We start from the raw sequence: 57,023 nt of genomic DNA, 5'->3' as shown, positions 1-57,023 counted from the left end.
CGAGCAGGACGATGAATTCGCCCTGCTCGATGTCCAGGTGAATATTGTCCAGTGCCTGGAACGGCCCGAAGCTTTTGCAGACACTGTCGATGCTCAATAAAACTGACATTGCAGACCTCTTGAGCTAGTTGGCGGTGACTTTGCGGTTCCAGTCATTGGTGACGCTGGCGCGTTGCGCGTTGATCTGACTCCAGTCGAACAAGCGCAGGTTGTCGATCGAACCATTCACGCCCCATGGCAACTTGCGGGCAACGTCTTCAGCGACCTCGACACCTTTCACCGCCGGGCCCAGGTACAGCTTGCCGGCGAGGCAGGACGCGGCTTCTTTCGTCAGCGCGGTATTGATGAACTGTTCGCCGGCCTTGCTGTTTTTTGCGCCCTTGATCAGGTGCAGGCGAGCGTCGGTGGCCCAGACACCTTCCTTGGGAATGGTGAACGCAATGGGTGCGCCCTTGTCGATCAGGTCCCAGGCGCCGACGTTGAAATGCGCGCCGATGATTGCTTCGCCACTCTGAAAGGCATTGGTGGCGGCACCGGAGCTGTCGAAGAACAGCGCGGTGTCCAACGCACCGAGCTTGGTGTAGACCTGATCCAGATTTGCCCGGTCTACGCCCCAGACATCGGCCATGAAAAACACGAAAGGCACGCCGGAAGAATTGGCGGGTGAGGGCAGGGCAATCGCGCCGGCATACTCAGGCTTCCACAGGTCTTTCCAACTGGTGGGCGCCTCTTTGATTTCCTTGGTGTTGTAGGTCAGGCCGAGGGAGTAGAAGCCGCTGCTGACAGCGAAGGTGTGGCCGGCATCGGTATAGATCGCTTTGTCCTGCACGTTTTTCAGGTTGGGGATGTTCGTCGGATCAAGGTCTGCGACAACGCCTGCGGCGTAGGCCAACTCGCTGATACCGCCGTCCATCCAGGCCACATCAATCGTCGGGCTGGATTTTTGTTGCTGGAGCTTGGCCAGGGTGACGGTCGAGGTGCCGACCTCAGCTGCAACGGCAATCCCCGTCGCTTGTGTGAAAGGTTCTGCAACACATTTGAGGAACGCATCACCCCAGTTACCGCCGTACAACGCAACGGTCAGTTTTTGCGGGTCAGCCATGGCGGCTGATGAGGAGATGCAGCCGGTAACTAAAAGAGCAGCGGTGATTTTCTTGCCTGTCTTCAGTTTCATCGTGTGTCCTCTGGGGCGTTATTGTGCTGTTCCCCTTGCGTGCATCTTGCTCGTATCGTTGATTCGAGCGCTTGCACTTCGGGGTCTTAAAGTTGAATAGTTAGGTCATGCCAAAAATGACTCAGATACCTCGAGATTGCCATCTGCCTGACTCCCTCGGACCCGAGGTGGCCAGCCGTCCGCAACTGTCCGTGGGACTGGTCCTGCTGGATCAATTCACACTCGCTGCGTTTTCCGGTTTGATCGATGTGTTGCGCCTGTCCGCCGACCTGGGCGGCGGCAGTCGGCAGATCCACACGGCGTGGCGGGTGATGAGCGTTGACGGACTGCCGCGAACCTCCAGTGCGGGCATTACGCTGGAGGTTTCCGGCGGCTTGGCGCAAGACGTGGAAGCGTTCGACTACATAGCGATCTGCGGCGGCAACGATTACCTCAATACGCACATGCCCAACAATCTGCGTGATTGGTTGCAGCGCGCCGCGAAGAGTCGCACGCGGTTACTGGGTATCTGCACCGGGACTTTCGCGCTGGCGCAGGCGGGCGTGGTAGGAAGTCGTTCGGTGTGCGTGCACTGGAATGTGCTGGATGCGTTTCGCGCACGGTTTCCCAAGACCCCGGCAGCGGTCGATCATCTGTTCATCGACGAAGGCGATCTGATCACCTGTGCCGGTTCGACTGCGGCTATTGATCTGGGCTTGTATCTGGTAGCCCGGCATTGCGGACGGGAAAAAGCCCAACAGGCGGTGCGGCATATGATGTTGCAAGGGATACGTCAGGGCCGGCAGCCTCAGGCGCATTTCTATGCCAACCTTGAGGACATCAAGGATGAGCGTGTTCGTCAGGCTGCGCACTACATCGAACAGCGAATGGACAGCCTGCCGACCCTGGATGCCATCGCGCGTTATGTAGGGCTCGGCAGGCGCCAACTGACGCGGGCATTCCAGCAGTCGCTGGGGCTTTCTCCCATGGAGTTCCAGCGCTCGTTGCGGGTTGAATATGGCGCCTGGCTTTTGCTGAACAGCCATAGCAGCATCACGCAAATTGCCATGGACTGCGGCTTCTCCGACGGCGCACATTTTTCCCGCGAGTTTCGAGCCCGATTCAATATGTGTCCGCGTCAGTATCAGAGTGAGGCGAGGGTGTGAAGGATAGGCAGCAGGCATTCACGGTCGTTTGCTAGCAGGACAAAAAACCTGATCTAAGCTCTATAGCGCCAAGGCTTAGCCAAAGCCCTGCCATTTCAATCTCGGAAGGAGCTGACGATGAACAAAGGCATTCAGCTTGCTCCTGTTTTTGCCTTGGCTTTGTTCAGGCCTGAACCTGGCATCGCTGCCGATAGCCAGGCGGAGTTGGCCAAACAATCCCTGAACCCGATCGCCGCGCTTTACAGTTTGCCGATTCAATACAATTGGAACCAGAAACTCGGCCCCAGCGGTGAGGGCTATCAAAGCGTTACCAACATTCAGCCGGTGCTGCCGTTCAGTCTCAACGAGGAGTGGAATCTGATTTCTCGCACCATCCTGCCCGTCATCGATCAGCATGGCCTGGTTCCCGGCGGGGCTGCCGATAAATCAGGTGTGGGAGACGTCACTCAAAGCTTCTTTTTTTCACCCAAACAGAAAACCGCCAGCGGTTGGATCTGGGGAGCAGGCCCTGCGATATTGGTGCCCACCGGCAGCGACGATCTGTTGAGCAGCGAACAATGGGGGTTGGGGCCTACAGTGGTGGCGCTCAAGCAACATGACGGCTGGACCCGCGGCATTCTTGCCAACCATATCTGGTCGTTGGATAACAGCCCGCCGGATGACAAGGACAAGATCAACCAGACGTTTATGCAACCCTTCTTCAGCTACACCACCCATACCTATACCACCTTCGGTATCAATACCGAGTCCACCTACGATTGGCAAAGCCGGGAATGGTCGGTGCCGATCAATCTGTTTGTCACCCAGTTGTTCAAAGTGGGTGGTCAACCCATGACAGTGCAAGCCGGGCCACGTTACTGGGCTGATAGCCCGGAAGATGGAGCGCAAGGCTGGGGGTTTCGGGTAGCGTTCACATTGTTATTTCCCAAATGAAATAGTTAGCCGCGCAAGCTGAACGCTAACGCTATAGGCGGTACGTACGGCATGGTGCGGAAAAGTACGCTTCCGAAAAAAAGCCTGGACGCTTTCCCTGCACGATTTCCAGGGGCATCCAGGCTTTGCGGTAAAGCTTGAATCAATTGGTACCACTTGGGAGAGAGTCGATGCGAGCGGATGAAACTCAGATCGAGCCAGCCGGCGTAACCGCAGGGAAGTCCTTCTCGGGATCGAACACGTTATTGAAAAAGTTCGTCAGGGAATACATGGCCACCAATGCGATAATCTCCATGACATTCGCATCCGTGTAGCCAGCGTCGCGGACGGATTTCAGATCGGCATCACTGACCTTGCCGCGAGTCTCGATGACTTTGTGCGCGAACTGAAGGGCGGCGTTGCGCTTCGGGTCGGTGGCCTGGCCCTTGCGGGCGCGAATAATGTCATCGGCGGGCAGCTTGGCCATATGTTCTGCTGTAAAGCTGTGAACCGTCAGGCAGTAGTTGCAGCCATTCGCTTCAGAGACGGCAAGGCCGATGCTGTCACGCGTTTTTACGTCGAGCGCTTTGCTCAAAGAACCGAGCAACGTAGCCCACGAATTGAACGCGATCGGGCTCTGCGCGAAGGTCATCATCATGTTGGGCGTGAACCCGATGTTCTTGGTGAACGCATCGAGCGTTGCTTTGGAATCGGCCGGTACGTGTTCAGGCTTTAGAACTGCACTTCTAGGCATAGTAGTCTCCGTCAGTTACTGGGTTTATCAAAAATCAAACGAGATCCAACACATCCGTCAGCGGGCGACGCGGCTTCTGGGCCCAGTTTCCTGGACGCTCCGCGCCTATGGACAGCAGCATGACCGGCACTTCGTTTTCGGCCAGTCCAAACTCGCGAGCCACCGCCTCAGCATCGAAACCGATCATTGGCGTCGAACCCAGGCCGAGCGAGCGGGCGGCATAGATGATCGCCGACGCACCGAAGGTGGCCGTGCGTACAGCCTCGTCGCGCTGGCGTTGCGGGTGTTCCAGATACAAGTCGCGTGCAGGCAGCTCCCAATCCTGTACCATCGATGCCGGCATGACGCCTGCTTCAACCAGCGGTGCAAGGCGTGCCGGTATGACGCTGGAGTCGGCCAGTTGGCCGCAGATGATGAAGGTAACGGCTGCTTCGGTGATTGGCGGCTGATTCCAGGCGATCGGGCTCAGCCGGGCTTTGGCTTCTGGCGTGCGTACTGCGATGAAGCGCCAGTTCTGTATATGGAAGGAGGTTGGCGCGGTGGTGCCGATTTGCACCAACTCACGGATTTGGTCGTCGCTCAAAGTGGCGGCTGGGTCGTAGTACTTGGCGGCGCTGCGACTGACGATACATTCGATGACGGCATTGATCATGATGGTTCCTATGGTTGAGGGGGGGTTAGTTGCTCCGTCTTGGTCTTTAAATCTTGTACCGATGATGGTACGAATAAAAGAACCAAGACCACCCACTTTTGTGTGTACCAAGACCATGAATCCAGACCTGCAGATTCAGCTCGACCGGACAGCCAGGCTGTCTCTGTCAGAACAGATTCGTATGAGTATCAGCAGGGCAATCGAGTCAGGCCTGCTGACACCAGGCACTCGATTGCCTTCATGGCAGGACCTCGCTGCGCATCTGGGTGTGGCGCGCGGTACGGTTCAAGTTGCGTATGAACGGTTAGCCGACGCGCAAATGATTGAAACATTCGGTGCAAAGGGCACACGCGTGGCGCCGCGCCTCCGTACAGCGGCGGCTCAACCGGAACCACCTGAGCCCGGATCGTTTATGAGCGCCTATGAGCGGGTGAACACCGGGCCTGCGATCTTTCAGAACGGCATTCCCGCGTTTGAAGGACTGGAAAAGCTTTTCGCACGCGCGCGCTCGTCCAATCTGTTGAAGGCGGGGTCGTTCTCGTCATTGATCTATCCCGATCCTCGAGGGGAATTGGAGATGCGCCGGGAGATTGCCGGCTATCTTTCCATCTCCAGAAACCTCCATTGCCTCCCTGAGCAGGTGTTCATCACGTCGGGATACAGCGCCGGCCTGGGGCTGTCCCTGCGCGTATTAGGACTGGACGGCAAGAAGGTCTGGATGGAAGACCCTGGGTTCTTTCTGACTCGCAAGGGGTTGGAACTCGCTCGTTTGAATATCATTCCGGTCCCGGTAGACACCGAAGGCCTCAACGTAGACCACGCCATCGAGAGCGCCGCGGACGCTGCATTAGCCGTCGTGACGCCCGGTCAACAAGCGCCCCTGGGCTCGACCCTGTCTTTGAGGCGACGGCTTCAACTGCTCGAATGGGCGGTCGCGAACGACGCCTGGGTCATCGAAGATGACTACCTCAGCGAGCTGCAACTGGAGGGCAGGGCGGCGCCTGCCTTGGCGTCTCTGGACGAAGGTAAACGGGTTATCCATATAGGTTCTTTCAGCAAGACCGTCAGCCCGGGGCTGCGACTTGGATTTGTCGTAGCGCCAGTCGAACTGATTACGGCGTTCGCCGAGGTAGCGACCACACTTGCCCCGGCGCCTTCACCCGTCATCCAGCTCGCCATGGCGCAATTCATGCGCGATGGTCACTACATCCGGCGTGTCCGTAGGCTCAAGCGACTCTATTCGGCCCAGCGTGACGCGCTATGCGAGCAGTTGCGAATGCGTGAAGCGGAGTGGGTGAGGGCGGGGCTGGCAGTACTTCTAAAACTTCCCGACGGCGCGCCCGACGTGCAGATCGTTCGCGAGGCGATGACCTACGGCATGGCGCCATCGCCTTTGTCCGCTTGGTTCGCGACGCCGACCGGGAGCTCGTCTGGTCTTTTGCTCGGGGTTGCCACAGCGCCTGAACCTCACCTCGCTGAATCGTGCCGGCGATTGTTCGAGATCATCGGGCGACATTGCTAATACGCAGTTCGAGAGAATTTTGAACTCCCAATCCACGGGCCAACTCCTAACACACAAGGCACTGCGCAAGACATTGAGGTGGCGATGCCCCACCAACAGCTGTACGGCCGCGAGCCCGGCGCGATATTCGAAACCACTCTTCCAGCACGTCTGGACCGCTTGCCGTGGGGGCGCTTTCACACGCTTCTAGTGATCGCGCTGGGCATCACCTGGTTGCTCGATGGCCTTGAAGTGACCCTAGCCGGTTCGGTGTCCGGCGCACTGAAAAACAGTCCTGATTTGCGCATGAGCAACTTCGACATTGGCTTGGCCGGTGGCGTCTATATCGCCGGCGCAGTGATCGGTGCCTTGCTGTTCGGCTGGCTGACCGATCGCCTGGGGCGGCGCAAGCTGTTCTTCATTACGTTATGGCTGTATGTAGGCGCCACGGCGGCCACGGCGTTTTCCTTCAACCTGGAAAGCTTCCTGCTGTTCCGTTTCCTGACGGGCATGGGCATCGGCGGTGAATACACGGCGATCAATTCGACCATCCAGGAGTTCACCCCGGCACGCTATCGCGGCTGGGTCGACCTGACCATCAATGGCACATTCTGGTTAGGCGCAGCGCTTGGCGCCGGAGGGGCCATCATCCTGCTGGACCCGCACGTGGTCGGCGGCGACCTGGGCTGGCGCCTGTGCTTTGGCATTGGTGCGGCGCTGGGCCTGGTGATTCTGGTGATGCGTTTGTGGTTGCCGGAAAGCCCGCGCTGGTTGCTGATCCATGGCCGGCACGATGAGGCGCGACACATCGTCGAAGGCATCGAAGCGAGTCTGCGCGAACAAGGCCATGAACTGCCGGCCGTGACCAGCAAACCATTGCGCCTGCACGCGCGTGACCATACGCCGCTGGCGGAAATCTTCCATACCCTGTTTATCGGATTCCGCCGCCGCGCGCTGGTGGGCATGACCCTGATGGCCGCACAGGCCTTCTTCTACAATGCAATCTTCTTCACTTATGCGCTGGTGCTTACCGATTTTTACCAGGTGCCGGCCGAGCTCGTCGGTTGGTACGTATTACCTTTGGCATTGGGCAATTTCTGCGGGCCGTTGCTGCTGGGGCGCCTTTTTGACGTAATCGGACGGCGCGTGATGATCAGCTTTACCTACGCGATATCCGGGATTTTGCTGGCAATCAGTGGCTATGCGTTCGAGCAGAGCTGGCTGGATGTCACCCAGCAAGCCGTGGCGTGGATGGTGATCTTCTTTTTCGCTTCGGCAGCGGCCAGCTCGGCGTACCTGACCGTGGCAGAAACCTTCCCACTGGAAATCCGCGCCTTGGCCATCGCGGTGTTCTACGCGTTTGGCACTGGCCTGGGCGGCATCATCGGGCCGACGCTGTTTGGCCAGCTGATCCAGACGCAGCAGCGCAGCAGTCTGTTGACGGGATACCTGATAGGCGCTGCACTGATGTGTGTGGCAGCGGTGGTCCAAGCGGTTTGGGGAGTGGCTGCGGAGCGCCAAGCGTTGGAGCAGGTGGCCAGGCCTTTGTCCCAGGCTCAGGATTGAAGGGCTTTTACTAGCCAAGGAGACAGCATGACAGTCAAGCGTATGGACAACATCGGCATCGTTGTAGAAGACCTCGATGCCGCCATTGAGTTTTTTACCGAACTTGGCCTCGCGCTCGAGGGGCGTGCGCCAATCGAAGGAGACTGGGCCGATAGGGTCACTGGATTGCGCGAGATGCGCGTCGAGATCGCGATGATGCGTACGCCGGACGGGCACAGCCGACTCGAGCTATCCCGATTCCTCGCACCAACGGTGACCGCCGATCACCGCAGGGCCCCGGTGAACGCACTCGGTTACCTTCGCGTCATGTTCACTGTGGAGGACATCGACGATACGCTCACCAGACTCTACAAATGCGGCGCGGAACTTGTCGGCAGCGTGGTCCAGTACGAAGACACGTACCGGCTTTGTTACATTCGGGGTCCGGAAGGCATTCTCATCGGGCTTGCGCAAGAACTCGGGTAGCTCGCTTCTGATGGGGTGGCCATGGAGGTGCTTGAGCATTGGGGCAGGGGTCTGCAGGTATTGCGTCTATGAATCAAGGATCAGAACGTTTGAAAGTTAAATCGACTAAATAGATGTTTAGTCGAGTTATGCGGCTAAAAGCGACAAATGTGCGCCTATTGTCGTCGAAATATGCATTTTAGGGAGAGGGTCGTGTTTAAAGGCATTGCAACCGCTCAATACCTGATCTCCGCGTTGGAACTGGAACCCCACGAGGAAGGCGGTTTTTACCGCAGAACGTTCCAGTCTGACGATCAGAACCTGCTCATGACTGCTGGTGGTCCGCGCTATCGGATGACGTCTATTTATTACCTGCTGACCAAGGATTCGCCTGTAGGTCATTTCCATCTCAACCAATCAGACATCGTGCATTACTACCATTTGGGTGACGCGATTCAGTACAGCCTGATTTATCCGGACGGCACATTGAAAACTGTGGTGATGGGCAATGACCTGATCGCCGGCCAAAGTTTGCAACTGCACGTACCAGGCGGAATCTGGAAAGCGTCACGACTGGTGGAAGGTTCGTCGGGATTCGGTTTGATCAGTGAAGCGGTTTCGCCAGGGTTTGATTTTGCGGATATGGAAATGGGTGATCGAAAGAAGCTCAGCGAGGAATTTCCTGAGCATTCGCATTTGATTGAAGCGCTGACGGATGATTGAGGAGCTGACGTGAATTCCAGTCCTCAAATCTGCGTGCAACGAGGCTGATATGGAAATACGTTGTTACGTGTAATGTATATTATGTTAAATCATGTGTCAGAGCGAAACTCTGATAATGGACAAGCAACCCAATCGACGCTGCTCATTCATGCTTTAAAACATACCCCTAACCTCCAAAGGAAAAAAACCGCTCATTGTCCCCCGTCAGTTGACAGTGAAACCGTTTCCACCGTCTTTTTCTCCCCTCCATCGATCCTTAATCTGAGCCCATGTTGAACGACAACAATCACCCACCTCAAAAGGACTTCATCATGAGCAACGCTACCTACAACCGCTTGAACAAAGACGACGCTGTAGTGCTGTTGGTCGATCACCAAACCGGTCTGATTTCCCTGGTTCAGGATTTCACGCCCAACGAATTCAAGAACAATGTGTTGGCACTTGCTGACGTTGCCAAATTCTTCGAGCTGCCGACCATCCTCACCACCAGCTTCGAGCAAGGCCCGAACGGACCATTGGTGCCGGAGCTGAAAGAGATGTTTCCTGACGCGCCTTACATCGCTCGACCTGGTCAGATCAATGCCTGGGACAACGAAGATTTCGTCAAGGCAATCAAGGCCACCGGTCGCAAGCAATTGATCATTGCCGGTGTCGTCACTGACGTCTGTGTAGCGTTCCCGACCCTGTCGGCACTGGCAGAAGGATTTGACGTGTTTGTGGTGACCGACTCTTCCGGTACGTTCAACACTACAGTGCAACAGGCATCCTGGAACCGCATGACGCAGGCCGGTGCGCAAATGATGAACTGGTTCTCGGTGGCCTGTGAGCTACAGCGCGACTGGCGCAACGACATCGAAGGCTTGGGCAATCTCTTGTCCCAGCGCATTCCGAACTATCGCAACTTGATGAACAGCTACTCGGCGTTGGCTGCACGCCAATCGTAAGTCTGGTTTGAAACCCGAGGCCCGCTTTTGCGGGCTTTAGGCATGGGATTCATATGGAATTGCTGTAAATCACGTTCACAGAAAAGGGCCCTCTCGCCCTTCCCCATGCAGCCTGTCGACGTACAGCCTGCACCGTTCTCGGCGCCCCTGGATAGGCGTAAACGTTGCCGAATGCGCCCTCCTCATAATCTTCGTCCGTCAGATTCTTCACGTCCAGTAACGACTCAAATGTCCAGCACTAGTGTCTCGCTGCCCTGGGCCGGTACTGCGCAACAGATCAGCACTTCGTCATCTGCCATTCGTTGCGCTGGCATATTCAGGTAATGGACCAGTCCCCTGCCAAGTCGTGTTTTACACGTACCGCAGGAGCCACCGCGGCAACTGAACTCGGGATTGAGTCCACGTGCTTCTGCCAGCTCAAGCAACGTCCCTGCCCCCGGTTCCCATCGTGCTTCCTTGCCAGACGTCGCGAACAGGACCTTCACGGCTTCATTGGCCATGGGTACCTGCTGCGCCGCGGGCACACTGACTTCTATGTCACGAACGAGCGTTGATGGTCCGAAGGTTTCAGCGTGAATGCGATCATCGGGAATACGCATCTTGCGCAGTCCGTCATACAACGCCTGAGTAAAACTCCCAGGACCGCACAGGTAGTAGTCGTAGTCATTGAGGGGGAGCAATGTCTTGAGCAGCTCGACATCGATTCTGCCCGGTACATCAAAACTTTCGCTTGCGCCGTCGATGGGGGGTTGGCTGACAATACGTAGAATCCGGATCTTGTCCCCCGCCCGGGTCGACAGTTCATCAATTTCCTCACGAAAGGCCAGATCGTCTACCGAACGACTGCTTTGTATTACCCATGTCGGACGCATACGATTGACGCGCTTACCCTGATAAACCACTTCACGCAGCATCGACAATAAAGGCGTAATGCCAACGCCGGCCCCCAGCAATACCAACGGACGCCGCTCGGAGGCTTGAACCGTGAAATCTCCTTGGGGAGCCCGTGCTTCAATCGAGTCATCGACCCGGATCCGATCATGCAGGTGCGAAGACACTGATCCGTCGCGCTTGACGCTGATGCGCAAGAAGTCATCGGACGGTGAACTGGACACGCTGTAGGTACGAATCGACGGTGTGTGCTGTCCTTCCAACAACACTCGCACGGGTAGGTGCTGACCAGGTTCAAACCCGGGTAGGCCAGCGCCGTCATTCGCTTGCAGATAGAAAGACCGGATGTTGCGGCTCTCATCCACAATACGGGCAACTCGCATTGTCCTCCAGTGGTTGCGCAGGGCTTCGGCATGCAGTCGCTCGGTGGCTTGCGCCCAACTGCCAGTCATCAATGAGTTGGGCGATACACCCTCGGTTTCGTCCACCCAGCGCAACGGGATGGCCCCTTGGCGGTAAACAATGTGCTGAGGCTTGAAACGCCATAGCCGTTCGGCGCCCTGAAACGCCGCAATTTCGGGGTCGTCCAGCAGAACCTCAGCCGAACCGCTCATTTGCAGCAGATCACCCGTCTGGAAGTCGATGAACAACAGTCCCGCACGGGGGTTCAGCAAGATGTTACCCAAGGTGTTGAAAAACAGATTCCCGGAGAAGTCCGGAATGGTTAGCGTCCCATCATCTTCCATTCGTACAAAGCCGGACTTACCGCCCCGATGGGATGCATCGACTTGGTTCTGATCATCACGCACGACGTAGGTCGCGACATAGAACGAGTCGGCCGTGGAGATCATGCGGCGTACCTTTAAGTCTGCCGTCGTCAAGGCAAGTACCGTGTCACTTGACTCGTCGACAAATGCGTACTGGCGTAGATTGATGTAGCGCGGACAATTACCGTAAGCCTGTGTCACGGAAATTTCGATACCATCATCCAGCTGACGCAGCACGTTGCCATTCATACGATTGCGTCGGCGTGTATGCAGCTCAATGCCCAACATACCAATGGCATCTCCCTGCTTCATGCCATTCTGGGCAGGATCGTTCGGCTGCTGCTGCAAGTTGATACGTAATATTTCCGGTGTGGGCGAATTCATGAATCCAGGTTGCCCAGCACGAATCGTTGCCCATACATCACCTTGCCGATCCACCGCTCCCAATACAACAAAAGGCAATTGGGCATAAAACTCGCGATGCTGGTCCGGCATCCACGCCCGGGACATTTGCCGCTGTCCGACACCCACCATCATGTCCACGGCACCGACTGTGCGTTGCAAGGTCAACTCGCCTTCATGCCAAGGCGAAGCTTGCGGTTTCGAGACGTCATCCATTCGTTGTCTCCTAGCGCCTATTGCGATACATATCGCGGCAGCGGCTACGATTTAGGGCTCTTCTCCCCTGCGGGGAAGGAGTCGTGAACGCTCATCTTCGCCCCGAGGCAACCTTGGTGGAATGTGCAAAAATGGCAATCCAGCGTTTCAGAAACTGAAACAGTCGCAGGCATCGCACGCAGGCGTTAATAATTGGCGTTTGATTGCTCATGAACAATAAGCATCGTCCATAAAAACCGCGTGTCAGGAAGGAACGCTCTCGGCTGAATCTTCATTCGGATAGAACGGGAACTGCGCTCCGAATAATACTGAAGTATGAGTCACACATATAAAGTGACTATTGGCTGCAAACCTATGCACGACTGCTTATTTCTCTCTGGAAAGATACTCTAATTTCAACGGTTCCAGAGGACTTCATCATGAACACGCTATTGATGAAAACAATTGGCATTGCATCCTCCCTGGGTTCGATCTTTTTGAACTCGGCAGTCGTCAACATGGAATGTGAATCAAACATGAGTGACCCGTTTTTCGAGAACGGGTCCCATACCTGCAACGCTAATGATGCGCCAACACAATGGGAAGCAACCCCAAAGCAAGCAGTCTTGATGGTCCGCGATTCTGATCGACTGAGTGCTGGATCGCACCTGGTGAGCCCGCGCAAGTTCTATGTCCATCACGGCATCTACCTTGGCGATGGCAAGGTAGCTCATTACTCTGGATTGAGTGCATCGCTGCAAGCCGGCCCGATCGAAGTCACTGACCTGGATCGCTTCGGCAATGGCAGTTCCATCTGGGTACATCAGGAACAATGCGCTTTTTCCAGCGACGAGATCATTGTAAGGGCCATGTCGAGAGTCGGAGAATCAGAGTACAAAATCCTGTCAAACAACTGCGAACATTTTTGCAACTGGTGCATTAACGGCAATAGCTACAGCGCACAAGTTGCCGAGTATCTGCATCGCCCTTTGCGCCTGGTGCGCATGCTCTTCTCGTCGAAGACAGGTTTGATCGCTTAGTCTCCGTCGTCGCTATTCGGTATGGGTTTAGCTTGCTGCAATTTCGCCAGGGGTGTTCACTGCAATCACCCGTGATGAATTGCACTCCCAGCAGGCCTATTGATTGATATGAAAATCTCAATTGAACCGACGGTAGCTGTAGATAGCCCCTCGCCCCCTGCTGCTCATACGCAACTCCAGAGATTTGGCGCCGCCACGCTGGCAGGCGCGATCTTCATCATCGACACGCTCACTTCCATCCATATCGCCATAGCGGTGCTCTATGTCGCCGTGATTCTGATGTCGGTGAACCTGTTTTCCCGCAAAGGTGTAATTCGCGTTTCGCTCTCCTGCTTTGGATTAACCTTGGCCGCTTTCTTTATTTCCCATGGCAGCGACTTCAACGGCTCCGCGTTCGCCCGTTGTCTGGTCAGCCTGTCCGCGATCGGTATCACCACTTTACTGGCACTGAAAAACAAAGCAGCCAATGACGAGTTGCAAGAGCAGGTGCGGATGCTCGCGCAAACCCATGACGCAATCATCGTTCGAGACATGAACGGCGTCATCACTACCTGGAGCCCGGGCGCCGAAGCCTTGTATGGCTGGTCAAAAGCACAAGCTATCGGTCAGGATTTTCGAAAGCTTCTGCGGCCTCAACTGATGCTCACCTGGGAGCAAATCATGACCTCGCTGACAGAAACCGGCCGATGGGAAGGCGAAGTTGTGGAACACCGACGTGACGGAACCCCCGTGACGGTTATAAGTCGCTGTTCACTGTCACGGGACGAGAGCAATCAACCAAAAGCGATTTTGGCCACTCACAACGATATCACCGAGCAAAAAAGGGCTATCAATGCCCTGCGACGCAGCGAAGCGTTTCTGGCCGGTGCTCAATGGCTGAGTCAGACCGGGAGCATTGGTCTGAAGATCCCTGGCGGCGAGATGTACTGGTCCGACGAGGCTCGGCGAATATTCGAGTTCGGCGACGACGAGGAACCGCTGCTGTCCAGCGTCCTGAAAAAAACCCATCCCGATGATCTGGACCTGGTCAAAGTGTCGATCAAGCACGCCTACCAGAAAGAGCCCCACATCAAGGTGGAGTATCGCTTGTTGATGGCCGACGGGCGGATCAAGCACGTGCAAATGCTGGCTCATCCCGTCCAGGACGCTGCCGGGAATTTTGAATACATCGGGGCGCTGATGGATGTCACTGATGCAAAGATGTCTGAGGAAGCGCTCCATCGCTCGCAGACTGAACTGGCTCATGTGACCCGGATCACAACATTGGGTGAACTGGCGGCATCGATAGCACATGAAGTCAACCAGCCATTGGCCGCCGTGACCACCAATGGCACTGCCGGTTTGCGCTGGTTGAATCGCGATAATCCAAACATCGATGAGGTGCGCAGTGCGATGGAGCGGATGATGAGCGAGACCCATCGAGCAAGCGAAGTGATTCGACGTATCCGGGCAATGTCACGCAAGACCGATCCTCAAAGCGTCCCCGTTGATCTCATGGAGGTCATTGAAGAGTCATTGGCGCTGGTCGACAGGGAGGTCAGACGGAACAAAATTGTGCTAGACCATCAATACGATACTGAGACTGCCGAGATCATGGGTGACCGTGTCCAACTCCAGCAGGTCATCATCAATCTGATCATGAATGGTGTGCAGGCAATGTCCAATACCAAAGGTAACCCTCGCACGCTCCATGTGTGCCTCAGGCGTTCTGATGCGGGCGAACTGTGCGTGGATGTCAAAGACAACGGCCCCGGTATTTCGCCACAAAGCATGCCCAGACTCTTCAACGCTTTCTACACAACCAAGCCCGACGGAATGGGCATGGGGTTATCCATTTGTCGATCGATCATCGATGCCCATGGCGGCCGCATCTGGGCGACAAGTGAAGACGGTGAAGGCGCGGCGTTCCACTTGTCCTTCCCCGACAGCAATGAGGAGCCTGCGTGAACGAAGATATTTCTTCCATGGATAAGGGCCCTGTCGTCTTCGTGATTGACGACGAGGCCCCCATGCGCGAAGCGCTCAGTAGTCTCTTTCGTTCGGTGGGACTCCAAGTGCAGACGTTTGCCTCGCCCGCAGAGTTTCTACAACTGCCCGATCCCGATGCGCCCAGTTGTCTGGTGCTCGATGTTCGGCTCCAGGGCGCCAGTGGCCTGGAGTTCCAACATCAGTTGGTGGAGTCGAAGATCGCATTGCCCATTATCTTCATCTCGGGACATGGGGACATCGCCATGTCAGTCAAGGCGATGAAGGCCGGGGCCGTGGATTTTCTGGTCAAACCGTTCCGCGATCAGGATTTGCTGGATGCGGTCGCCGCTGCTCACCACAAGGATGCCAAGCGCCGGGAAATCGACCAGCAGGACGCGCAAATGCATGCCTGCTACCAATCGCTGACGGCCCGTGAGCGAGAGGTCATGGTCCACGCAGCCAAGGGCCTGATGAATAAACAGATTGCGGGAGAACTGAATCTGAGTGAAATCACCGTCAAAATCCATCGCGGCCATGTGATGAAGAAAATGCACGCAAAGTCGTTTGCAGACTTGGTTCGCATGGCACAAAACCTGGGGATCGGACCAAAACGCTGAGCAACACATACGTGTGTATGATTTCTTTTAGGGTTATTGGCAAATAGAGTGGAATTGGCGCGATAGCTTTTCAGCTGTTTCGAATCCATTGATGTTGCGCCCAGGATCCGCGCAGTGAACAAAGTCCCTGTGATCTCCATCGTCGACGATGACGAATCTGGCCGAATCGCACTCAGTAGCCTGGTGCGTTCCTTGGGCTGTGAACCCAGTCTTTTTTCCTGTGCCGAAGATTTTCTCGCCTGCGCCAAAAGCTACGGCACGGACTGCCTGATCTCGGACGTTCAAATGCCGGGCATGACGGGCCTGGATCTGCAGTCTGAACTCCTCAGTAAAGGGCACGACATCCCCATTATCTTCATCACCGCATACCCGGAGGAGTCGGTTCGCAAACGTGCAAAATCCGCGGGAGCGATCTGTTTTCTCAGCAAACCATTTGACGGACAACTGATGATTGATTGTATTGAGCAAATCCTGAGGGATAGAGAGGCAGGTTTTATCGCAAACTGACAACCGCGATGCGCTTTGTTAAACCTCGTTAGTTAACTGAAAAATATTGATTGTTTCTTTTTCGGCTCACTCACCCGACCCACGCAATTAACCCCCCCCTTATACTCAAGTATTAGCCCCTACCACTTATACCTTAGACGATTGAAACCTACGTAGAAGTGCTAATCAAATCATCATCATTCACGATACATCCAAGCCAACGAAAGCGGCATTTCAATTAACACAGGCCTCCAAAGCCGTTTAATTGATTTGATTATTACCGTCCGCTTAGAGGCTCACAGGCAACGAGTCAGATGCCCTTTGAACATCGCTCTTTGCGCGCTGAAGCACAATGACGGGCCGCAACCCTTTTGGTGATGACCATGAACAGAAACGATCTGCGCAAAATCGACTTCAGTCTTTTGATCGTTTTCGAAACGCTGATGCACGAACGAAATCTTACCCGCGCCGGTGAGAAACTGTTTCTCTGCCAATCGGCGATCAGTGCCTCCCTGAGTCGGCTGCGTCAGTTTTTCGATGACCCGCTGTTCATTCGCATGGGCAGAACCATGGAGCCAACGAGCAGAGCATTTCAAATACAACTCGCCTTGACCCCTGCCCTCGACACCATGGCGGCAGCGCTGAGCAACATGAGTGAATTCGATCCCCTGACCAGTACCAGCGTTTTCAGGATTGGTCTTTCGGATGATGTTGAATATTCGTTGCTGCCTGACCTGCTGCGCCAACTCCGCATGGAAGCGCCTCAAGTCGGTTTTGTCGTGCGTCGTACCGATCACTCATTGCTGGCCAATCAGCTGTCGACAGGCGAGGTGTCACTGGGCGTATACCATTGCCGCGAACTCCCCGCCAATGCTAAACGCAAATTCCTGCGCAGCATCCGTCCTACTGTTTTGAGCGCCGACAACATGGCCGGTGCGCTGGACCTCAACGAGTACTGCAATCGTCCACACGTCTCTATTTCGGTCAACGGTGAAGCGTCCGATTACATTGACCGAGCGCTGGGATCTCTGGGGCGGCAGCGCCAGGTACTCCTGGCTGTTCCACAATACAGCGCACTTAAAACACTGCTTGAGGGCACGCAGATGTTGGCCGTCGTACCCGATTACGTCGCCAAGGCCATGACGCGGCAAGGTAGTTTACGCGCTGACCCCGTTCCGCTGAATCTCCCGTCCCTTGATCTATCCATGTCATGGAGCGCCACGCTGGACAACGATCCAGGCGAACGCTGGCTTCGTTCGCGCTTCAGTCATTACCTGAGCGAAAAAAGCGCAACATTGCTCGAAATAAGTGCCAACAGAGAAGCTGCTTGAAATAGATCGAGGCGATCACCTCACCTCCCCCTCTTCAAGCAACGCAATGCGCTGTCGACCGGCGCGAATATCCAGTTGCCCCTCAAGCGCCACTACCAGTTTCGTTTCCTGACGATGCAGCAATGGCAGGTTTTGCCCGTGCAAGGGCAAGACAAAACGCATGGCCGTGCCTCCCCTCCGATGCTTACCTTCGCGACGTCTATACAGACAGGGTAGCCGTTGGGGATCAATAGCAGCGCTTCTGAGTTTTCAACTTTCATGATCTCTCCAACAGGCATCTATAGGCAGGACTTATGCGAAGGATTGTTTATCGGTCTTGGACGCTATCGAGCAAACGGCAGAAGATTGCTTCACACCCAAGCAACACTCACCAAGCAAGCCCGATAGGAGAAACACCATGCAACAGTCCCACGCTTACAACGACAACAGCCTCGAGCTGACCGCGAAAATCCTCGACGCCAAGGCTCGCAAGAATCTGTCTTTCGAAGAGGTCACCCAAGGCACCGGCCTCGGTCTGGCTTATGTCACCGCTGCCCTGCTCGGCCAGCATCCGCTGCCTGAAGCCGCTGCCAAAGTGATCGGCGAAAAACTGGACCTGGACGCCGACTCGGTCGCCCGCCTGCAAATCATCCCGCTGCGCGGCAGCCTGTCGGGTGTTCCAACGGATCCGACCATCTACCGCTTCTACGAAATGATCCAGATCTACGGCACCACCTTGAAAGCCCTGGTTCACGAGCAGTTTGGTGACGGCATCATCAGCGCGATCAACTTCAAGCTCGACATGAAGAAAGTCGAAGACCCGGAAGGCGGCCACCGTGCAGTGATCACCCTCGACGGCAAGTTCCTGCCACTGCGTCCTTTCTAAGGATGCAACCGGACCTGTAAATCGGCCCGCAGCCTTGCGGGCCTGCTTCAAAAAACTTCTTAACCCTTTTCGATCAATCACCACATTTGAATGGAGGATTCGTCATGAAAAAAATTCTGTTTCTCGCCCTGTCCCTGACGGCTTCGTTGTCAGCCTACGCACAGCAAGCTGTAGTCGCCCCTGAGGCCGTTCCATATGCGTATGGCATGCATCTGGATATCGCCAAAGTCATCCACCTCACTCCGACGGCGGATGTCTGTGGCCCGACGCCGGTGCAAATGACTTACGGCGACTCGCATGGTGAAACCCACATCCTGGAATACAGCGTGATCGGCAGCGGCTGCACCAACTGATCGTTACCCAAACACAACTTATTGAAGGTACACACCATGAAAGCGCTCATCGAAGGTTTCTTGAAGTTCCAGAAAGAAGCATTCCCACAACGCACTGACCTGTTCAAACACCTGGCCACCACGCAACATCCGGGCACCTTGTTCATCACCTGTTCCGACAGCCGTGTTGTACCGGAACTGTTGACGCAGCAAGAGCCTGGCGAACTGTTCGTGATCCGTAACGCCGGCAACATCGTGCCGTCCTACAGCCCACATTCCGGTGGTGTGTCTGCCACCGTGGAATACGCTGTCGCCGTACTGGGCGTGACCGATATCGTGATCTGCGGCCATTCCGATTGCGGTGCCATGACCGCTGTCGCAAAGTGCACCTGCATGGATCACCTGCCTGCGGTCGCCGGCTGGTTGCAACATGCCGAGTCGGCGAAAGTCATCAACGAGTCGCGTCCTCACGCAAATGAAGCCGCCAAAGTCAGTTCGATGGTGCGTGAGAACGTCATCGCCCAACTGGCCAATATTCAGACCCATCCGAGCGTGCGCCTGGCTCAGGAAAAAGGTCTGGTCAATCTGCATGGCTGGGTCTACGACATCGGCACCGGTTCAATCGACGCTTTGGACGCCGACAACAAGACCTTCAAGTCTCTGGTCAAGCATCCGAACACCGTTGCCGTTCATGCCCGCCCAGCCAAAGCTGTTGCCTGACCCGCGCATGGCGGGATGAATACCGATGACGCCAACTCACAAATCCAGCACCAGGGGGGCGTCGCCCTCCTTGGCTTGCGCTGGCACCGCACAGCAAATCAGTACCTCCCCTTCGGCCGGCATCTCAGCCGGCAGATTCAGATAATGCACTTGGCCACTGACCAACCGGGTCCGGCATGTACCGCACGAGCCGCCCCGGCAACTGAAGTCCGGGTTCAGACCACGGCTCTCGGCCAGTTCCAGTAGACTCCCGCCACCCGGCTCCCACCGAGCTTCCTTCGCCGACGCCGAAAACAGCACTTTGACCGGGCTGCTTGCCGCGGGTATCTGCTCGACCGCCGGAGCTAAATGATCCCGTTGGCGAACCAGGGTCGAAGGACCGAAAGTCTCCGCGTGAATACGATCATCGCCAATACGCAACTGACGCAGGCCGTCGTACAGCGCCTGGGTAAAAGCACCAGGGCCACACAGGTAAAAGTCGTAATCGTCCAGGGGCAGCAATGCCTTGAGCAGTTCGACATCCACACGCCCCGCCACCTCAAAATCCTCACCAACGCGAGCATGCGTTTCCGGCTGACTGAGCAGACGCAGTGCACGAATTTTATCCTTGGCACGGGTCGCCAGTTCGTAGAGCTCATCGCGAAACCCTAGCTCCCCCAGGCTGCGCGCACTTTGGATGAACCAGGTGGGACGAGTGCGACGAATTCGTTCGCCTTCATAAATCACTTCACGCAGCATCGACAGCAGCGGGGTCACGCCCACGCCCGCGGCCAGCAAAACCAACGGTCGATATTCATCGGCTTGCACCGTGAAGCGCCCTTGAGGGGTACGGGCTTCAACCAGATCCCCGACCTGAACGCGGTCATGCAGATGGGACGAGATAAGTCCGTCACGCTTGACGCTGATGCGGAAAAAACTGTCCGACGGCGCGCTCGACAGGCTGTAGGTCCTGACCAGGGGCGCCTGTCCTTGCGCAAGGCAAAAACGCACCGGCAGATGTTGGCCAGCTTCGAACCGAGGTATGCCCGCGCCATCGGCCGGTTCAAAGTAGAAGGAGCGAATGGTGCTGCTCTCGTCAACGATCCGCGTCACCCTCAGCGGTCGCCATTGATTGCGCAGGCTATCGGCTTGCAATCGGCCTTCAGCCTGCTCCCAACTGCCCGTCATCAGGCTGTTAGGCGAGAAACCTTCAAACCGCCAACGCAGGGCCAACACGGCCTGACGTCGAACCACCTGTTCCACGGTCAGCGTCCAGAGACGCTCAGCCCCCTGAAAGGCGGCAATCTCTGGCCCTTCGAGAATGATCTCGGTACGCCCGCTGACTTGCAGCATGTCGCCTGTTTCAAAATCGATGAACGCCAGCCCCGCGCGCGGGTTGAGCAGGAAATTACCCAAGGTGTTGAAGTGCAGGTTGCCCGCGAAATCGGGAATCGTCAGCACGTTGCCTTCGATCCTGACGAAACCTGAATTGCCCCCTCGGTGCGAAACGTCCACCGAGCGTCGGGATGCATCGCCATCCAGGTCGACGTAGCTGGCGATGAAAAAGGTATCGGCCTTGCTGATGGTCGCCTTGGCGGCTTCATCGAGTTCGCTGAGACATTCGGGCGGGACATTTGATGACGCTTGGCCAAGGCTGACCGGTTCAACGCCTCGCAACTGAATGTACTGCGGGCAGTTGCCGAAAGCGTGCACCACAGAAACGGCAAAACCGCCTGACGAGGCGGTGCTGATGTTGCCGTTCATGCGATTGCGCCTTCGGGTCTTCAGGTCAATGCCCAGCAGTCCCACCGCAGCGCCCTGCTTAAGGGCCGCCCTGACCGGATCACCCTCGGCGGGCAGGCGGTCGAGCTGCAGCACTCGCGGATCGGGTGAATGGATGAAGCCCGGCGGGCCTTCGATCAACGTGGCCCAAGGCATCCCTTGTTCATCGACCGCGCCCACCACCAGGTAAGGCAACTGGTTGTAAAACAATCGATGCTGATCAGGCATGTAGTCACGTACTACCTTGCGTCCGAATGTCTCCATCTGATCGGCGACGCCGACGCTTTCCTGCAACTCTCGCTCACCCGCATGCCAAGGGGATGCTTCTGGCGCGTCCGATTGATTCATGATCACCTCTACGCATTCGTGAACAGGTGCCCTTCACCCCCCGCCCGGCGAGGAATGGTTGAATCCCCGGCAGCGGGGGCTAATTCGCAGTTGCCGGGAATCATCAACTCTGTGCTTTGCCTAGGCCACATACTCGTCAGTGCTCAGCACTTCGGCGTACCCGAACTTTAATTGCGCACCTTCTCGTGCAATTGCGCGCCGTCGGAGCCTGGGACAAAAAACGGTGCATCAGGCGCTAAAGTCTCGTGACGGATATGGATGACCAAGTCACCCCGCTCACGTGCTGCTCCAATGACACGAGCCGCATTGCCAGCGGCCGAGTCAGTCGCGTTGAGTTCCCATTTGCCGCCGGAAAAATAGTCATTCTGAATATCAACGACGATGAGTGCTGTGTCAGTCATACGGTTACCTTGGTAAAGAGTCGATTCGGAGTGGGTGGATCATTTCAGGGCACTTGCGGCGTTTCGTACCAATCACGGTCGGGGGTGGCGAAGCGCATTTTCTTGCGAATAAAAGCGGCATTTTCAACGCTGGTTATTTTTTCGAGCAGCGCGAAGGCAACTTCGGTGGCAGTGCCCGGTCCGCTTGAAGTGATGATCTGGTCATCGATAACCACCGGGCGATCGACAAAGCGTGCACCGGTTTCCAACAGTTGGTTTTTGCGCTTGCCGCCCTCTTGGTGGTAGGTCGTGGCGTTCCTGTTACGCAGCACGCCGGCCACGCCCAGGCACACGGAAGACACGCATACGCTGGCAACGGGTTTGCCGGCTTCGACGAAATTCCGGATGGTCGCCAGGAAGGGTTCGCTCAGGGCTTCCTCGTAAAAACCCGACGGTTCAAAACCACCTGGCAGTGCCAAGGCATCGAAGCTGCCCACGTCCAGATCGCTCAATAAAAAACTCGGATTGAGCGAGAGACCGAAGGTGGTCACGATCTTTCTGCGAAGGCCGGCGTTGACCAGCTCCACGGGGTGATCTCCCAGCAGGTTGGCCCAGCCAAGCACGTCGGTAAAAGCGGCCATTTCCAAGGGCTCTACGCCGTTGGCCAGTAACATAAGCACGCGTTTCATCGGTCAGGAACCTCTGCTGTACAGCATGGAAGAGTGTGTGTGCTTATGCTCCGCCTTAACCGCCGTACAAAGAACGACCACAAAAGACAATCCACTATTTCGCTCACTGAAATACCTGATAGGCATCTGTATCAGTGCAAGTTGCGCGCGCTCAATCAGCATCCGGCTGCATGGCCGGATGTTCGCGCAGGCCCTCGACGATGTGGTCGACGAAACTGCGTACCCGCATCGAGGCCTTGCGCCCCTCGCGGTACACCACATGCACCGGCAGCGCCGGTAACTCATAGGGCTGCAATACACGCCGCAATCGCCCACTGTTCAAATACTCGTACAACGGATAGCTCAGGCAGCGGGTAATGCCGGCGCCATGAGCAGTAGCATCGATGGCCGCCTGCACCGTCGCGCAACTGATCCGTGACCGGGCTTTTATAGGGTTCAATTCACCGTCCTGGTGAAAGTCCCACTGGACCTTGTCTCGATAAGCATGAGTGGCGACCAACCGATGATGTCTCAAATCTTCCGGTACGCCGGGCTCACCGTGAGTGGCCAGATAGGCCGGGCTGCTGCAAACAATCGAGCGCACGTGGCCTACTTGTCGTGCGATCAATGATGAGCTGGGCAGATTACCGACGAGCACAGCTACGTCGATTCCCTCCTCATTCATGTTCGGAAAACGATCATGGTATTGCGCGAAGACTCTTACTTCGGGATACAGGTTCGTATAACTCGATAGCATCGGGTTCATGACATAGCGGCTGAACAGCAAAGGCATCAATACCGTGAGATTGCCTTGGGCCTGAACGTGCAAGCCCTTGGCCGAAGCCTCTGCGTCTTCGATGGCCTTGAGAATGCGTGAACAATCGGCCATGAAGCCGGCGCCGGCCTCAGTCAGCGACACACCGCGGGTACTGCGAAGTAACAGTGGCACGCCAAGACGTTCCTCCAGCCGTGCAATGGCGCGAACGACCGTGGGTCCTGACACGTTCAAACGACGTGCCGCAGCAGCCAGGCTGGGTCGCTCCGATAAAGCTTCGAACATCAGCATTTCATGGTAGCGATCCATCAGCTGGAACCCTTCACCACAGCCTTGAGCGCCGAATCCTTGCCGAGTCGATCCGCGAGAAAATCCACGAAGGTATGGACCTTCGCCGGGATTCGGGTGCTCTTGAGGTAGACCACTTGAATGGGCAGCGCAGGCGGTTCGAAGTCTTCCAGCACCAATTCCAGTTCGCCAGCTGCCACCTGGTTGGCCACTTGGTAGGACAATACACGCGTGACGCCCCAACCCAGGCTGGCGATATTGATCGCGGCCTGATTGGCGGTGACCACCAATCGCGGTTCGAATCGAAAGCTCAGTGCGTTGCCGTCGTTGACGAATTGCCAGTCGCTCAGCAAATGGCTGGCCGAAGACATGACGATGTTGGCGGAACTGAGTTCACCGGGATGACGCGGCCTGCCGTTGCGCTCGAAATAATCGGGTGTACCGCAGATCACCTGGCGTACTTCGCCGACTTTGATGGCGTGCTGATTGGTCTCATGCAAATGGCCGATGCGTATGGCGACATCGATACCCTCGTCAGCCATATTCACGACACGATCCACCAGCAAGGCATTGAGGTGCACCGAAGGAAACTGATCCACGTAGTCGACCAGCAGCGGCGCGATGAACAACTCGCCAAACAGCACCGATGCGGTTACGGTCAAATGCCCGCACGGTATCGAGTAACTGCCAGCCGCCGCCTCCTCCGCTTCGTCGATATCGCTGAGGATACGCCGACAATCTTCAAGGTAGCGTTGACCCGCTTCGGTGAGATGCAGGCTACGAGTGGTGCGAGAAAGGAGCTGTGTGCCGATGCGCTCTTCCATCGCGGCGATGGCACGGGTCACGCTGGGGGGAGAGATGTTCAATCGGCGGGCAGCCGCGGCAAAGCCTTCTTCCTCGGCTACTGCCATGAATATCTGCATTTCTTGAAAACGATCCATAGGCGACCCTGTCTTGATGAGAGGACAGTTAGGTATATGGCCGCTTGCGCGGCAAGACCTGTTTGCCAGTATCGTCGGCTACAGTGACTTTCGCACGTGCCGTCGGGCTGCATGTACCTAAAGCGTCCTGGGAGAACTGCGAAGCAAATGAAAAGGAGCTTGCCGGGATTAATCTCCCGGCAAGCTCCTTAAGATTCGCATCAAGCCTCTTGCAAGCCTACAGCGGTACGTTGCATGCCAACGAAGTTCGGCAACGCTTCGATGCTGCTCAACCAGGCACGGACATTCGGGTAGTCAGTCAGCGCCACGTTACCTTCTGGTGCGTGGGACACGTACGTGTAGGCGGCAACATCGGCGACGGTCGGCTTGTCGCCGGCCAGGAATTTGCTTTGACCCAGCTCTTCTTCCATGACTTTAAGCAGGGCATGAGAACGTTTGATCGTTTCTTCGGCGTCATAACCGGCACCAAACACGGTGATCAATCGCGCGGTGGCAGGGCCCGAACTGATTTGACCGGCGGCCACCGACAACCAGCGTTGAACCTTGGCTTGCGTTACCGGATCGGTCGGCAGCCATTGGCCGTTGCCATATTTGGCGGCCAGGTAAACCACGATGCCGTTGGAGTCGGCCAGTACGGTGCCGTTGTCATCGATCACCGGGACTTGTCCAAAACTGTTGATCGCCAGGAACTCGGGGGTTTTGTGTGCGCCCTTCATTAAGTCCACAAAGACCAGTTCCGTCGGCAGGCCGAGCAGGGACAGCATCAGTTCAACCCGATGAGAGTGACCAGACAACGGGTGACGATAAAGTTTGATCGCTTGCTGGGACATGACGTACTCCGACTATTTATGTGTTCGACCCGGTGATCGCGTCGATGGAGTCATCTTCCCCTCCTCTCATAAACAGCGGAATGACCAGCAATTACAATCCAGCATTTCATGGCGTGTAATGATCATTCTTTTTGCAGAGGCTACTGACGCACCGATTCACCCAGCATCAAGTCCATAAAGGCGACTGACGCCGCGCTGTGATAGTTGTTTTTGCGCCGCAACAAAGCGGCTCCGCGCTGTGGCCCTTTGTCCAGCAGCGCGATCCTGCGCAGGGCGCGGTCCTGGGTAGCGATGGGTTCCGGAAGAATAGTGGCAACCGCCGTGTGCCGCATGACTTCCAGCAAAGTGTTGACCGAGTTGACCTCGATCACCACGTTGGGGGTGATCTGCGTCTTGGCGAAGTACTCGTCAATACACACGCGGGTGGCGAAGTCGGGAGTCAGCAACGCGAAGTTCAGTTGCGCGACCTGCTCGGCGGTCAAGGGTTTCTTCCAGTCGTATAACGGGTGATCGCGCCCCACCACCAGCCCCAGGGTTTCAACGAAAGCCGGGATTGTTTCGATGTCCGGGTTTCGCACCTCATCAAACGCGATGGCGATATCCAGTGAGTCCTCCGCCAGGCCGGTTTCGATATCGGCCATGGAGAGTTCAAAGATCTCCAGATGGATATTGGGATAGAGAGCCATATAGTCGCGCATCAGCGGTCCTACCAGATACGCCATGAACGTCGGTGTCATGGCCAGGCGCAGGGTGCCGCGCGACAGATCCTTCACATCGTGCAGTGCGCGCTTGCCAGCCTCCAGCTCTACCAATACACGACGGGCACATTCGATGTAGGCCTGCCCCGCATCAGTCGGTTTGACCGTGCGTGAGGTTCGGTCAAACAGCACAACGCCAAGCGTATCTTCCAGCTGCCGGATCTGCTGCGACAAGGTGGGCTGGGAAACATGCAGCGCCTCGGCTGCGCGGGTGAAGCCGGCGTTATCGGCGACTGCCAACAAATAGCGCAAGTGTCGTAGCAGCATAAGAACTCTCCTCTATAGGCACTGCTTATGCGCTGCATTGTATATCGATCCTGGAGGCTATCGAACCAACGGAAGAAGATTGGCCGTCTGCCGTTATCTGCCGGTGACAGGCGTACGCAGCGTCACGAATTCTTCTGCCGAGGTTGGGTGCACACCGATGGTTTCATCGAACAGGCGCTTGGTGGCCCCCGCTTTCAGCGCGATGGCCAGCCCTTGAATGATATCTCCGGCGTCGGGGCCTACCATGTGCGCGCCCAGTACTCGATCAGTCGCAGCATCCACCACCAGCTTCATCAGCGTCTGCTCGGTCGACTCCGTGAGGGTCAGTTTCATCGGTTTGAATCGGCTCTCGAAAACCAAGACTTTGTGGCCATGCTCCAGTGCCTGTTCTTCCGTCAGCCCAACGGTGCCGATGTTGGGCTGGCTGAACACCGCGGTGGGAATGTGTCGGTAATCCACGGGGCGATATTCTTCAGGTTTGAACAGGCGACGCGCGACGGCCATGCCTTCTGCCGTGGCGACTGGAGTCAGTTGCACCCGGCCAATCACATCACCCAATGCCAGAATCGATGGCTCGCGGGTTTCGAAGTTGTCGTTGACGTCGATGAAGCCCTTGTCATTGAGTGCGACGCGGGTGTTTTCCAGGCCCAGATTGTCGAGCATGGGGCGGCGGCCAGTGGCGTAGAAAATGCTGTCGGTCTCCAGTTGACGACCGTCGTTGAGCGTCGCCAGCAGACTGCCGTCCGCCTGTTTGTCGATCTGCACGATATCGGTGTTGAACTGCAATTGCAGACCGCGTTTGCTCAGTTCTTCCACAAGGTGCGTACGAACTGATTGATCAAACCCGCGCAGGAACAGATCACCGCGATACAGCAGGCTGGTGTCGGCACCCAGACCATTGAAAATGCCGGCAAATTCGACGGCGATGTAACCGCCGCCAACCACCAATACTCGCTTGGGCAGCTGTTTCAGAAAGAATGCTTCATTCGAAGTGATCGCGTGCTCACGACCTGGAATATCCGGAATCTGTGGCCAGCCACCGGTGGCAATCAGAATGCGTTCTGCGCTGTAACGTTGGCCGTTGATTTCAACGTGATGGGCATCGGTCAGCCGTGCATGACCTTCGAGCAAGGTCACGCCGCTGTTGATCAACAATTTGCGGTAAATCCCGTTGAGTCGTTCGATCTCGCGGTTCTTGTTGGAGATCAATTTTTCCCAGTCGAATTGCGCCTTGCCGGCCGTCCAGCCAAAGCCCTCGGCCTGTACGAAGTCGTCGGCAAAATGCGAGCCGTAGACCAGCAGTTTCTTTGGCACGCAACCAACATTCACGCATGTACCACCGAGGTAGCGGCTTTCGGCAACAGCCACTTTCGCGCCGAATCCTGCGGCAAAACGCGCGGCACGGACACCGCCGGAGCCTGCACCAATCACAAATAAATCAAAGTCGTAGGTCATCTCAATTCTCTGCAAGGTCGCACAACACAGGTGTGTCCAACCATCGTTAAAGGGGAGAAAAACGAAGTTTCAATGCGCGCAAGATCGGGGCGCATCGTTTCAAGACCGAAACCTTGTTCTGATGCGTATTGGATCTGTGCGTGACAGGAGTCGCTCTGGACTCGCTAGTGAGTGCGCCCATCAGTTGGGGCAGCAGAAAGCCACCTTCGTATTCGCTATGGGCCATGGCTGGAGTCTCCAACCAAGGGTTACCGTCGCAGGAATGAGCAAGATCAATCATGTGGGGACTCCCTGGATGGACTCTGCATTAGCCCGAAATGAGTCAATGCCTTCTGCGTTCAGTCTCGCTATCTATGGGCAATTAGAGAACCGGCAGGGATGTCATGGCTTAATTGTGCTGGGTGAAACAATCCAGCGAGGCGTTGATGGCTCATGCACGACTTTCCCGCAGCAGATGACGAGCGGAGTCGGCCATCACAGTCAGCGAACCTGCCAGCATCAAAACGTCTTTAAGCACCAGGCGACCGCCACCGGACAGGTAGGGAAAACCGTTCTGGGCGTCGCCCAGGGCACCGACCCAGGCTTCGGGCGTGGTGATCAGAAAGCTCAAAGTCACCAATGGCGTACCGAAGGCCAATGCACCACCGAGTAAGCCGGTGCGTCGTGAGATGGGGTTGGACAGCACCAATAAGCCAATCAGGAGTTCGACAATGCCCAGCCCGGTCGAGAACCCGTAAGTGTTATTGGCTGTCTGCCAGGCGCGCTTGTCCGCGTTCAGTTCGCCTTCATGTGTCAGGTGAACCTTGTACTCTTGCGGGTGCTCGTAGAAGAACGACATGAAGGGGCTGTTGGCGACAAACGGTGTGATGCTGTCGGCCTCGTAGGGGACGAATTTGAGTGCGCCAATCCACAGGAAAACGATGCCGATTGCCAGTCGCATAAGCGAAGCGCCAAAGGTATCCACTTTGCTGAGGAACCGTAACCAGGTTGCAAATGAGGTGAGCATGAGACTTCTCCAGAACATTGAATGTGGAGCCAGTCTGCGGGTTTGGCGAACGGTGCTTTTGTTCGTCATGCTCAAGTTGTTGCTTGATCGTCTCAACGTGAACAGGTTGAGTGTACTGTTTCGACACACTCTGTTTTCTCCAGTGGCGCGATTCGGATTTGCTCAATCGGCTCAGCTTTTATTGCGAAAAACTCAAAATGAACTCAATCGATAAACTCATCAGCTTGGCCAATGTTCGCGGCAGCCTGGATTTGCGCTGCCAATTCGAGGGGGATTGGGCTCGCGAGCATGCGCAGGAAGCCTTGGGCAGGGCGCCCTATCACATCGTGCTCGCCGGAGAGTGCCGGGTAGATTTTCCCGATGGCCAGCGCGTTCCCATGAAGGCCGGGGACATTCTGCTGCTTGCGCGAGGCGCGCCGCATGTCATGCACAGCCCAGGAAAAACCGTAGCGCCGAGCGTGCCGAGCGTTAACGAAGGTGGTGTCGTACCGATGCATCGAATTGGCGGGACCAGTCGCGATTTCGACATGCTCTGTGGCGGGTTTCACTTCAATCGCACGTCACTGCTATTTGCCGCGCTGCCCGAGTATCTGGTCATCCCGCCCACGACCAGTGGGCAGTTGCCTGCGCTGGTGGAGATGCTGCGTGGCGAAGCGGATGGTGACCAGGTCTGCTCCAGATTCATGCTCGACGCGCTATCCCAGGCACTGTTTACCTTGATCCTGCGAGCGCACCTGGCAAGCGATGGCCAGACCACCGGTTCACTCGCCTTGCTCAGCGATAAACGTCTCGGACGCGCGTGGCAGGCGATGTTGGCCGACCCTGCATTCGAGTGGACCGTTGAAGGGCTGGCGGAAATGGCAAGCATGTCCCGGGCAACTTTTCTGCGCGCCTTCGCACGAGTGGCGGGCGCATCACCCTGGGTGCTGTTGACTCAGGTCCGGATGGAATTGGCGTTCAACCTGCTGAGCCACTCCCATCTGGGGTTGAGCGATATTGCCGTGCAGGTCGGTTACCAGTCGCAGTCGGCTTTCAGCAAGAAATTCAAGGCGTTTTACGGGGAAGCGCCGGGGAAACTGCGTCGCGAGATTTAGCGTATCCATTTCGCCAACGTCCCGACCAGGCTGTCACCCAGGATCCTGAAACTGCTGTTCGCCCTGATGCTGGTGATGGTGGGAATAGACGTTTTGACGTGATTCGTCTGCTTGTGAGCATGCTCGGCACTGCCCTGTCGTTTGAACTGCTACGCTTTCCAAACTTGCAAAGTTACTGTCAAGATTCACCGTGGTAACGCGATGAAAAAAATGCAGGCGAAATCATTTGCTGATCTGGTCCGAATGGCTGAATGCTTAGGTTACGGGCAGTTTGAAAACGGCAAGCCCAATCCCAGTGAAAAGATCATCAATGGCTGCTTCGCTTGCCATACGAAGTTGCCCCCTGCTACGGACCTGATCTTCACGAAGTATTCCGAATAACCGCTCATGGCTTCAGAACTTCCGTCAGAACTGGTGCGCACCGATGTGTCAATCGGCACGGAAGTGTTGGCAGAGCGATTCTTGAAAATGCTCCAACAGAAAATCGACGAACACCCGTGTTTTCGCCGGCAAAGACTTTTTCGAAGAGTAGTAAATCGAGACCACGCCCAGATCCACGTACCAGTCGGGTAACAATCGAACCAGCTCACCGTTTTGCAAGCGAGGCCAGGCGCGATCCAAGGGTAGTAGCGCGACACCTAACCCCATCACAGCGCAACTACACAGCGCTTCTGGGTCGTTCATGATGGCTGCTGGTTTTAGATTCAGGTCGTACCGCCCTTCTTCGAAATCACGAAGTGTCCAGTTCAGCAAACGCCCTGAGTTGGTCGAGCGCATTACGATGCCATCGGCCCCCTGCAAATCGCTGGGCGTAGCGGGTAGCGGTTTGCCTTCAAGCCATGATGGAGCAGCGACAGCCACGAGATGAAGTTTGGCCAGTTCGCGCGCCACAACGCCAGGTGACAATTCCATGCCTCCGCCGATAGCGACATCAAAACCTTCACCTATCAAATCCACACGTCGGATTTCCAGGTGCCAATCCGGCACCACAGCGGGATAACGCTGTTTGAAGGTCTTGAGCAATGGCAATACATAATCGTAAGCCAAAGACGGTGCCAAATTGACCCGTAGTCGCCCTGCGGGTACTTCTCGAGTTTCGCCAATCTGGTTGATGGCCCCCTGGATGGTTTCCAGGCCTTGCGCGACCTCTTGGTAAAACAACTCTCCCGCCTCGGTGAGGGTGAGACTGCGCGTGCTGCGGTGGAACAACCGCGTACCCAGATTCGCTTCAAGTCGCGCCACATTTTTACTGACGGCGGCAGCGGAAATCCCCATGCGCCGTGCGGCTTCGGAAAAGCTGCTGGCTTCTGCGGCACGGACGAAGGATTCAAGATTACCCAGGGTTTCCACGATCATCTCCAACTTTAGGTTGAAGCTGATTCTACCGATTGAAGACTAATTAATCCTTGATGCTTTGGTCATGATGGGCTTCCTCCTGGTTCAAGATTGGAAAGCAAAGCATCATGGCAAAAATTCTCGTTACCGGCGCGACAGGCAGATTGGGCAATGCTGTCTTGCGTTCACTGATACAAAAAATCCCGGCATCAGATGTTGTGGCAATGGCACGTGATATTGAAAAGGCGGAGCCTCTGGCTGCATTAGGTATAGAAGTGCGCCGAGGGGATTACACCGACTACGATTCGCTGGTGGCGGCGTTCGAAGGCGTAGAAAAAATCTACCTGGTGTCAGCCGTAGCGTTCAGTGATCGTCTTGCCCAGCATAAAAACGTGATCATTGCAGCCGGCCGTGCGGGTGTTCGTCATGTGGTTTACACCAGTATTCAACGGATCAACGATGAGCTGGCACCTATCGAGGGCGTGACGGAGAGCGATATAGCTACCGAGCGATTGCTTGAGAAGTCGGGCCTCACGTACACAATTATTCAACATCCGCTGTACGCCAACGATTTGCCCTTCCTCATCGGTGCCAATGCGGCAAAAGAAGGCTTCAGCGCCCCAACAGGGCAAGGTCGAGCCAGCTTCGCCACTTATACCGAGCTGGCAGAAGCCGGTGCCGAACTGTTAACCCAAACAGGCTATGAAAATCGCACTTGCCTGCTCAATGCAGGACAGACCTGGTCGTTTCAGGACATCGCAGACGGGTTGACTCGACTGACGGGCAAGCCGGTTGCTTACCAACCAATTTCCGTTCAGGCATTCATCGCCGCTCGAGAGGGTGACGGCTGGCCAACCGCGGTCGCGAAATTCCTCAGCGGCTGGGGCAATGCTATCGATAAAGGCGCTTTCGACCAGAACAGTCGCATCCTTGAAAACCTGCTGGGGCGCAAGCCGAAAGATCTTGAGGGCATTTTACGGGTGGCTTTCTCGCTTTAAGTATTCGCTTCTACTCATACGCATTGATCCCGAAACCATTTGGATTCGATGTGGCGACCAAAACCGCAATCGTATTCGCCGGCAGCGGCAGTTTAGGTGCGGTTCAGGTCGGCATGTTGCGGGGCTTGGTCGAGGTGAATGTTCGATACGAATAAAGAATCCTCAGCTCACATTCAACCGATCCAACAAGCTATACCACGCCACTCCCGCGCCAATATAGAACCTCTGCAATCCATGTAATGGCAGCCGCTGCAATGGCGACACCGGATACGCAAATGCCGCGCGGTTATCACATAAGCGCCCGGCCAACTGTTGCCCAAGACTGGTACACAAAGCGATCCCCCGCCCATTACACCCAAGCGCCAAGGTCAGCCCTGGTGCCGGTTCATGGACATGGGGCATGAAATCTCGAGTGATGGCGATCCGTCCAGCCCAGTGATACTCAAACTCCAGTGGCCCCAACTGCGGAAACAGTAATGCCAGCGAGCGCTCAAGGTGAGCAAAGTCCGTCGGCCCAGTGGGATCGTTGAACAAGCCGCGCCCGCCCATCAACAGACGTCCGTAGGCATCCTTACGGAAATACAGCAGTAATCGTTGCGCCGTAGAAACCGTTTCCTGTCCAGGCAAAATACTGTCGGCAACAGACCCACTCAACGGTTTGGTGGCAACGATAAAACTATTGGCAGCCAATATGCTTTGCGCCATGCCAGGCCACAGGTTACTGCTGTAGCCGTTGGTTGCCAGCACCACCTGATCCGCCGTTACTTGTGCGCCGCCAGCGGTCTGCAATTGCCACCCGGAGCCATGACGCTGCAACGCAGTCACGGCGCTCTGGCCATGAATCCGCACACCTGCGGCCAGCGCCGCACGCACCAATCCGCGTGCATAAGACAAAGGCTGAATCGCCCCGGCTCGACCATCCAGCCAACCGCCGGCAAAAGCTTCACTGCCCATACGAGTCGCCACTGTTCTCGCGTCCAGACACTGCACTGGCACGCCACGCCGGGCCCATTGATCCGCACGGGCATGCAGCCCGGCCACGCCTTTGTCCGAGTAGGAAACCTGCATCCATCCCTTTCGCACCGGCGCGCAATCAATCTCATGCCGCTTGATCAAACTGAACACCAGGTCAGCAGAGTTCGACACAACATCGATCAACGGTTCAGCGCGCTCAGCACCGTACATTTGCACCAGTTGATCCGGATCGTATTTCAACGTCGGGTTGACCTGCCCACCATTACGGCCCGAGGCCCCCCAGCCAGGTTCGTTGGCTTCCAGGACGCAGACACTTACACCCTTCTCAGCCAGATGCAGGGCCGTCGACAAGCCGGTATATCCTGCCCCCACAATCGCCACATCTACCTTCAACGATTCAATCAACGCAGGCGTCGGTACGGCTGTTGGCGCAGTCGCGGCCCAAAGTGACTTCATGACAGGCTCCGGGTGCTGGCGGTCGGATGCAGTACCCGGCGCAAAAAGTCCTGGGTTCGCGGTTGCTGCGGATTGCCCAGCACTTGCTCTGCCGGGCCGCTTTCAACGATGTAACCGCCATGGAGGAAGCACACGCGGTCGGCCACTTCGCGAGCAAAACCCATTTCATGGGTGACCACGATCATGGTCATGCCTTCATCCGCCAAGGTACGCATGACTTCCAGTACATCGCCCACCAGCTCAGGGTCGAGGGCCGAGGTAGGTTCGTCGAACAGCATGGCTTCGGGCTTCATCGCCAAGGCACGCGCGATGGCCACCCGTTGTTGCTGACCGCCGGAAAGTTGTTCCGGATAGGATTGCGCCTTTGCCGACAGGCCGACTTTTTCCAGTAACGCCAGGGCTTCTTCGCGTGCTTGAGTGGGTGACTCACCTTTGACGTATACCGGGCCTTCCATGACGTTTTCCAATACGGTGCGATGGGGAAACAGGTTGAAACGCTGGAACACCATGCCCATGCGACTTCTGAGCGCGTGCACGGTTTTACTGCTGCGTTGCACGGTTTCGCCGAACACGGTGATGGCGCCGCCATCGTAGGTTTCCAGTGCATTGATACAGCGCAGTAGCGTGGATTTGCCCGAGCCAGAGGGGCCAATCAGACACACCACTTCACCCTTGGCCACGTCCAGATCCACTCCGTGCAGTACGCGGTGGTTGCCGTAATGTTTTTGCAGCTGTCGAATCTTGATCATGCTTTTTTCCTCCGGCCCAGATGCTGTTCCATGCGACGCAGGCCATACACCAACGGCAGGCTCATCAGCAGGTAAAGCAGAGCTACCAGGGTGTAAACAGTCATGTTCTGAAAGGTGGATGAGGCAATCAATTGCCCCTGGCGGGTCATCTCGGCGACGGTAATGGTGGACACCAGTGACGAGTCCTTGAGCATCATCACCAACGTGTTGCCATAGGGCGGAAGTGCGATGCGGAATGCCTGGGGCAGAATCACGCGGCGCATCATCAATACCGAGCGCATTCCCAAGGCTTCGGCGGCTTCGCGCTGTCCTTGCTCCACGGCGATGATGCCGGTGCGAAAGTTTTCAGCCTGATAGGCGGAGTAAGCGATACCCATGCCGATCACCCCGGCCTGGAAGGCGCTGAGGTGCACGCCCATGTCCGGCAACACGAAATAAATGTAAAACAGCTGCACGATGATCGGCAGGCCGCGAATCACGTTGATCACCGTGCTCGCCGCCACTGACAGCGCGCGGATCGGCGACAGCTTGAGCAATGCCAGCACCAGGCCGATGGCGCTGCTGAGGAGGAATGACAGCACGGTGATCTGGATAGTCACCCAGGCGCCCTGAAGCAGGATGGGTAAAAAATCCACGGCGCTTTGCAGGAATTCAGTGGGGCTCATAGGTTCACCTGGGCATCGAGCCCCCACTTCTTGAGGATACTGGCCAAGGTTCCGTCAGCCTTGATGCTGGCGATGGCCTGGTTCAATCGCTCGAGGGTTTCGGTATCGCCCTTGCGCACCACAAGGCAAACCTCGCCGACATTAGTGGGTTTGTAGTCGGCGGCCAGTTTCACGCCTTTGAATAGATTCTGGCGGATCTGATACGCAACCACCGGTTGGTCACCGACAGCGGCCTTGATGCGACCCAGGGACAGGTCACGGACCATCTCGCCAATGGAGTCGTAGGTGCGGATTTCCTTGAAGATGCCGAGCTTGTTGAGCTGGTCGTAAAAGATGGTGCCGGCCTGCACACCCACGACCTGATCTTTGAGCGAACTCAGGTCGGGGTAGGCGGCATTGTCATCGGCGCTGATGATCAGACCTTCACCGTAGGCGTAGACCGGGTTACTGAAGTCGACGACCTTTTTTCGCTCTTCGGTTTTCAGCATGCCGGCGGAAATGAAGTCGAGCTTGTCGGAGGTCAGAGAGGGAATGAGCGCGGCGAAGTTGGTTTGTTCGATCTGGCTGGTGAAGCCGCCGGCCTTGCCCACCGCTTCGGCGACATCGACCATCACCCCCTGGATGCTATTGCTCTTGATATCGAGAAAGGTAAACGGCGAACCGCTGGCTGTTGCACCCACTTTGTACGAGGTTGCACTGGCAGCGTGCACGGTGGTAACGCAAACGGTGGCGCACAGACCGAAGGCAAGATGGCGAAACAAGTGTGAAAGACTGTTCATCGGGTTACTCCAAAAGGAAAACGGATCGTCAGTACCGCTGGCGGCAGGAGAACAATCGCAAGCCTCATGCCATTCCGATTGAAATATGGCGAATATCGATTCACAAAACGCTATAAATGATCTGTTCGTATCGATATGCGATATTTAATGGTCTATTTTTGCTTTATGCTGTAGAAATCTCCCTGTAATTGATCAATCTGACAACGAGTTCGCCATGCCAGAAGAACGCAACAGTTTGCACAATCAATCCTTGGAAAAAGGCTTGTCAGTGCTCAAGGCTTTCAGCGCACAGCGCCGTAGCATGAGCCTTGCAGAGGTGGCTGACGCCGCCGGCATGACGAAAAGCTCCGCCCAGCGCATGGTGTTTACCCTGGAAAGCCTTGGTTACCTTCGGAAACACCCGCGCACACGTCATTACCAACTGACACCGCGTGTGCTGGAGCTGGGGTTCAGTTACCTGGATGCTCATTCGCTGATTGAAGTGGCCAACCCGTTCCTTTCCGAACTGACGCGACTGACCGGAGAGACCTCCTGCCTTACGGAGCCAGCGGGATACGACATGACCTACATTGCGCGCTTCGTCAGCTCAGGTTTTGTGCCGGTGCATATGCCGATCGGCTCGCGTGTGCCGATGTATTGCACAGCGTCAGGCAGGGCTTACTTAAGTGCCCTGCCCCAGGATGAAGCGTTGGTGTTAATCGAACATAGTCAGCGAGTCGCCCATACCAGCCATACGCTGACGCAGGTCGACAGTATTCTGGAATCGCTGCAGGTGGTGCGCGAGCAAGGTTATGCAGTCAATACCCAGGAACTTTTCCTCGGCGATATGACCATCGGTGCACCGGTGCTGGGGGCTAACGGCCGGCCGGTAGCGGCGGTGCATGTGGTAGCACCCACCAGTCGCTGGAGTCGCGCGGATGCCGAGCGGCAACTGGCTCCGGCGCTGTTGCAATGCTCTCGTGCGTTGACCAACTCGGCGCGGAATCTGGATTGATCTCGTGCCTTTGAATCGAGCACTCCAGCATTTTCAACCGCATCAAGACCGGCGAACTTCGCCTGCGGGGCATCGAAGGACTCTATAAATCTCGGAAACCACCTGCTTCATTGCCTCTTCGATCGTTCCTTCATTACGGCATAAAACCCAGCCGTGATCCGCAACCGCTCGCTCGAACGCGTTGGTACAAGCGATATGTTCTTCCAGCTTATGGATCACAGTACTGCTCAATCCACGCGATCGTGCCGCTGCCCTCGCCCATGAAATATCAGGGGCGGTGACAACCCCGACATGCAGGTCTGGCACTTGCACGTTTCGATCAAGGTTCAACTGCAGAATCTCTGCAAACGGGACTATTCGCCGAAACGCAGCATCCGACGGATACCAGCGATCGATCAAGACGATGCTGTCTGGTGGCTGTTTAGCCAGGACGTGCCGGGACATCCAGGCACGGCTATCAGCAAAGCGCTCACAAACCTCCAACTCCAAATCCCGAGTGGGATTTCTGACGAGTTGGTTTACGAGGGTCATTGTTTCCCCCCGAAAGGGATCGCTTTTTTTCTCGCAAAGCCGGATCACTTTTTTGTTGTCTGCCCTCAGTGCTTTCGTAACGGCTTCCAACAATGTGGTTTTCCCGGCTCCCTTGGGTCCATCTAGAGAAACAAACAGCGGACGATTCATTTTTCACTTAACGATAGATACACGGTTTTTGAGCCCTGTTCGTTCGCCAGAACCGTTTGGCACGAATACGCGAATCGAGTGGAGGGCCCTTAAGAACGGACATCGAAGAACACTCTAACACTCAGGAGACTGTCCTGGTCTTCGCCAATCCGCCCAACGCCAACAGAGCGCTGCCGGCAATGAAACAGGCAAGCGCGGTCACGCCCACTTCCAGACCAAAAAACTCAATCAGATAACCCGTGGCGACTGGAATGATGCCCGCTGGAATGTATCCGCCGATATTGAAGATCGCGTTCGCTTCAGCGCGGCGATTGGCCGGCACGTTTTCGGCAATTAGCGTCAACCCGCCCAATTGACCCAGGCCTTGACCGGCACCCGCCAATAAAGCGCCTACCAGAATCCAGGCCGCAGAATCGAGGTGCAGCGCAAGCCACAAGCTGATCATCCCGACAATCGTCCAGATACCGCTCAACGCGAACATTCGTTTAACACCGAAGGGCTTGATCGCGAATTGCACAAGCACCGCGACAAGAAACATAAAAAATGCCATCACCCCACTCAGAAGCGGCTGATTGGTATGCAACAGTGTCGCGAGCATCTTCGGTCCCAAGGAGAGTACAAAAGACGTGGCCGTTATGCCGGGCCCGAAAAACGTGACGCCCAGCAACACGATGCCAATGCTCTGCTTTGGAATAGAAGGAAGCTTGGGACGAAACACTCCTGTGCCTAGCTTGCGGTGTGGCTGGCGAAGAACAGCGACCAGCGCAAGCAGCAACAGCAAGATTTCAGCGCTGAACACCAGGCGGATCGGATCCGCATAGTAGTGGGCTATTAATCCCGCTAAGAGCGGCCCCGATCCAGCGCCCGCCACCATGGCGACAGAGGCCATTAACGAAGCAAATTGCCGGCGATGCGACGACGTCTGCTCAACGACGTTGGCCATTCCCGCCGAAACAACGATACCCACTGAAACGCCTGTTAAAAAGCGTGCAAGCATCAAGACCAAAACACTGTCTGCCGCTTCAAATAGCAGCGCGGCCACGATGGCAATCCCAATGCCCGGCAGCAATATCGCCTTGCGACCATAGTGATCAGAAAGTTGGCCGGCTATAACTAATGTTATTAACAAACCGAGAATGTAACAGCCAAAAATTACGGTCAATATTCCTGACGCAAATCCCAATTTATCCTGCCAGAAGCCATATAACGGCGTTGCTGCGTTGGACAGTATAAAAATGGCTGTGATGACCCACGCTGCCCGCATCACACCGAGTGTATTGTCAACTCTCGCTTCAGTAGTCATTGTTGATACTCCGCCTGAATTTCCGTAGTGAGGCGAGCATACAGACTGCTCTTTAGCCTACATACGGCCGAAAATGCGGAGCTGATGTGCAGAAATTCACAATCACTTTTTTGAATACTTGAAGTTACGATTGGCTTTTTCTCAATCTTCATCCCCCCAAAAGTCAGTTGAACTTTTAATTGCCCGCTCCTGTAATGAAGCCACGCAGGCGCATAGTCGCCTTTGATTAACAGGAGACACGTATGCTGTTTCAAGTAGCGATGCAGATCCACATTCCCCACGACGCGGATCAGGAAAAAATTCGAAACCTCAGCGCAGCGGAGATGAAGCTGGCGCAGAATCTTCAGCGCCAAGGCAAATGGCTTCATCTGTGGCGGGTGGCTGGCAAGTGGGCAAACGTCAGCATTTTCGACGTGGACAGTAACGACGAGCTTCACGAAATCCTCAGCACCCTGCCTTTGTTTCCGTTCATGGCACTGGAAGTCACGCCATTGAGCAAGCACCCGGCGTCCATCGCCCAGAGCTGATGTTGCTTGTAACCCGCCCCATCGGTGGCTTGATTGGACGAAGGAGTAATGTCATGTTTGATTGGGAAGATCTGCGCTACTTCTCGGTGTTTGCCCAGGAACAATCGTTATCCGCAGCCGCTCGCAAGTTGAAGGTCGATCACGCAACGGTAGCGAGGCGAATCAGCGCACTGGAAGCCTCACTGAACCTGAAGCTGGTAGACCGTCGCCCCAGGTCCTATGAGCTGACGGCGGACGGTGAGCGTATTGCCAAACTGGGCAAGCGCATGGAAGTCGAATCCTTCGCCGTGGAGCGTAGTGCGCTGGCAGGTCAGGCCGGGGCAGTCGGAGAGGTGACCGTCAGCGCGCCACCCGCGCTGGCCTGCTCATTGATCGCGCCGCATCTGGGAAAACTTCGTCAGGAACATCCTCAACTGTCTTTGCAATTGTTGGGCAACCTTGGCAGCGCCTCCCTCACCCGTCGGGAAGCGGACGTTGCCATTCGCTTGAGTCGCCCCACAGAGCCGGACTTTGTTGCCCGAAAAGTCGCCACCATTGCGTTTGCCTTATATGGTTCAGCCGACTATCTGGATCGAACGCCTGCCGACCAACTGACCTTCATCGCCTATGACGAAAGCATGGAACAAACCACTCAGCAGGTATGGCTGCTGAAACAGGCCGCTGATCGTCCAATCCTGCTACGCAGCAACGATCTGAACATTCAGGCCATGGCTGCGAAAGCAGGTGTCGGACTTGCAGCACTGCCCTACTTTCTCGGTGAACAATATTCACTGAAGCCTGCCGCCATTTCCGGCCCCGCGTTAGAGCGCGAAGTATGGCTGGTGACTCACAACGATATTCGTCATACCGCGTCGGTGCAGGCTGTCATGACGTTTCTGGCCCAGTGTCTGGCTCCTCCCGTTTGAGACTGCCAGCCGTGCTGTGATCAACCTAGTTAATCGCCAACAACCTTCGTGCTCGACCCAGCACCGGCGCGTCGACCATTTCCCCGTCAACCTTGAACGCTGCCTCTCCGGACTCAGCCGCGCTGACGATGCGCTGTGCCCATGCTTTTTCTTCTGCGCTGGGCGCCAGGGCTGAGTGCACGACATTCACCTGACGCGGATGGATGCACAAGGCGCCGGCCATGCCCATATCGCGACCACGTCGCATGGCGTTGGCAAGCCCGGTGTCATCTTCGAAATTCGGATAGACGCTGTCCAGCGGCGGCTGCAGGTCATTGACCCGTGAATGCAACAGCAGTGCAAAACGGGTTTGGTCGAACACCGTTTCGGCGGCTGGACTACCAGCCTTCAACCCCAGGTCGAGCGCAAGATCGAGTGCGCCGAACGTCAGGCGCTGAACCCCGGCGCAGGCGGCGATTTCGGTGATCGAGAGCATGCCCCGGGCACTTTCGATGATGGGCCAGACCGCTTTGCCGCTGGTGGCGACATGGTTCACCTTAGCGGCGGACTCGGCCTTGGGCAACATGATCCCGACCACGTCCGGATGCTGACGACACACCTCAAGGTCGGCTTCGTGTTCCACGGTGCCGGTGGCGTTGATCCGCACCAGCAGCTGCACGTCCCTGTTCCACAGGATGAACTGCGCCAGGTGCTGGCGCGCCGCCGCTTTTTCCGCGCTGGGCACGGCATCCTCGAGGTCGATGATCACCGCGTCGGCACCACTGGCCAACGCCTTGGCAAACCGTTCAGGACGATTGCCCGGCACAAACAGCGCCGTGCGAACAAACAGACTGGACATACACAACACTCCCTCAACCGTTCTGGACGATGCCTGTTTCGCTCAGGCGTTGAATATCGATGGCGCTGTAACCCAATTCAATCAGCAACTTGATGCTGTGTTGACCAAGCCCCGGTACTGCCGCCATGCGGGGTGAAAACGCGTTGCTGTTGGCAGGTGGCAGCAGTGTGGGCAGGATGCCCACCGGGCTGGCGACCTCGGTCCAGCGGTTGCGCGCCTTGAGCTGCGGATGATCCCAGACGCCGGACATGTCGTTGACCTGGGCATTGGCGATTTGCGCGGCATCGAGTCTTTCGATGACGGTCGCGGCATCCAGTTGGACGAACACTTCGACAATGATTGCGCGCAAGGCCTGACGGTTGTCCGAGCGTTTGAAGTTGGCGGAAAAACGCTCGTCGGCGATCAGCTCGGGACGCTGAAGCACCTGGCCGCAGAACTGCACCCACTCACGCTCGTTTTGCAGCCCGATCATGACGGTGCCGCCGTCGCCTGACGGGAATGGCCCATAGGGATAAATCGTCGCGTGAGACGCACCCGTGCGCTGCGGCGGCGTGGCGTCTTCAAAGGCGTAGTACATCGGGAAACCCATCCATTCCACCAGGCTTTCCAGCATCGAAACTTCGACTCGACTGCCCTTCCCGGTTTTGTCCCGCAACAACAGCGCCGAAAGAATGCCGGTGTAGGCATACATACCGGCGGAAATGTCGGCGATCGAGCAACCAGCCTTGGCCATGCCCTCCTCCTCACCATTGCCAGTGACCGAGAGAAAGCCGCTTTCACTCTGGATCAGCAGGTCGTAAGCCTTTTTGTCTTCGTAGGTGCCGCCTTCGCCATAACCGGAAATGTCGCAAACAATCAATTGCGGGTAGTCCTTATGCAATGCCTCGAACGACAGGCCCATGCGTGCAGCAGCGCCCGGCGCCAGGTTTTGCACCAGCACGTCGGCTTGCTGCAATAGCTGCTCGAGAATGACCTGAGCTTCCTGTTGCTTGAGATCCAGTGCGATGCTTTCCTTGGAGCGATTGGTCCAGACGAAATGCGAGGCCATGCCGCGCACGCGTTGGTCATAGCCACGGGCAAAATCGCCGCTGCCGGGCCGTTCGACCTTGATCACCCGCGCACCCAGGTCCGCCAGTTGCCGCGTGCAAAACGGCGCGGCAATGGCGTGTTCGAGGCTGACCACGGTGATGCCATCGAGGGGGCGCAAATTCAGGGTTTTATCAGTCATGGCTATGGCCCCTAGAAGCTGCGCGGCAGCTCGAGCAAGTGCTCGGCTACATACGAAAGAATCAGGTTGGTGGAAATCGGCGCAACCTGATAAAGCCGCGTCTCTCGGAATTTGCGCTCCACGTCGTATTCGCAGGCGAAGCCAAAGCCACCGTGGGTTTGCAGGCACGCGTTGGCTGCTTCCCAGGACGCCTTGGCGGCCAGGTATTTGGCCATGTTGGCGCTGGCGCCGGCGTTGACCCCGCTGTCGTATTCCTCGCAGGCACGCCAGCGCATCAGGTCCGCGGCTTCGATTTCGATATGAGCCTCGGCAATCGGGAACTGCACGCCCTGGTTCTGTCCAATCGGCCGGCCGAACACCACCCGGTCGCGGGCATAGGCGCTGGCCTTTTCAATGAACCAACGACCATCGCCGATGCACTCGGCGGCGATCAGGGTGCGCTCGGCGTTCAGGCCATCGAGGATGTATTTGAAGCCTTTGCCCTCCTCGCCAATCAGGCTGTCGGCCGGAATCTCCAGGTTGTCGAAGAACAATTCGTTGGTCTCGTGATTGACCATGTTGGCAATCGGCTGCACGGTCAGTCCGTTGCCGATGGCTTCGCGCAGGTCGACGAGGAAAATCGACATGCCCTCGGACTTTTTCTTCACGTCGGCCAGCGGTGTGGTGCGAGCCAACAGAATCATCAGGTCGGAATGCTGGATGCGTGAGATCCACACTTTCTGGCCGTTGATCACGTACTTGTCGCCCTTGCGCACGGCGCTGGTCTTGATCTTGGTGGTGTCGGTGCCCGTGGTCGGCTCGGTGACGCCCATCGATTGCAGGCGCAGTTCTCCGCTGGCCAGTTTGGGCAGGTAGTAGCTTTTTTGCGCTTCGCTGCCATTTCGCAGCAAGGTGAACATGTTGTACATCTGCCCGTGCACCGTGCCGGAATTGCCGCCGCAACGGTTCACTTCTTCCAGGATCACCGAGGCTTCGGCAAGGCCCAACCCTGAGCCGCCGTACTGCAGCGGAATCATCGCCGCCAACCAGCCGGCCTTGGTCAATGCGTCGACGAAGGCTTCCGGAAAGCCTTTTTGCTCATCAATCCCACGCCAGTAAGCGGCATCGAATTCAGCGCACAACGCACGCACACCTTCACGGATCGCATTGAGTTCGTCACTGTTGCGGTTCATCGGTTTTCCTCGATTCTTGTTGTTGTGGTGCAAGGCAAAAGCCAGGAACGAAAAGTCAGTCGAAAGTCAGTTCGGCACGCTGCGCCACGCCAGCCTCGTTGCCGGCCCACAACTCAGCCCTGCCAGGCGCGTAGAGGCGCCCGCCAACGATGAAGGGGTGCGGCGAAATCAACGGACGAATGCCGCGATACTCAAAGTGCCGCACCCGCGCTTGCGGGTTCGCCCGGCAGAAGGCGCGCAGGTTGAGCGTGGCAATGAGTGGTCCATGCACCACCGGGCCGGGGTAACCTTCGGTTTCGGTGACATACGGCCAGTCGTAGTGGATGCGGTGACTGTTGAAAGTCACCGCGCTGTAGCGAAACAACAGGACCGGCGTGGGCGTTATCGACTCTTGCCAACCCGCGAGGGGCAATGCTTCGCCGCTGGCAAGTCTGGGCGGGGTTGGCTCGCGATAGACAATATCCTGCTCCTCGCGAATCGCCAGGCGCCCGTCCTGCACATAGTCGTGGCGCAGGGTGGCAAACAGCAGTGAGCCGGTGCGTCCGCTTTTTTCTTCGATCTTCAGCACGGTTGTGATTCGGGTGGCTTCAACGCCAACACGCAGAGCCTCAAGAAACTCAACACGTCCGCCCGCCCACATCCGATTGCGATTCTGGATCGCCGGTAAAAGGCTGCTGTGGGCTGGATGGCCGTCGTTCCCGAGGCCTTCTTCTTCCATTGCTGGCTGGAAAAATGCCCAGTGCCACAAGGCAGGCAGCGTCTGTCCCGAAGCTGGCGCCGATTCACCCAGCGTCGCTGCAATGCGCTTGGCCAGGCTGACACTCAAATGTTCGGTCGTCTGTTCGCTACGCCCGATCAAGGCGGCATAGGGGGAGTCAGTCATGGACGTCATGCACAAAAATCCTGTCAGGGCGCGTGTGCCCTATGCTCGGATGTTCATGCCCTGCGCAGAACTCCCCTGTTCGGGGGGGGGCGATACGACAATTCGCCAATGACGAGGCTAGAACGCCACCTTGACCCCGAGCATTCCTTCGTAACTGTGGCTCTCGCCGTCAAAGGCACGTTGATAGCCGGCAGACACATAGAACGTGGTGCGTTCGTTGGCCTGATAGTCCACCCCTAGATTGATCTCGCCCCAGGTGCCGCCAATGTCGGCCTCGAAAGGCACAAAGCCGTTGGCTGAAGAAAACTCGGTCTTCGGCTCGCCCTTGAATTCATGCCAGATACTCGGCCGAATCCAACCGTTGGTGCGGCGGGTCTTGCCATCGTCGTCTTCGCGGAACCAGTCCTTGTCGATACGCACTCCCAGCCGCCCGATCAATGAATCGACGTCCTCGAAACGCACGTCAGCGGCCAGGTCATCGCTGTCGTCGAGTTCCACGTAGCTATAGATGATTTGCGCTTGCGGCTCGATGTAGAGGTCTTTGCGGACTTCAAAGGGATAACCGCCTTCCAGTGACGCTGTGTACCCCCAGCCGTCTGTCTTGAGTTTTCCGATATTGCCGGGTTTGGCTTCGATGTCGAATCGATTGAGTTGCAGCACGGTATCCAGATACCAGCCTTCGGGGTCGAAGTGGGTCCAGTATCCGCCGAGGCTGTAGGCGCGTAATACGTCTTCACCGGCATTGGCGCCGTTGTAATGATCGATACCGCCTTTGATATTGCCGATGGCCAGGGACACACCGGCCTGTTCGGTATTGCCGTCGGTTTCTTCACTGCGATACAGGTCAACGCCGACCTGGAAAGCATTCAGGTCATAGTTGTAGCCGGGTGAATTGCCGAAGGGGCCGTTATCGCTTTCGCGCTCACCACTGCGGTAGATCAACCGGCCCCAGCCCAGTGACGGGCCATATTCCTGTTGGTCTTCTGCCGGCAACGGGGCGCCGGTCAAGCGGCGCTCCTCCCCTACCCGTTCATGCAGCGTATCGATGATGCTGCGGCTGTAGACCAGTGCCAGCGCGGGCACTGCACCGTAGAGTGAAGTTTGCGGACGGAAATTGGGCACCGCCGGCTCGGGATCGGGCCCCGGAGACGGTCCGTCGGGTGCCACGTTGGAGCGCAGATACCAGGCCTGCTCGTTGCTGTTATCGGTACTGGAACGATGCAACGTGTATTCGTAGGGACCGGCATACACCGGCCCCCCAAGGGCAAACGCGCCGGGTGCAGTGGTGCCGCCATTGACGGCGTCAATCACCTGGATGCCGTTGCCGGTGGTCAAGGCGCCGCGACCCAGTACGCCGCTGGCATCGGCAGCATTGCGAATGATCAGGTGGCTGCTGCCCGTTGCCGTTCCGCTGTCGATCACCAATTTGTCCGAAGGTGATCCATCCCCTTCGAGAAAGGTATTGAGGGCGATGTCGCCGTCGCCGCTGTAGGTGTTGACGGTGAGTGTCTTGAACACGCCGCCGACCGGCGCCGAGAAGTCGATCAGGCTGGGATCGTTGACCAGGGTGGTCAGGTTCGAGTTGCCGGTCAGGTTCCAGGTGCTGTTGATCAACGTCAGGTTGGAAACGCTACCGGTATCGGTCAATGCCGAGCCGGTGAGCGTTGAATTGGTCGCGACGATATTCGCCAGACCCGGAACATTGGTGGGAATTGCTCCAGGGGTTGGCAGCGCAACGGGCGGCGGCCCGGCCACTTCGTCGAATTCCGGCACGTCGGGAACGCCGGTAATGGGCGCAGCCGGTTGCGGCAAGGGCGCGAAACTGTCGGCAGTGGCGACGCGCAGCCACTGGCCGCTGCCTGACACCGTGGCGTTGGTCAGCGAAACATCGGCAACGCCGCCGACTGCCACGGTCGCGCCGCTGGCGTTGCTCAAGGCGCTGTTGCTGAAATTGGCATTGGAGACAAATCCCGCGGCGCCCATGGCATAAAGCGCCGAAGCATCCGCGCCGCTGGCAGTGATAGTCGAATTGTTGCCAGTGACCAACCCCCCGGCTTGCGCGACGGCACCATGTGCGACAGCACCGGAGGTGGTGACGGACGTCTGGTTCAACGTCATTGAACTGCGCAATCCGCCTTGGGCGTCTCTGGCCATCACACCATGGGACGCGACACCTTGAGTCAGCACGACACTGTTGTTGGCGACAACGCTGCCCGCCGACACCGCCCTCAGCCCCACTGCATCAGCGCCACGGGTGGTGACCGACGTTGTGTTCAGATTGATCGTGGCGGGAGCGGCCAGGAAGTTTCGCTGGGCCAGCGCACCGTGGGCATTGGCACCCAACGTCTCGACTGTGGCACCGGTGGTGGTGATGTCCGCGAGAAACTGCGGTCCGACCTGCTCGACGACGGAAAACAAACCGATGCTGCGCAACCCTTCAGTCCGGACCGACACGCCCGCCCCGCTGGCGGTATCAATATTGAGCCTCACCGAACCACCGTCATCGGCGACCACGCCCATGCCATCGTTGCCCTGGGTGCGGGCGACTGTACCGTTGGCAACCAGCGTCGCCCCGCTACCCCGAGCAGCCAATGCATGCGGTCGGGCGCCTGCCCGAACCAGGCTGCCGGTGGTGGTCACCGTCCCGCGATTGAGGGTGATCTGCCCGTCGGCGTCAGCAATGACACCCATCGCGTTGTCGTTGCCGGTGGTCAGTGTGGTGACATCGGTAGCGGTAAGGTTCGCGCCGCCTCCCGCCGACAACCCGGCGGAGTCGAGGCCATTGGTGGTGATCGTGCCGCCCGTGATAGCAGCAATAGAGCCGAGGCTGGCACGTACCGCGGGCGCGACATTGCTTTGTGTGGTGATGTGACTGTTGGTGATATTCAGTGTCGAGCCCGGGCCCTCTGCCCAGGTGCCGATGCCACCGGAACCGTTGGTAAAAATGCTTGTATTGGTCACGGTGGTCGCTGCATCTGCTACGCGCACACCGACAGCGCCATTGCCGTTGGTAGTGATCGTGGTATCGGTCACCGTTGCGCTTGAACCCGCGCCTTGGGCCATCACGCCATGGTTGTATTGGCCGGACGTGACGACTGTGCTGTTGCCGTTCAACTGAATCGAGCCACCGGATATGGCCATGGCGGCCGCGTTCTGCACGTTGGTGATCAACTTGTTGCCCACGCCACTGGTGTTGACCGAACTGCCGGAAAGGGTCACTGCCCCGCCGTCTTCCGCACGCGCACCATTGGCAAAGGTGCCGGTCGCGGTCAATGTCACTCCGGTGCCATTGACCTGGCTGCCGCTGCCTCGTGCCACAACCGCGTGGCTGCCGAGCGAACCGGCGACGATTTGCGCACCAGTGGTGCCCAGTTGCGCGCCGCCCTGGAGTGTCACGACAGCGCCGCTGTCTGCCAGTGCAGCAAAGGAACCGCGCCCCAGCGCACTGACCGAACCACCACTGAAAGTAATCCGGCTGCCCACTCCGCTGGCTTGCAGGCCATGATTGGCCACCCCGTTGGTCCCGCCCAAGGTTGTTACCGTAGAGTTGGTCAACAACACCGCGCCGCTGTTCTGCGCGACAACGCCGAGCAAATCACTGGCCGCCGTTGCACCGAGCCCTAGCGTAATCGTGGCGCCCGTCGCACTGATCAGGCTACCGGCGCCGTCTGCGACAAGGCCTCTTTGGCCCGTACCAATCTGTGCCGTCGTGATCGTGCTGCCATTGAAACTGATGGTTCCTCCACCCAGAGCCTGCGCGCCGATGAAGTTTCGAGGCAATGCTCCGAGGCCAAGGTTAACGTTGATGCCATCGGCCACGATGTTCCCGCCTGCCCCGGTTGCACTAAGCCCGGGTATAGCGGCGCTGGTGACGGTGATGGTGGTCGCAGGCACCACTGTGCAGGCGCTGGCGTTGACCGAGACCGGCCCCGCCGGGCAGTCCACGGCCAGGGCCGGATCGGCTGAGTTCAATGCAATCACGACGATGACGCTTAGCTGAAGTCGGCGGGGATATGAATGGGCTGAATCCGCAGCCAGCGGCGGGTTCCAGACGTTATTGCGGGTATGGCTAACAGGAAACTCGGGCATTGCGTTCCCTCGCTCCCAGAGATCTACCGTACGGCTCACATCGGTCTGCTCTGAGTACTGATTTCAGAGAGTTTTCCACGCGTGCCCTACGGCACGTTCCATTCGCCGCTCGCGGAAGAATCCAGTCCAACCGCCGGGAACTACCCCAATGTGGCGTCTAGGCAGCGTAGTTAAAGAAACCTGCACCACGCCAGATACCGGATAAACGGAGACTCAGTTGTCGAATTGGCTGAGCGCGCGATACAGGTCAAACGCCAGGTATCGCGACTGCCTGTCACGTATCACCTTGACCATCGCCACGTCCGGATCGCGACTGAAAAAGATTCGGCCGCGCTCGCTGACGATGTGGTCGAGCAAACGTTCTTTCTCGCCAATCAGGCATTCAGGGTTGCGGTCGTAACCGCTGGTGAGCGCCAGCTCCAGCCAATGGCTTCCCGGGATCAGGTCGCCGGCGAACAGCACCGGCCCGCCCGGCATGGCGATTTCCGGCAGCAGTTGCCCGGGGGTGTAGCCATCACTGAGATGAAATTGCCAACCACTGCCGAGCAGATCGTTGTCGGTGCCCTTGATCAACGTCAGGCGATCGCTGTTTTCCAGTCGATTGAGGATCGGCGAGATGAACAGTGCCCGGTCACGCGGATGCGGGCGCCGGGCGCGCTCCCAATGACGTTCACCCACCAGGTAACGGGCATTGGGAAATAGCAGGCGAGGTGTTTCACCGTCCTCGATGGCGTTGCGCAGTTGCGACGATAGTCGAGCGTGCAGGTGAACAAGCACCACGACGTGAATATCGCCCTCACCCAGGCCATGCTGGGCCAGAGAATCAAGCAAGCCCTTGGTGTGTTGTTGGCAGCGACAGGTCCTGGGTAAAGGCGCCAGGAGCGCTTCACTGCCCGCCAGAACCAGAACGTTTTTGTCGCCCTCCTGCACCAGCAAGGCACGTGAAGCGAGCCTGATCTGGTTTTCGTGGTCGGGGCTGACCCAGTCGGACCATTGCGAGCGCGGTGTGTTGCCGAACATGACTCCACCATCAAGCCTGCGACCGGTGCCGACCAATGCGGAAATACGACGGTTCATTGCGCGATTTACCTTGAATGAAGATGACGTTCGAGACTTCTCTCCAATGCTATGGAGTGTCCGCGTTTGCATCGACGGTCAAAGGAATGAACCCACGGAGCATGCGTACGACGTCCAAAAGAACGTCCGGGGGAGGGAGCTGCAATCTCGCGATTTTGCTCCTCGCCGATCGGTAAGAAACAGGAGATCGTGGACCAATTTAGCGGGATCATCGACATGCCTGGCATCCTCGCCGCCCTCGAACTCTATGATCGTGATGAACTGAATCAGGTCGAGCAACTGCTGGTTAATGTCTTGCCCGAAGGCAGGCAGGCCTGCACACCAGCCACCCTGATCATCAGCCATATTCTGATGGCGCGCGTTGCCCTGGCACACGGCGACTGCGAAACCTGGCAGCGTTTTCTGGTGGAACTTGAGCGGTTCGGGCAACAGTCCGGCTCTCTGCGCATCCAGTGTTCGGCCTGGTTGGAACGAGCCCGCGTGGCAACCTTGAGGAAGCATTTGGATGTGGCGCAACTGGCCTTGCGGTCGGCGCAAAGTGTCAGCGCCTGGGAACCCTTTGAAGGACGGTGGCCCGCAGGCGAAGTCGACAATCTATTGATCGCCTACCAACGCTTGCGTATTGCCCAGGGCAATTACAACGCTGCCGTCGAAGACTTGCTCGTGGCAATCGGCAATGCTCAGGCTGATCAGCCTCTGCGCCTGCAAATCAAACTGCATCTGTTGTTGGCCATGGCTCAGGACGGTCGTAAATGCACGCGGCTGGCGATGCAGGCGTTTGGTCAGGCGTTGCGTCTGGCTGGCGATGAGGGTTTGCGCAGTTTTATCGATGAGGGTGAGCCTGTGGCTGCGCTGTTGCGACGCTGGGTCAGCCGTCGATGTGGCCAAGGTGATCAGGCCATCAATCCGCAGTTCGTAGCTCAATTGCTTCAGCGGCTGGGTATTGGCAACCGTTCCACAGCGTTGACCGAGAGGGAAACACAGGTGCTGCAACTGTTGGCGTTCGGTCATCGCAACCGGGTGATTGCGCAAAGAATGTTCCTCAGCGAATGCACGGTGAAAACCCATCTGCACAGAATCAACGTCAAGCTGGGTGCCCGCAGTCGTTCCCAGGCACTGGCCATTGCCCGTTTTAACGGATGGCTGGAGTGACCGGTTCTCCAGACCACCCGCGTGGCCTGGAGAATTTCGGGCAGTCGCTTAGCGGATACCGGCGTTACGCAGTGCCGCCGGGGTGAAGTCAGTCACGGTCGGCTGGTAGCTGTAGTCGGTGCCGCGTTTGTTTTCGTTACCCAGGTTGGAGACCACGTAGCGCCCCGCCAGCAAATCGTAGATGCCAATCCCCGCATACACGGCCACACCTTGCTGATAGTCATTGACCACATGACCTTCACTGACCCGCCACAACTGGCCGCGACCATCGTATTGGTCGATTTCCACCGCCGCCCAGGTGTCTTCGTCGAAGTACATGTGGCGTTTGGCGTAGATGTGACGCTCACCCGGCTTGAGCGTGCCCTCCACTTCCCACACCCGGTGCAGTTCGTAGCGGGTCAGGTCCTGATTGATATGCCCGGGCTTGATGATGTCGGCGTACTTGAGCTTCGGCGATTGCAGTGCGTAGCTGTTGTAGGGAACGTAGATTTCTTTTTTGCCGATCAATTTCCAGTCGTAGCGATCGGGCGCCCCGTTGTACATGTCGGCGTTGTCGGCGACGCGCAGGCCGTCGGCGGCGGTGCCCGGTCCATCGTAGGCCACTTGCGGAGCGCGCCGTACGCGTCGTTGGCCAGCGTTGTAAGCCCAGGCCATGCGAGGCTGCTTGACCTGATCCAGCGTCTCGTGGATGAGCAAAACGCTACCGGCCATGCGCGCGGGTGCGGTCACTGTCTGCTTGGCGAAAAACAGGATATTGGCATTGTCCTCAGGCTTGGCGTCCGCCATCTTCCACGGCAAACCAGCAGCAATTTCGATGTCGACAATGGTGTAGTCACCGTTGACTTGCGGCGTGGCCTGGGCCTGTCGGTTGATGAAGTTGGTGCCGCGTGAGCGGGTCAGGTGATTCCACACCACCTCCAGGCCGTTCTTCGGAATCGGAAAGGCGTAGTAGTGCGACTGCTCGAAGTTTTTCAGCGCGTAGCCGTCATTGATCGCCTCGGTGGTCATCGCACTTTTTTTCGCCGCGTCGTAGACCGCTTGCGGCGCCGATGCCGTGCGCTGGGTCTTGTACACCGGAATCCTGTAGGTCGCGGGGTAACGCTGGAACATCGCCAGTTGCCCGGCCGTCAGCTTGTCCTTGTATTGCGAAGCGGTGGCGGCAGTGATCACGAACTGCGGCTTTTCGCCCTCGAACGGGTTGCCGAGAAAATCGTTGGTCATCGGTGCTGCACCGGGTTTCAAACCACCGGTCCAGGCGGGAATGGTACCGCTGGCATTACCGGCCTTTTCACCGCCCAGCGGTGTCAGGGTGGTGCCCAGTTTTGCCGCTTCTTCCGCTGACACGGCGGCCATGATGCTGGTGGACAGCAGACTCAGCGCCAGGGTGCCGCAGGCAACAAGAATGATTTTTTTCATGGTCTCGATCCTTTGCTGTTGGGCTATCAGAAGTTCACGCCGACGCTGAGCGCAACGTAGTCGCGGTCGCCGTTGGTATTGAAATGGCCGCCGAAGAAATCCGTGTAGCTGAGACTGGCGGTGTAGAGGTTGGCGTAGTCGGCATCCAGCCCCAGGCTGACGGCCTTCAGGCCTTCTTCGAAGTTCGGGCCGTTGCCATCGACGTCATGGGACCAGGCGATGTTCGGCGCCAGGTTGACCCCGGCGAACACGTTCGGGTAATCCAGTCGGCCACGCAGGCGATAGCCCCAGGAATCGGTGGTGTAGAAACCGTGGCTGTTGCATTCCTGCTGCGGATTGCTTGGACGGGTGACGCCCGCAGCAGCGCCCGGAACCTGGCCCGGAGCCCCGGCACAGGTCTGTGGACCGGTCGCGCCCGGCCCCGCTCCTGTCGCGAGTGCGCCGGCACCAAATATCGTGCTGCGACCAAAACGCAGGTCGCTGCCGTCGGCGTCGCCCAGGCCGTTGATGCGGTTGTAACCGACCTCTCCCACCAGCGTCAGGCGACTGGCGCCCATGATCTGGTCAAAGAACCGCGTGGCACTGAGTTGGGTTTGCAGCACCGGCATCCGCTCATAGCCATGAAGCGGTGCACCGGCGACGTTTTGCGATTGGCCGGCAATGAACAGCGGCGCGTTCTTGTTGCCCGTTGCCGCCAGGTTCAGGTCAGCGCCGTTGAGTTGCAGAGGCATGTTCGGCCGGTAGCTGATTTCACCACCCAGCGAAGTGCCGGCCAGGTTGGTCGCGAAGCTCAGCCCATAGAGTCGGATGTCTTCGGGATAGACCACGTGGTAGCTCGCGGTGCGGATCGAGTTGATCGCGCCCGGAACGGTTGCAGCGCCCGCGCCGGTGTTGGCGGTCAATGTGGCCCGAGTGAAATCAAGGTTGGGGTTGCGGCTGTGGTAGTTGAGAAAATAAGCGCCGAACTCGGTGTCGTTCAGCTCTGCGGCGAACCAGCGCAATGCCACGCCGAACTGGCCGCTGTCACGGGCATCCTTGGTTTTGGTGCGTGGTACGTAGGCGTCATCCACGCCACCACCCTGCGCCCGCGTTCCCGCTACCGCCAGACCCGAGCGGCTGTTGCTCGCCACCCCTGGCGGCAGGTCGAGGCCGGCGATCACCGCGCGGTCGTTACAGCCTTCAGGCGTCACGTCGTTGCCGAAGAAGGTGCCGCAGTTGTCGATCACCGACGGCGCCCATTCGATCTGGTAGAACGCTTCGGCGGTGACGTTTTCCGACAGGCCCTGCGAGACGTACAGCATGTTCACCGGAATCAGGCCTTCCTTGACCTCGGCACCGGGACGCCGCAGCGCTGCCACGTCGATCGGGTTGATGCTGTTGATCGAGTTGCCGATGAACGTACTCTCACCCCAGCTCACCACCTGCTTACCCAGACGCACGTTGCCCTGCAACTCGTCGAGTGTGTAGTTGTGGTAGACGAAGCTGTCGAGGAACATCGCGCCCGACGACTTCGCCGCACGCTGGCGACCGTGGTCGTCGATGTCGTAGAACGGACGGCTTTCGTCCATCAACTCGAAGTCGTACCAGTATTTGCCGCGCACGAAAGCGCCGCTGTCGCCGTACTTCAACTCCAGGTCGTGCACGCCCTTGAAGATCTTCGAGAAGGTTTCGCCCTTCTTGAAATTCAGCCGATTATCGTCGTTGGTTCGGGACGAGGCGCCCCCCCGAACGCCTTGTGAGTTGAAGTTGGAAATGAAGTCCGGGTCGGGTCCGCGCACGGCCCAACTGGCACCTACCGAGAGCGATGAATCGAAACTGCCCTCGATCTCCCCTACGCTGAAATTGACTGCGCAAGCCTGCGTGCTAATCCCCAGGGCGACTGCTGCTGCCAGCAACTGCGGCTGAAAGATTGCGCGCTTTGTTGTTTTTGTCATGCGGCTCTCCTAAATACTACGGGTGTGTTGGAGCCGCCACGATAGGGACCGGACGCGTGCTCGGGACATTCCCTGATGGGGTGATTTCGGATTACCCGTGTGGGTAATTACCGGTTTGCCATCGATACAAGAAGTAACGCTGCCTGCGCTTTTGACGAAAGCATCGACGTTTCAATCGAAAGGGGTATTGCCGGTAATGGCAGCGCTGCGGATTCTTGCGCGCAGTAACCAATCATTAATCAGCATGCTGTGCAGTCGGCGCGGGTTCGTTGCCCTGCGGTCCGGGAGAGTGAAATGTCGCAGTCCCTTACAACGGTTGCCCAGCAGGCCTGCATTCCGGTCAGCCTCACGCCCTCCCCCTCAACCCGGCTCTTGGCGCGTAGTCATCTCGTGGCGCTGATGCTGGAAAAACCGCAACGCCTGCGCTTGCTCTGTGCGCCCGTGGGTTATGGCAAGACCACGCTGATCCGCCAATGCATGGCTCGATCCGTACCTGCGCCGCTTGTTCTGCAACTCAATCTGGCCGGGCAAGCCCTTTCACTGGGGCGGTTTTGCACACGCATCGCCGAGCAGCTTGGCGATCACCCGCATCCGGTCGACACAGGTCCCGCGCTGCTGAGTTTGCTGGAGGGACTGAAAGCGCCCTGCGCGCTGATCCTCGACGATTATCCCACCGGGACCGATACCGAGCTCGACGCGTGGATTGACCATCTGCTCTTGCACTCACCTGCGCCCATTCAACTGTGGGTCAGTTGCCGCCAACGTCCGGCATGGAACCTGCCGCGCCTGTTGCTTGAAGGCGAACTGCTGGAGCGCGATACCCAGGCCCTGGCCCTTTCCCGTGAGGAGTCCGACGATCTCGTTCGATTGATTGCACCGGCGACGGAGGACGCGGGTCTTGAGGCGATCTGGCGGCAGACTCTGGGCTGGTGCGCCGGCATACGTTTATTGCTCACCGATACGCGGATGTTAGGCGACTACCTGGAGCGAGAATTGCTGTCACACCTGAGTGCAGAGGAATGCCGCCTGCTGCGGGGGCTGGCGCATCTGCCACGGTTCAGCGAAAGCCTGTGCGCGGACCTGTGGGAGGAACTTGACGACAAGACGTGCGTGCGTCGATTGCTGCTTTCGCAGGCGTTCTTCCAGCCACTGGACAGCAACGGCCAATGGTATTGCATGTTGCCGGCCGTGGCGCAGGCATTACGGGGAACGAACGACCTGACCGAACTGAACCGATTACGCCTGCGCGCCTGTCGGGGATTGAGTGCGTCGGGGTACATCGAGGATGCCATCGACCTCGCGTTGAGTGCCAACCGCCCGGACGTGGCGGCCAACTACATGACCCGCCTTAACCCGAGCTGGCTCCTGGCCGAGCGCAATCTGTCGCGTCTGCTCGACTGGCGCAATCAATTGCCCGCGAGCTTGTCGTTGAGTACGCCACAACTGGTGGCGCTCAATGCCTGCGCGCTGATGATGAACACACGGCTGGATGAGGCGCAGACCTGCATGGAGCAATTAAGTCGCTTCCTGCCACAACCCACGGCAGAACAGAACCGCCGTTTACTGGCCGTGTGGCAAGCGTTGTGGGGCACGATTCATGGCCTTTTGGGCAATTGCACCCTGGCCACGGAGTATTGCCGTGCGGCGCAGGAACAGCTGGGCGAGGATGATCAGCCGGTTTCGTTCGTGTGCACGGTCATCCTTGCACGGCTGGCCATGAGCACGGGCGAAACCCTTCAAACTCAACAAATCCTGATGCTCGCGATCGAACAGGCCCGACGCCAGGGCAGCCTGGTCAGAGAAGTGCAGACCAACATCCAGCGCATCTGCCTGATGATTCTCTGTGGAGAAAGCGACCTCGCCGAACGCCTGTTGCAAGAGAACCTCTTGCTGTTGCGGGCCGATGGCAATCGGCATGTGATGTTGCTCGGGCGCTTGTTAGTCCTGCAGGGCAAGTTGCATCTGCAACGAGGTGAAGTGGACAGTGGCGAGAGCGTCCTGGGCCAGGCCCTGCAAGTCATTCCCGATCATGGGCTGACGCTGCTGCAAGCGCTGATGGGCCTCTCGGAAGTCTGTGCCTGCCGGGGTGATTTCCAGCGGGCCTTCGATTTCCTGCAGGACGCCGAGCGTCGAATGCAGTGTGCCAATGTCCAGGAAAGCAGCTATCGCGGGGTACTCAATCTGCAAACCCTGAGTGTCCTGATCCATCAGAAAAACTGGAAGCAGGCGCTGCTCATGGCGCAGATGATCGAGCAATATTTGCGAGGCACCGCCGCACGGCTGACGAGCATTCATGAACCTTCGCTGGCGGTGCACAGTCAGATGCTGCTGGCCATTGCCGAACACGGTAACGGACAAACCCGGGATGCCTCCAGGCGTCTGGAGACAGCGCTGCGCGAATGTCGGCGTCTGAATTTTCACGGACTGCAGGCCAAGGCACTACGCCTGCTGGACGGCCTCACACAAGCGTCACAAGAATCGCCACCTGCCCGTCAGCCGTCGCCCAATGCCGGCTCGTTCAATCTGCTGGTCAGCGAAGCGCGGACGTCACAGCCGGGCAAACCGCTGGTCAGTCCCGCGAATCATGAAAAACTCACGGGGCGCGAGTTTGCCGTGCTGGAACTTCTGGCCGAAGGCTTCTCAAACCGGGAGATCAGCGAGCGTCTGTACATCTCGACCAACACGGTCAAGGCGCACATCAAGCACATCAACAGCAAACTGGGGGTGACCCGACGGGCCCAAGCCGTGATGCGCGCCAGGGCGACGGGAGTATTGGTGTGAATGTTCGTGCGGTTCATCCAGCAGCCCCCGTGCCCTGGCAATGGCGGCGGCTTCGACCTGGCTGTGGGCACCGAGCTTGCGATAGA

General features: G+C 57.4%; 51 protein-coding genes and 4 pseudogenes (2 of these 55 cut by a window edge). 24 read left to right on the top strand and 31 right to left on the bottom strand.

Annotated features, from left to right (window positions below; genetic code table 11):
- On the bottom strand, window positions 1-109 hold the 5' end (the start) of the coding sequence (locus tag ACW9JC_RS00490; RefSeq protein WP_457452876.1) for an ABC transporter ATP-binding protein. Its footprint begins 959 nt before the window's first position; the window shows 109 of its 1,068 coding nt (coding positions 1-109); it begins with the start codon at window positions 107-109; the stop codon falls past the left edge of the window.
- A gap of 15 nt (window positions 110-124) precedes the next feature.
- Window positions 125-1,174: an ABC transporter substrate-binding protein gene (locus ACW9JC_RS00485; RefSeq protein ID WP_457452875.1), complete on the bottom strand. Its 1,050-nt coding sequence runs from the start codon at window positions 1,172-1,174 to the stop codon at window positions 125-127.
- Window positions 1,175-1,290: 116 nt separating this feature from the next.
- Between ACW9JC_RS00485 and ACW9JC_RS00480 the strand changes: the two genes are divergently transcribed.
- A complete protein-coding gene (locus ACW9JC_RS00480) occupies window positions 1,291-2,319 on the top strand; it encodes a GlxA family transcriptional regulator (protein ID WP_457452873.1) in 1,029 nt (342 codons plus the stop codon).
- A 117-nt stretch (window positions 2,320-2,436) separates the two neighbouring features.
- The gene (locus tag ACW9JC_RS00475) at window positions 2,437-3,252 is read left to right on the top strand and encodes a transporter (RefSeq protein ID WP_457452871.1); all 816 of its coding nucleotides are present in this window, start codon (window positions 2,437-2,439) and stop codon (window positions 3,250-3,252) included.
- A gap of 187 nt (window positions 3,253-3,439) precedes the next feature.
- Here the strand turns inward: ACW9JC_RS00475 and ACW9JC_RS00470 are convergent, their stop codons facing one another.
- Window positions 3,440-3,985 (bottom strand): carboxymuconolactone decarboxylase family protein, encoded by a 546-nt coding sequence (locus tag ACW9JC_RS00470; protein ID WP_457452869.1) that lies wholly within the window; start codon window positions 3,983-3,985, stop codon window positions 3,440-3,442.
- A 34-nt stretch (window positions 3,986-4,019) separates the two neighbouring features.
- Window positions 4,020-4,637, bottom strand: coding sequence for a nitroreductase family protein (locus ACW9JC_RS00465; protein ID WP_457452867.1), 618 nt, complete (start codon window positions 4,635-4,637; stop codon window positions 4,020-4,022).
- 115 nt (window positions 4,638-4,752) lie between these two features.
- On the opposite strand from ACW9JC_RS00465, the gene pdxR reads away from it, so the two are divergent.
- From pdxR to ycaC, 5 genes are all read left to right on the top strand, one after another.
- Window positions 4,753-6,159, top strand: a complete 1,407-nt coding sequence (pdxR, locus tag ACW9JC_RS00460) for a MocR-like pyridoxine biosynthesis transcription factor PdxR (RefSeq protein ID WP_457452865.1) — start codon at window positions 4,753-4,755, stop codon at window positions 6,157-6,159.
- Window positions 6,160-6,243: 84 nt separating this feature from the next.
- Window positions 6,244-7,704 carry an MFS transporter gene (locus ACW9JC_RS00455; protein ID WP_457452864.1) on the top strand — a complete coding sequence of 487 codons (1,461 nt, stop codon included), beginning with the start codon at window positions 6,244-6,246 and terminating at the stop codon, window positions 7,702-7,704.
- 27 nt (window positions 7,705-7,731) lie between these two features.
- A complete protein-coding gene (locus ACW9JC_RS00450; protein WP_457452862.1) occupies window positions 7,732-8,169 on the top strand; it encodes a VOC family protein in 438 nt (145 codons plus the stop codon).
- A gap of 192 nt (window positions 8,170-8,361) precedes the next feature.
- Complete coding sequence (locus tag ACW9JC_RS00445; RefSeq protein ID WP_457452861.1) at window positions 8,362-8,871, top strand: cupin domain-containing protein; 510 nt, start codon at window positions 8,362-8,364, stop codon at window positions 8,869-8,871.
- Between the two features lie 311 nt (window positions 8,872-9,182).
- Window positions 9,183-9,815, top strand: coding sequence for an isochorismate family cysteine hydrolase YcaC (gene ycaC, locus ACW9JC_RS00440; protein WP_338580953.1), 633 nt, complete (start codon window positions 9,183-9,185; stop codon window positions 9,813-9,815).
- A 224-nt stretch (window positions 9,816-10,039) separates the two neighbouring features.
- Here ycaC and ACW9JC_RS00435 read toward each other — a convergent pair whose 3' ends face one another.
- Entirely contained in the window at window positions 10,040-12,091 is a 2,052-nt protein-coding gene (locus ACW9JC_RS00435; protein WP_457452859.1) for a 2Fe-2S iron-sulfur cluster-binding protein, read from the bottom strand.
- 419 nt (window positions 12,092-12,510) lie between these two features.
- On the opposite strand from ACW9JC_RS00435, the gene ACW9JC_RS00430 reads away from it, so the two are divergent.
- The 5 genes from ACW9JC_RS00430 to ACW9JC_RS00410 all read left to right on the top strand — a co-directional run bounded on the left by ACW9JC_RS00430 (window position 12,511) and on the right by ACW9JC_RS00410 (window position 17,512).
- Window positions 12,511-13,110 (top strand): lecithin retinol acyltransferase family protein, encoded by a 600-nt coding sequence (locus ACW9JC_RS00430; RefSeq protein ID WP_457452858.1) that lies wholly within the window; start codon window positions 12,511-12,513, stop codon window positions 13,108-13,110.
- 108 nt (window positions 13,111-13,218) lie between these two features.
- Entirely contained in the window at window positions 13,219-15,057 is a 1,839-nt protein-coding gene (locus ACW9JC_RS00425; protein ID WP_457452857.1) for a PAS domain-containing sensor histidine kinase, read from the top strand.
- Between the two features lie 17 nt (window positions 15,058-15,074).
- Complete coding sequence (locus ACW9JC_RS00420) at window positions 15,075-15,695, top strand: response regulator transcription factor (RefSeq protein ID WP_457452910.1); 621 nt, start codon at window positions 15,075-15,077, stop codon at window positions 15,693-15,695.
- 114 nt (window positions 15,696-15,809) lie between these two features.
- On the top strand, window positions 15,810-16,202 hold the full coding sequence (locus ACW9JC_RS00415) for a response regulator transcription factor (RefSeq protein WP_448107930.1): 393 nt from the start codon (window positions 15,810-15,812) through the stop codon (window positions 16,200-16,202).
- Window positions 16,203-16,564: 362 nt separating this feature from the next.
- Complete coding sequence (locus ACW9JC_RS00410; RefSeq protein WP_457452855.1) at window positions 16,565-17,512, top strand: LysR family transcriptional regulator; 948 nt, start codon at window positions 16,565-16,567, stop codon at window positions 17,510-17,512.
- A 15-nt stretch (window positions 17,513-17,527) separates the two neighbouring features.
- Here the strand turns inward: ACW9JC_RS00410 and ACW9JC_RS00405 are convergent, their stop codons facing one another.
- Window positions 17,528-17,674, bottom strand: a complete 147-nt coding sequence (locus tag ACW9JC_RS00405; RefSeq protein WP_457452854.1) for a hypothetical protein — start codon at window positions 17,672-17,674, stop codon at window positions 17,528-17,530.
- Window positions 17,675-17,909: 235 nt separating this feature from the next.
- Between ACW9JC_RS00405 and cynS the strand changes: the two genes are divergently transcribed.
- The 3 genes from cynS (at window position 17,910) to ACW9JC_RS00390 (ending at window position 19,429) form a co-directional block, all read left to right on the top strand.
- Window positions 17,910-18,377, top strand: a complete 468-nt coding sequence (cynS, locus tag ACW9JC_RS00400) for a cyanase (RefSeq protein ID WP_457452852.1) — start codon at window positions 17,910-17,912, stop codon at window positions 18,375-18,377.
- Between the two features lie 104 nt (window positions 18,378-18,481).
- The gene (locus ACW9JC_RS00395) at window positions 18,482-18,730 is read left to right on the top strand and encodes a DUF2790 domain-containing protein (RefSeq protein WP_457452850.1); all 249 of its coding nucleotides are present in this window, start codon (window positions 18,482-18,484) and stop codon (window positions 18,728-18,730) included.
- Between the two features lie 36 nt (window positions 18,731-18,766).
- Window positions 18,767-19,429 carry a carbonic anhydrase gene (locus tag ACW9JC_RS00390; RefSeq protein ID WP_448107925.1) on the top strand — a complete coding sequence of 221 codons (663 nt, stop codon included), beginning with the start codon at window positions 18,767-18,769 and terminating at the stop codon, window positions 19,427-19,429.
- A 36-nt stretch (window positions 19,430-19,465) separates the two neighbouring features.
- Here the strand turns inward: ACW9JC_RS00390 and ACW9JC_RS00385 are convergent, their stop codons facing one another.
- The 9 genes and pseudogenes from ACW9JC_RS00385 to rclC form a co-directional block, all read right to left on the bottom strand.
- The gene (locus tag ACW9JC_RS00385; protein ID WP_457452847.1) at window positions 19,466-21,538 is read right to left on the bottom strand and encodes a 2Fe-2S iron-sulfur cluster-binding protein; all 2,073 of its coding nucleotides are present in this window, start codon (window positions 21,536-21,538) and stop codon (window positions 19,466-19,468) included.
- A 176-nt stretch (window positions 21,539-21,714) separates the two neighbouring features.
- Window positions 21,715-21,939, bottom strand: a pseudogene (locus ACW9JC_RS00380) (isochorismatase family protein); the annotation flags it as partial.
- 44 nt (window positions 21,940-21,983) lie between these two features.
- Window positions 21,984-22,607: a DJ-1/PfpI family protein gene (locus ACW9JC_RS00375; protein ID WP_457452846.1), complete on the bottom strand. Its 624-nt coding sequence runs from the start codon at window positions 22,605-22,607 to the stop codon at window positions 21,984-21,986.
- 151 nt (window positions 22,608-22,758) lie between these two features.
- Window positions 22,759-23,670, bottom strand: coding sequence for a LysR family transcriptional regulator (locus ACW9JC_RS00370; RefSeq protein WP_457452845.1), 912 nt, complete (start codon window positions 23,668-23,670; stop codon window positions 22,759-22,761).
- Window positions 23,670-24,590, bottom strand: coding sequence for a LysR substrate-binding domain-containing protein (locus ACW9JC_RS00365; protein ID WP_457452844.1), 921 nt, complete (start codon window positions 24,588-24,590; stop codon window positions 23,670-23,672). The genes ACW9JC_RS00370 and ACW9JC_RS00365 overlap by 1 nt, the downstream gene beginning before the upstream one ends.
- 200 nt (window positions 24,591-24,790) lie before the next feature.
- Window positions 24,791-25,420: a glutathione S-transferase family protein gene (locus ACW9JC_RS00360; protein ID WP_457452843.1), complete on the bottom strand. Its 630-nt coding sequence runs from the start codon at window positions 25,418-25,420 to the stop codon at window positions 24,791-24,793.
- A 140-nt stretch (window positions 25,421-25,560) separates the two neighbouring features.
- Complete coding sequence (gene cynR, locus ACW9JC_RS00355) at window positions 25,561-26,445, bottom strand: transcriptional regulator CynR (RefSeq protein ID WP_338580935.1); 885 nt, start codon at window positions 26,443-26,445, stop codon at window positions 25,561-25,563.
- 93 nt (window positions 26,446-26,538) lie between these two features.
- Window positions 26,539-27,900, bottom strand: a complete 1,362-nt coding sequence (gene gorA / locus ACW9JC_RS00350) for a glutathione-disulfide reductase (RefSeq protein ID WP_457452841.1) — start codon at window positions 27,898-27,900, stop codon at window positions 26,539-26,541.
- A 430-nt stretch (window positions 27,901-28,330) separates the two neighbouring features.
- A complete protein-coding gene (rclC, locus tag ACW9JC_RS00345) occupies window positions 28,331-28,906 on the bottom strand; it encodes a reactive chlorine resistance membrane protein RclC (protein WP_448107917.1) in 576 nt (191 codons plus the stop codon).
- Between the two features lie 197 nt (window positions 28,907-29,103).
- Here rclC and ACW9JC_RS00340 point away from each other — a divergent pair, with 197 nt between their 5' ends.
- A complete protein-coding gene (locus ACW9JC_RS00340; RefSeq protein WP_457452839.1) occupies window positions 29,104-30,000 on the top strand; it encodes an AraC family transcriptional regulator in 897 nt (298 codons plus the stop codon).
- 168 nt (window positions 30,001-30,168) lie between these two features.
- Window positions 30,169-30,381, top strand: a pseudogene (locus tag ACW9JC_RS00335) (LuxR C-terminal-related transcriptional regulator); the annotation flags it as partial.
- A 48-nt stretch (window positions 30,382-30,429) separates the two neighbouring features.
- Here ACW9JC_RS00335 and ACW9JC_RS00330 read toward each other — a convergent pair.
- A complete protein-coding gene (locus ACW9JC_RS00330) occupies window positions 30,430-31,350 on the bottom strand; it encodes a LysR family transcriptional regulator (protein ID WP_457452837.1) in 921 nt (306 codons plus the stop codon).
- A 113-nt stretch (window positions 31,351-31,463) separates the two neighbouring features.
- Between ACW9JC_RS00330 and ACW9JC_RS00325 the strand changes: the two genes are divergently transcribed.
- Together ACW9JC_RS00325 and ACW9JC_RS00320 are read left to right on the top strand one after the other, a co-directional pair.
- The gene (locus ACW9JC_RS00325) at window positions 31,464-32,333 is read left to right on the top strand and encodes an SDR family oxidoreductase (protein ID WP_457452835.1); all 870 of its coding nucleotides are present in this window, start codon (window positions 31,464-31,466) and stop codon (window positions 32,331-32,333) included.
- 50 nt (window positions 32,334-32,383) lie between these two features.
- Window positions 32,384-32,485: pseudogene (locus ACW9JC_RS00320) on the top strand (patatin-like phospholipase family protein); the annotation flags it as partial.
- A 10-nt stretch (window positions 32,486-32,495) separates the two neighbouring features.
- On the opposite strand, the gene ACW9JC_RS00315 reads toward ACW9JC_RS00320, so the two are convergent.
- The 4 genes from ACW9JC_RS00315 to ACW9JC_RS00300 are packed head-to-tail and all read right to left on the bottom strand — an operon-like array spanning window position 32,496 to window position 35,957.
- Window positions 32,496-33,764 carry an NAD(P)/FAD-dependent oxidoreductase gene (locus tag ACW9JC_RS00315; protein ID WP_457452834.1) on the bottom strand — a complete coding sequence of 423 codons (1,269 nt, stop codon included), beginning with the start codon at window positions 33,762-33,764 and terminating at the stop codon, window positions 32,496-32,498.
- Window positions 33,761-34,513, bottom strand: coding sequence for an amino acid ABC transporter ATP-binding protein (locus ACW9JC_RS00310; protein WP_457452832.1), 753 nt, complete (start codon window positions 34,511-34,513; stop codon window positions 33,761-33,763). Before ACW9JC_RS00310 ends, ACW9JC_RS00315 begins: the two co-directional genes overlap by 4 nt.
- Window positions 34,510-35,178 (bottom strand): amino acid ABC transporter permease, encoded by a 669-nt coding sequence (locus ACW9JC_RS00305; protein ID WP_338580908.1) that lies wholly within the window; start codon window positions 35,176-35,178, stop codon window positions 34,510-34,512. The genes ACW9JC_RS00310 and ACW9JC_RS00305 overlap by 4 nt, the downstream gene beginning before the upstream one ends.
- Window positions 35,175-35,957: an ABC transporter substrate-binding protein gene (locus ACW9JC_RS00300; protein WP_457452830.1), complete on the bottom strand. Its 783-nt coding sequence runs from the start codon at window positions 35,955-35,957 to the stop codon at window positions 35,175-35,177. Before ACW9JC_RS00300 ends, ACW9JC_RS00305 begins: the two co-directional genes overlap by 4 nt.
- Window positions 35,958-36,171: 214 nt before the next feature.
- On the opposite strand from ACW9JC_RS00300, the gene ACW9JC_RS00295 reads away from it, so the two are divergent.
- Window positions 36,172-36,951: an IclR family transcriptional regulator gene (locus ACW9JC_RS00295; protein WP_448107910.1), complete on the top strand. Its 780-nt coding sequence runs from the start codon at window positions 36,172-36,174 to the stop codon at window positions 36,949-36,951.
- Window positions 36,952-36,993: 42 nt separating this feature from the next.
- Here ACW9JC_RS00295 and ACW9JC_RS00290 read toward each other — a convergent pair whose 3' ends face one another.
- Together ACW9JC_RS00290 and ACW9JC_RS00285 are read right to left on the bottom strand one after the other, a co-directional pair.
- A complete protein-coding gene (locus ACW9JC_RS00290) occupies window positions 36,994-37,632 on the bottom strand; it encodes a dTMP kinase (protein WP_457452828.1) in 639 nt (212 codons plus the stop codon).
- A gap of 121 nt (window positions 37,633-37,753) precedes the next feature.
- Window positions 37,754-38,935 (bottom strand): MFS transporter, encoded by a 1,182-nt coding sequence (locus ACW9JC_RS00285; RefSeq protein WP_457452826.1) that lies wholly within the window; start codon window positions 38,933-38,935, stop codon window positions 37,754-37,756.
- Between the two features lie 242 nt (window positions 38,936-39,177).
- On the opposite strand from ACW9JC_RS00285, the gene catC reads away from it, so the two are divergent.
- Entirely contained in the window at window positions 39,178-39,462 is a 285-nt protein-coding gene (gene catC, locus ACW9JC_RS00280; protein ID WP_457452824.1) for a muconolactone Delta-isomerase, read from the top strand.
- Between the two features lie 53 nt (window positions 39,463-39,515).
- Window positions 39,516-40,367 (top strand): LysR family transcriptional regulator, encoded by an 852-nt coding sequence (locus ACW9JC_RS00275; protein WP_457452909.1) that lies wholly within the window; start codon window positions 39,516-39,518, stop codon window positions 40,365-40,367.
- A 25-nt stretch (window positions 40,368-40,392) separates the two neighbouring features.
- Here the strand turns inward: ACW9JC_RS00275 and ACW9JC_RS00270 are convergent, their stop codons facing one another.
- The 6 genes from ACW9JC_RS00270 to ACW9JC_RS00245 form a co-directional block, all read right to left on the bottom strand.
- Window positions 40,393-41,205: an HpcH/HpaI aldolase/citrate lyase family protein gene (locus tag ACW9JC_RS00270; protein WP_457452822.1), complete on the bottom strand. Its 813-nt coding sequence runs from the start codon at window positions 41,203-41,205 to the stop codon at window positions 40,393-40,395.
- 13 nt (window positions 41,206-41,218) lie between these two features.
- Window positions 41,219-42,433 (bottom strand): CaiB/BaiF CoA transferase family protein, encoded by a 1,215-nt coding sequence (locus ACW9JC_RS00265; protein WP_457452820.1) that lies wholly within the window; start codon window positions 42,431-42,433, stop codon window positions 41,219-41,221.
- Between the two features lie 11 nt (window positions 42,434-42,444).
- A complete protein-coding gene (locus ACW9JC_RS00260; protein WP_338580892.1) occupies window positions 42,445-43,605 on the bottom strand; it encodes an acyl-CoA dehydrogenase family protein in 1,161 nt (386 codons plus the stop codon).
- 55 nt (window positions 43,606-43,660) lie between these two features.
- Window positions 43,661-44,488 (bottom strand): FAS1-like dehydratase domain-containing protein, encoded by an 828-nt coding sequence (locus ACW9JC_RS00255; RefSeq protein WP_457452907.1) that lies wholly within the window; start codon window positions 44,486-44,488, stop codon window positions 43,661-43,663.
- Window positions 44,489-44,605: 117 nt separating this feature from the next.
- A complete protein-coding gene (locus ACW9JC_RS00250; protein WP_457452818.1) occupies window positions 44,606-48,469 on the bottom strand; it encodes an autotransporter outer membrane beta-barrel domain-containing protein in 3,864 nt (1,287 codons plus the stop codon).
- 321 nt (window positions 48,470-48,790) lie between these two features.
- Window positions 48,791-49,654, bottom strand: coding sequence for an MBL fold metallo-hydrolase (locus ACW9JC_RS00245; RefSeq protein ID WP_457452816.1), 864 nt, complete (start codon window positions 49,652-49,654; stop codon window positions 48,791-48,793).
- Between the two features lie 189 nt (window positions 49,655-49,843).
- Between ACW9JC_RS00245 and ACW9JC_RS00240 the strand changes: the two genes are divergently transcribed.
- Entirely contained in the window at window positions 49,844-50,806 is a 963-nt protein-coding gene (locus ACW9JC_RS00240) for a LuxR C-terminal-related transcriptional regulator (protein ID WP_457452814.1), read from the top strand.
- Window positions 50,807-50,854: 48 nt separating this feature from the next.
- Here the strand turns inward: ACW9JC_RS00240 and ACW9JC_RS00235 are convergent, their stop codons facing one another.
- Window positions 50,855-52,222, bottom strand: a complete 1,368-nt coding sequence (locus ACW9JC_RS00235) for a DUF1329 domain-containing protein (RefSeq protein ID WP_457452813.1) — start codon at window positions 52,220-52,222, stop codon at window positions 50,855-50,857.
- A 26-nt stretch (window positions 52,223-52,248) separates the two neighbouring features.
- Window positions 52,249-54,156, bottom strand: a complete 1,908-nt coding sequence (locus ACW9JC_RS00230; protein WP_457452812.1) for a DUF1302 domain-containing protein — start codon at window positions 54,154-54,156, stop codon at window positions 52,249-52,251.
- A gap of 294 nt (window positions 54,157-54,450) precedes the next feature.
- Between ACW9JC_RS00230 and ACW9JC_RS00225 the strand changes: the two genes are divergently transcribed.
- The gene (locus tag ACW9JC_RS00225) at window positions 54,451-56,937 is read left to right on the top strand and encodes a LuxR C-terminal-related transcriptional regulator (protein WP_457452810.1); all 2,487 of its coding nucleotides are present in this window, start codon (window positions 54,451-54,453) and stop codon (window positions 56,935-56,937) included.
- A gap of 48 nt (window positions 56,938-56,985) precedes the next feature.
- Here ACW9JC_RS00225 and ACW9JC_RS00220 read toward each other — a convergent pair.
- Window positions 56,986-57,023, bottom strand: a pseudogene (locus ACW9JC_RS00220) (LuxR C-terminal-related transcriptional regulator) (its annotated part continues 1,069 nt past the right edge of the window); the annotation flags it as partial.

The sequence above is a fragment of the Pseudomonas sp. SDO5591_S426 genome, assembly GCF_054070755.1.
The sequence above is the reverse complement of the archived record's forward strand: the minus strand, read 5'-3'. Positions and strand labels throughout refer to the sequence as shown.

What these genes read in the sequence shown, in the direction of transcription:
- ACW9JC_RS00485 (WP_457452875.1), bottom strand. Translation starts at nt 1,174, where the DNA reads ATGAAACTGAAGACAGGCAAGAAAATCACCGCTGCTCTTTTAGTTACC.
- ACW9JC_RS00480 (WP_457452873.1), top strand. Translation starts at nt 1,291, where the DNA reads ATGACTCAGATACCTCGAGATTGCCATCTGCCTGACTCCCTCGGACCC.
- ACW9JC_RS00475 (WP_457452871.1), top strand. Translation starts at nt 2,437, where the DNA reads ATGAACAAAGGCATTCAGCTTGCTCCTGTTTTTGCCTTGGCTTTGTTC.
- ACW9JC_RS00470 (WP_457452869.1), bottom strand. Translation starts at nt 3,985, where the DNA reads ATGCCTAGAAGTGCAGTTCTAAAGCCTGAACACGTACCGGCCGATTCC.
- ACW9JC_RS00465 (WP_457452867.1), bottom strand. Translation starts at nt 4,637, where the DNA reads ATGATCAATGCCGTCATCGAATGTATCGTCAGTCGCAGCGCCGCCAAG.
- pdxR (WP_457452865.1), top strand. Translation starts at nt 4,753, where the DNA reads ATGAATCCAGACCTGCAGATTCAGCTCGACCGGACAGCCAGGCTGTCT.
- ACW9JC_RS00455 (WP_457452864.1), top strand. Translation starts at nt 6,244, where the DNA reads ATGCCCCACCAACAGCTGTACGGCCGCGAGCCCGGCGCGATATTCGAA.
- ACW9JC_RS00450 (WP_457452862.1), top strand. Translation starts at nt 7,732, where the DNA reads ATGACAGTCAAGCGTATGGACAACATCGGCATCGTTGTAGAAGACCTC.
- ycaC (WP_338580953.1), top strand. Translation starts at nt 9,183, where the DNA reads ATGAGCAACGCTACCTACAACCGCTTGAACAAAGACGACGCTGTAGTG.
- ACW9JC_RS00435 (WP_457452859.1), bottom strand. Translation starts at nt 12,091, where the DNA reads ATGGATGACGTCTCGAAACCGCAAGCTTCGCCTTGGCATGAAGGCGAG.
- ACW9JC_RS00430 (WP_457452858.1), top strand. Translation starts at nt 12,511, where the DNA reads ATGAACACGCTATTGATGAAAACAATTGGCATTGCATCCTCCCTGGGT.
- ACW9JC_RS00425 (WP_457452857.1), top strand. Translation starts at nt 13,219, where the DNA reads ATGAAAATCTCAATTGAACCGACGGTAGCTGTAGATAGCCCCTCGCCC.
- ACW9JC_RS00420 (WP_457452910.1), top strand. Translation starts at nt 15,075, where the DNA reads ATGGATAAGGGCCCTGTCGTCTTCGTGATTGACGACGAGGCCCCCATG.
- ACW9JC_RS00410 (WP_457452855.1), top strand. Translation starts at nt 16,565, where the DNA reads ATGAACAGAAACGATCTGCGCAAAATCGACTTCAGTCTTTTGATCGTT.
- ACW9JC_RS00405 (WP_457452854.1), bottom strand. Translation starts at nt 17,674, where the DNA reads ATGCGTTTTGTCTTGCCCTTGCACGGGCAAAACCTGCCATTGCTGCAT.
- cynS (WP_457452852.1), top strand. Translation starts at nt 17,910, where the DNA reads ATGCAACAGTCCCACGCTTACAACGACAACAGCCTCGAGCTGACCGCG.
- ACW9JC_RS00395 (WP_457452850.1), top strand. Translation starts at nt 18,482, where the DNA reads ATGAAAAAAATTCTGTTTCTCGCCCTGTCCCTGACGGCTTCGTTGTCA.
- ACW9JC_RS00390 (WP_448107925.1), top strand. Translation starts at nt 18,767, where the DNA reads ATGAAAGCGCTCATCGAAGGTTTCTTGAAGTTCCAGAAAGAAGCATTC.
- ACW9JC_RS00385 (WP_457452847.1), bottom strand. Translation starts at nt 21,538, where the DNA reads ATGAATCAATCGGACGCGCCAGAAGCATCCCCTTGGCATGCGGGTGAG.
- ACW9JC_RS00375 (WP_457452846.1), bottom strand. Translation starts at nt 22,607, where the DNA reads ATGAAACGCGTGCTTATGTTACTGGCCAACGGCGTAGAGCCCTTGGAA.
- ACW9JC_RS00370 (WP_457452845.1), bottom strand. Translation starts at nt 23,670, where the DNA reads ATGGATCGCTACCATGAAATGCTGATGTTCGAAGCTTTATCGGAGCGA.
- ACW9JC_RS00365 (WP_457452844.1), bottom strand. Translation starts at nt 24,590, where the DNA reads ATGGATCGTTTTCAAGAAATGCAGATATTCATGGCAGTAGCCGAGGAA.
- ACW9JC_RS00360 (WP_457452843.1), bottom strand. Translation starts at nt 25,420, where the DNA reads ATGTCCCAGCAAGCGATCAAACTTTATCGTCACCCGTTGTCTGGTCAC.
- cynR (WP_338580935.1), bottom strand. Translation starts at nt 26,445, where the DNA reads ATGCTGCTACGACACTTGCGCTATTTGTTGGCAGTCGCCGATAACGCC.
- gorA (WP_457452841.1), bottom strand. Translation starts at nt 27,900, where the DNA reads ATGACCTACGACTTTGATTTATTTGTGATTGGTGCAGGCTCCGGCGGT.
- rclC (WP_448107917.1), bottom strand. Translation starts at nt 28,906, where the DNA reads ATGCTCACCTCATTTGCAACCTGGTTACGGTTCCTCAGCAAAGTGGAT.
- ACW9JC_RS00340 (WP_457452839.1), top strand. Translation starts at nt 29,104, where the DNA reads ATGAACTCAATCGATAAACTCATCAGCTTGGCCAATGTTCGCGGCAGC.
- ACW9JC_RS00325 (WP_457452835.1), top strand. Translation starts at nt 31,464, where the DNA reads ATGGCAAAAATTCTCGTTACCGGCGCGACAGGCAGATTGGGCAATGCT.
- ACW9JC_RS00315 (WP_457452834.1), bottom strand. Translation starts at nt 33,764, where the DNA reads ATGAAGTCACTTTGGGCCGCGACTGCGCCAACAGCCGTACCGACGCCT.
- ACW9JC_RS00310 (WP_457452832.1), bottom strand. Translation starts at nt 34,513, where the DNA reads ATGATCAAGATTCGACAGCTGCAAAAACATTACGGCAACCACCGCGTA.
- ACW9JC_RS00305 (WP_338580908.1), bottom strand. Translation starts at nt 35,178, where the DNA reads ATGAGCCCCACTGAATTCCTGCAAAGCGCCGTGGATTTTTTACCCATC.
- ACW9JC_RS00300 (WP_457452830.1), bottom strand. Translation starts at nt 35,957, where the DNA reads ATGAACAGTCTTTCACACTTGTTTCGCCATCTTGCCTTCGGTCTGTGC.
- ACW9JC_RS00295 (WP_448107910.1), top strand. Translation starts at nt 36,172, where the DNA reads ATGCCAGAAGAACGCAACAGTTTGCACAATCAATCCTTGGAAAAAGGC.
- ACW9JC_RS00290 (WP_457452828.1), bottom strand. Translation starts at nt 37,632, where the DNA reads ATGAATCGTCCGCTGTTTGTTTCTCTAGATGGACCCAAGGGAGCCGGG.
- ACW9JC_RS00285 (WP_457452826.1), bottom strand. Translation starts at nt 38,935, where the DNA reads ATGACTACTGAAGCGAGAGTTGACAATACACTCGGTGTGATGCGGGCA.
- catC (WP_457452824.1), top strand. Translation starts at nt 39,178, where the DNA reads ATGCTGTTTCAAGTAGCGATGCAGATCCACATTCCCCACGACGCGGAT.
- ACW9JC_RS00275 (WP_457452909.1), top strand. Translation starts at nt 39,516, where the DNA reads ATGTTTGATTGGGAAGATCTGCGCTACTTCTCGGTGTTTGCCCAGGAA.
- ACW9JC_RS00270 (WP_457452822.1), bottom strand. Translation starts at nt 41,205, where the DNA reads ATGTCCAGTCTGTTTGTTCGCACGGCGCTGTTTGTGCCGGGCAATCGT.
- ACW9JC_RS00265 (WP_457452820.1), bottom strand. Translation starts at nt 42,433, where the DNA reads ATGACTGATAAAACCCTGAATTTGCGCCCCCTCGATGGCATCACCGTG.
- ACW9JC_RS00260 (WP_338580892.1), bottom strand. Translation starts at nt 43,605, where the DNA reads ATGAACCGCAACAGTGACGAACTCAATGCGATCCGTGAAGGTGTGCGT.
- ACW9JC_RS00255 (WP_457452907.1), bottom strand. Translation starts at nt 44,488, where the DNA reads ATGACTGACTCCCCCTATGCCGCCTTGATCGGGCGTAGCGAACAGACG.
- ACW9JC_RS00245 (WP_457452816.1), bottom strand. Translation starts at nt 49,654, where the DNA reads ATGAACCGTCGTATTTCCGCATTGGTCGGCACCGGTCGCAGGCTTGAT.
- ACW9JC_RS00235 (WP_457452813.1), bottom strand. Translation starts at nt 52,222, where the DNA reads ATGAAAAAAATCATTCTTGTTGCCTGCGGCACCCTGGCGCTGAGTCTG.
- ACW9JC_RS00230 (WP_457452812.1), bottom strand. Translation starts at nt 54,156, where the DNA reads ATGACAAAAACAACAAAGCGCGCAATCTTTCAGCCGCAGTTGCTGGCA.
- ACW9JC_RS00225 (WP_457452810.1), top strand. Translation starts at nt 54,451, where the DNA reads ATGTCGCAGTCCCTTACAACGGTTGCCCAGCAGGCCTGCATTCCGGTC.